Source organism: Francisella-like endosymbiont (genome assembly GCF_003069505.1).
Classification (GTDB): Bacteria; Pseudomonadota; Gammaproteobacteria; order Francisellales; family Francisellaceae; genus Francisella.
Genome location: NZ_QAPC01000002.1, coordinates 1 through 57,671, shown reverse-complemented (window position 1 = coordinate 57,671; position 57,671 = coordinate 1). Strand labels below are relative to the sequence as shown.

The window sequence follows — 57,671 nt, the reverse complement described above, 5'->3', positions numbered from 1 at the left end:
TACAGCTAGAACTATATCAGCTTTATGTGGACCATGATTAGTGACTTTATATTTATTGTCATAATTAAAAGATTCTTCTAGCACTTGAGATAGATCTTTATGTAAATTCCAGCCTCGAAAATATTCTATATCTAGCTTTAGTTCAGGATTAAACTTAGCTAGAATTTCATAGACTTTAGGCTTGAGTTTAGCAAAATATGTTTGTCTTTTATAGTCAAGTATTTCAGCAAACTCATAGAGTTTTTTATCTATACTGAGTATATAGTTATATGGATAGTTCTGTTTTAAGGCTGAGTTTCTTTGTTTTACGAGAAATTTGCTTTGTTGCCATATTTTAAAAAAAGTTTTATCAAGATAAAAAGCTCCCCAGTCGAGCATTTTACATCTTTGTTGTGCTCCAGAGTTGATGATATTAAAACTCTCAGGGTTTATTAGTTGTATAGGAAGATTACGCGTTATTTCAGTATGATTTTTTTGTATCTCTGAATTTAGTTTCGAAATATTATTACTATTTTTTTTGCGTGATAGCGATATGGTTATTTCATCTGGGTTATAAGCTTTTGTGTAGAGTATAAACTCGTCACAATTATGATTTATTATTCTATTTAACTGTGAGCTACGAAATGAGCGACTATGTGATAAAAAGTATATCGATTCAAGGATTGATGTTTTACCTGAGCCATTTTTACCAACTATAAAATTTATACTTTTTTTAAAGTCAAAGCTTTTAAAAGATATATTTCTAAAATTTTGTAAGCGTAAGTTAGATATATACATTTTTTAGATAAATTCTAAGCTAATATTGTAAATTTGTTGTTTAGTATAGCAGGATTTAGCTGATAAATATTGCTTAATAGCTCAAAAATCTTAGGGATATTTTCTGGAGTATTGATATTATCACTACTATTGTAGAGCTATATATCTGGTGAGTCTGTTTCTAAAACAATATTTTGTAGCCCAATTTTTTGTAGAGTCTGTTTGAGTTTTAATTTTGTATGCGAGATTATTCCCCAATTCCTAATTTAAAACCGAGATCTAGTTAATATCTAGCTGGTTAAAGTTTTGTAGTAGTTTTTGACGAGTTTTATCAAAAATATCAAAATCTAAGTAACAATGCGTATCAATAAACATCGATGTCTAGTTAAATTCTTTAGGTTATTAAGTTATAATATAACCCAATATATTATAAGAATAATACTTTTCGTCATCCTAAACTTTCTTATTGAGTGAGTATAGATGAAGTACAGAATCTCATATAACCTATATTTATTGTGAGATTTTGGAATAAACTCAGCATGATGTTGAGATAGTATTAACAAGAAAATAAACATTTATCTATAAGGTTTGTAAATGAGTAAAGTTACAAAAGATTTTTTATTTGAGTTAGGTACAGAAGAGCTACCACCAAAAGCACTAAGAAATTTAGCTCATTCTTTATTAGACAGTGTAGAAAGTCAGCTAAAAGAGGCAAAAGTTAGTTTTGGTGATACTAAATGGTTTGCTTCACCAAGAAGGCTATCTTTTATAGTCAAAGATTTAGCAGAGTCTCAAGAAGATATAGTAATTGAAAAGCAAGGACCATTGGTAAGTATTGCCTATAAGGATGGTGAACCTACTCAAGTAGGTTTAGGCTTTGCAAATTCTTGTGGAGTTGATCTTGATCAATTAGATAGAATTGAAACTCCAAAAGGTGTCAAGCTTTTCTATAAAACTACACAATCTGGTCAATTAACAGTTTCTCTATTACAAGAAATTATCATCAAAGCACTTAAACAATTACCAATTCCAAAGATGATGCGTTGGGGAGATTCTGATGTTGAGTTTGTAAGACCAGTACATTGGGTCTTAGCACTATATGGTAATGATATTGTTGATATCGAAATTTTAGGGCATAAAGCTGCTAATATTACTTATGGACATAGATTCCATCATCCACAAGCTATAGTAATTGATAATATTAGTGATTATGTCAAACTACTAGCTGATGTCATGGTGCTTGTAGATTGGGATCAGCGTAAGCAAATGTTGGTTAAGCAATCTAAAGATATTGCCAAAGAAAATAATTATCAGGTAGTTTTAGATGATGATCTAGTCGAAGAAGTTTGTGCTATAGTTGAGTATCCAAATGCAATGCTATGCAGTTTTAGTAAAGATTTCTTGAGAGTTCCACAAGAGGCTTTAATATCTTCTATGGAAGAGCATCAAAAATGTTTTGCTCTTTTGGATAAACAGGGTGATTTAGTCGCTAATTTTATTACAATTTCAAATATTCAAAGTAAAAAGCCGGAACTGGTAACATCAGGTAATCAAAAGGTAATGAATGCTAGGTTAGCAGATGCTACATTTTTCTATGATACCGATTTAAAGACACCTTTAGAACAACTACTACCTAAACTTGAGCATGTAACTTTCCAAAGTAAACTTGGCAATATGTATCAAAAAGCTCAAAGAATAGCTAATACAGCACAAAAGTTAGCAGAGCTAAGTAATTTTGATTCACAAAAAGCATATAGAGCGGGGCTTTTAGCAAAGGCTGACCTAGTTTCAAATATGGTGTTTGAATTTACAGATTTACAAGGAATTATCGGTAAATACTATGCAAAAGCTCATGGTGAAACAGAGACAGTAGCAGAGGCAATAGAGCAACAATATTGGCCAAAGTATTCTGGAGCAGAGTTGCCAAAAACTGATGTTGCTGCATGTGTTGCTTTAGCTGAGAAATTAGATACCTTAGTCGGTATATTTGGTATTGGTCAGAAACCAACAGGTAACAAAGATCCATTTGCGCTAAGAAGATCAGCAATAGGTATCTTACGTATATTAAGAGATACAAGTGTTGATATATCTCTAGAAAAGGTTATTGATATAATTCTAGAAAGTTATAAAAAAGTTAATAATTTAGAATTTAAAGCTGATGTAAAAACAAAAGTAATATCTTTTTGTATAGATAGACTCAAAAATCTCTATAAAGAAGAGGGTGTTGCTGTAGATATTTTTGCAGCTATTAATAATACTAAATATGATTCAATTAAGGATTTTGCTGCGAGGGTGCAAGCTGTAACTAAGTTCTATAATTCAGATAAAGCTCAGAGTCTAATAGCTTCAAATAAGCGTGTAACTAATATTCTTAGTAAGAATGCTACAGATAAAGCTTACTATTATGATATTGAACTTGCTAAATCAGTGGGTAATGAATATGAGTTAGCACTTGCTTATAGTATCGAAGAAGTTGTTCCTGATTTTGATAAGTATCTCAATAATCGAGAATATGGTTATGCTTTAGAATTATTAACTTGTCTTGATAAAGTAATTAGTGAGTTTTTTGAAAATGTAATGGTAATTGATGAAAATATCAAGATAAGAGAAAATAGAATTGCATTGCTTGCAAATTTGCGTAAGATGTTTATTGGAGCTGCTGATATCTCTAAACTTTAATCTAAAAATATTTATTTCATTATGTTGTTTAGAGCCAAAAACTGGCTTTTATAGTGATGACTTTTGCCGTACAATAATCATGATCTCATGTCGTATGTGCAATAATGACACAGGAGTTTTTAGAATATACCGCATCTAGAGGTAATGATTTATCGACACCGAATCCTTTTTTTGATTTTACTGGTCTTAAGCCGGGAGGTAAATGGTTTTTGTGTGCTCTGTGATGGTTAGAAGCATATCAAAATGGTGTTGCTCTAGAGGCTGTGCTTGAATTAACCCATTAATCAGCTCTTGATGTAATCAAAAAAGAGTATCTATTTGAGAAGGCTTATTTTAATGCAAATGCGTAGATAAGAGTTGAGCTAAAAACAACATTACCACATAGCACAAACATTGTTAAAGTGTAGATTAGAGCATTATCTAGATCTAAGCTATTAAATATTATTAAAGTAATGAAGCTTAGAATGATTAACACGCCACTATAATATAAGAATTTTAATTGTTGTACTCTGCTTGAGTATTTCTTTATGAATATATTTGCAAAAATAGTACTAACACAACATAAGCCATAATATAAACAATACCAGAAAGAGCCAGTTGCATAATCACCGATATATCAAAGCTGATAATGATATATATAAATAATGCTGCAAAAATAGTGCCAATAGTAACAGTTGCTAACATAAAACTAGGATTGGTTAGATGTTGGAAGTAGCTAGGGATTAGTTTTTAGTAGACTTGATTTTCTATCTTTGTGTTTTAAAGTTTCTTCAATTAAGCATGCACAGATAAGCATAACCACACGATAAATAGTGAGAAAATGAAATGTACTTTGCCATATGTGAGTTAGCTTAGTTAGGATAATACCAATTATTGGTGCTTCGATAGGAGCAATTAGCAATATTATGATTATAGATACAAGTAGTAAGCTGGTAAGTTTAACGACTTTGTAGCAATCGTGCGCAATTGAAAAAGCAATTACAGCACCTACACAGTCAGATAAGCCTTAAAGTAGACACATAATCTCAAGCATCTTAAAGTTATAGCTATAAGAGCACAGTACTTATAATATAAATAATACTTCCAATGATTATAACTTTCTTGCGACCATATTTATCAGATATAGCCTCCCAGAACAGCATACCAAAAGAGAAGCCAATAAAGTAGGTTGCAAAAGTTGTCAGAACTGTACTATTACTGATATCAAAACTACCAGCTATTAAGGGAATCGCTGGCGCATAGGTGTTTACAGCTAGAGGCGGTAAGGCAGCAAATTATGCCAAAATTATAGGAAATAGTTTAGAATTTTAGTTATAAGTTTCATAGATCTAAATTGTAGTTTGAATAATTTTATTTTGTGCTATCAACAGTATATACTCTTTTAATTTTTTGCCAACTATTTCGTATCTCCAACCAGTAAGGAGTTTGTTATTTGTGTAGTTAATATCAATACTTAGATTATATGCTAGTAAGCGAATATCTTTTCTTGAGGCAATTATACTAGAATCAAACTTAAGTTGCTTAGTATGTGTATCAAAAAAATCAACTATCTTATCATTTAATTCTGTAGATAATTTACCACCACTCTTTTGTTCTAGGATTACTTGATCTAAGCTTTTAGTTGAGCTAAGTGCTGTAATAACACCTTTTTTAATCCAAGGTTTTAATCTTTTTAGCTCATCGTGGTCAAAAGAGCTAATAGATTTAGGGTTTATACGAGCTATCGTATATAAGATTTTATTATTAAAAATAAACCTTACAGGAATATTTTTTTCTTGAGCGATCATTTCACGCCATTGTGCTATTAAAATAGCGTTTTTTTGAGTTTTTTCATCAAATTTTTGGATATTACCTATTTTGGTATGGATACTTTCAATAGAGTTAAATTGTGCTTTTTGTACTTCAATTAGTTCTTGCTCAAAAAAATCTTGATATTGACTTTTAGCTAGTTGTTGTTGCAAATACTCTTTTAGTTGTATGAGATATTCAACATCTTTGATAGCATAGTTAATTTGCTTTTGTGTTAGTGGTCTATTGTGCCAATCTGAAAACTGAGATTCTTTTTCCATTTCAATACCTAAAATTTCTTTCAGAAGAGTTTTTAGAGACAATTGTGTTTGAAAACCAAGAAAGGCAGCTGCAAGTTGTGTATCAAAAATATTATTCACTTCACAGTTAAAGAACCTTTTGATAATAGGAATATCATTAGTTGCCGAGTGGATTATTTTTTGGATATCCTTATCCGTAAAAATGTCCTTTAACTTACTAAAGTCTAGTTCTTTAAGTGTATCTATTAAGAATATCTCATTTTCAGTCGCTATCTGTACTAGACAAAGCTCAGGATAGTATGTACGCATCCAGTAAAATTCAGTATCTATAGCTAGCCGAGATGTGTTTCTAAGAATTTCTATCACATCATTTAATTGCTTATTTGTATTAATTATCATCGTTTTTTTAGTTAAAATATTTATAGAAATTTAAACTTATCTATTTAGTTAGTATAAAAGTTTATATATGTTAACATTTTTCATAAAATCAGTGTTTAATAAAATTAGATGATTTCAGATAATTCTAAAGATTTTGATTTAAAAAGCTTTTTAGCTAATTTAACTACGCATTCTGGTGTTTATCGGATGCTTGATAAGCATGGTGAGATAATTTATGTTGGTAAGGCAAAAAATCTTAAAAATCGTGTTAATAGTTATTTCTCTAAAGGAGCTAAAGATAGTAAAATTATAATAATGGTAGAGCAGGTAGCTCGAATTGAGATAACTATTACCCCTAGCGATTATGAAGCATATTTGTTAGAAAATAGTCTCATCAAGCAACATCGCCCTAAGTATAATATCTTTTTTAAAGATGATAAAAGTTATCCATATTTAGTGATTTCTCGTAATAAGTTTCCGCGTGTATTTTTTTATCGTGGTAAATCTGCATATAAAAAAGGACAATGTTTTGGACCTTATGTTTTGATATCATCAGTTAAAAATACACTAAATATTATCCAAAAAATCTTTCCAATACGTCAGTGCAAAAATTCATATTATAAGTCTAGAGTTAGACCCTGTTTACAATACCAAATCAAACGCTGCTTAGCACCATGTGTAGGTTTGATTTCTCAACAACAATATGATGAACAGTTAGTGATACTAAAAAAGTTTTTAGCTGGTAAATTTAGTACTGTTTTAGAAGAAATCTCTGAAAAGATGTATCAAGCTTCTGAAAACATGGAATATGAAAAAGCTCAAGTTTATCGTGATCAATTAGTGGTATTGCGTAAATTACAACAACAACAAATAGTTGATATTCAAGCAGATAAAACTTTTGATGTAATTGGTATATATATGCAGGATAACTATGCAAGTATAACTTTATTACAGATTCAAAATGGTAATGTCGTTGCAGATAGACACTGGAGTATAGATGCAAAAGGACAAGATAAAACCTCAATAATGCATGCTTTTTTATCACATTTTTACTTAGGTGATGAGACCCGTAATATTTGGCCTAAGAATATAATCCTATCAAAAGTAGATTTTACGGATATTACAGATCTTATGAATAGTATTTCACAAAAAATTGGTCAAGTTATAAATTGGATAGTCGTCCCAGCAGCTGATAATCTCAAGTGGCTGAAGTTAGCCGAGGTAAATGCTCGACAAAAGCTAAATACCTATACAAATTTAAAATCACAATATCAAAAGCGTTTGGAATCTCTAAAAGAATTTCTTAAACTAGAAAAAGATATTAAGCGTATTGAATGTTTTGATATTTCTCATTTTCAAGGTGAAGCAACAGTAGCATCATGTGTAGTATATACAGATGAAGGCGAAGATCGTAAATTTCATCGTAGATATAATATTAAAGATATTAAAGGTAGTGATGATTATGCAGCGATTTATCAGTCAGTATCTCGTCGTGTTAGTTATGGATTAGAGACAAATAATCTACCAGATGTAATAATAATTGATGGTGGTAAAGGTCAAATTCATCAAGCAGAGATAGTTTTTAGGGAATTTGGAATCCAAGATAAAGTTCAGCTTGTCAGTTTAGGTAAGGGTGTTGAGCGTATAAGTGGTAAAGAAAAAATCTATAAAGGTTTTGATGATACTGAATATACATTAGATGAGCATCATCCAGGATTTCTATTGTTACGCCAAGTTAGAGACTCTGCCCATAATCATGCTATCAAAGGTCAGCGTAAAAAAGTAAGCTCAAATAGACAGTCATCAATTATAGAGGAAATTGAAGGAGTTGGACCAAAACGCCGTAAAGCTTTAATGATGTATTTAGGTGGTTGGCAAGAATTATCCAGAGCATCTGTTGATGAGATTGCCAAAGTTAAAGGAATTAGTAAAAAGTTAGCCCAAGAAATTTGGAAATGTTTCCATTAAAAAATTAAATTATAGCTAATTAATACTGTAGAATTTTGGTATTTCAAAAAATATAAAGTCTAAAAATGACTAAAAAAAGCTTGTTATTTATTATTTTAGGAATAATATCGATATTCTTTTGCTACTTCTTTGTTGATAGACACATAGTATGGCTTTTGCACGAGTATAATTCAAGGCAATACACCTTCATGAGATTTTTTTCTGATGATATGTTTTTTTCTTAAACATGTCAATTTTTGTATTTTACATATATTATTTTATTAAGCTTTTATACAAAAAAGTATCTGCTTTTGATGCAAAGTTTTTGTTAGTGCGAATGCTGTACTTACAGGTCAATTTATCAAAGAAATATTAAAAGGTATTTGTGGTAGGTATTGGACAGAAACATTTAAGAATTATAATTCTTCATTAGTCAGAGATAATCTTTATGGCTTTAACTGGTTTAAGTTTAATGGTGATTATGCTTCTTTTCCTTTTAGTCATGCTACATTTATATTTTCATTTAGCGTTAGTATGTGGATTTTATTTCCTAAATATAAGTGGCTTAGGTTTATTAGCATTTTTAGTGCTAATTACACAACTACTGCAATATTTTCACTTTGCTAGTGATCTAATTGCTGGAGCTATGCTAGGCTCAATCATTGGTTACTATACTGCTTTGACATATCAACAAAAGAGTTAATTTTTTTTAAAACCATAGGTTTTAAAAAAGTAATAGTTATAAAATATCATTATGTTAGAATTATTACAAATATTTAATTTTAATGATTTTATACAAAATATGGGTGGAAAAAAGACAAATTAAAGCAGTATCACTTATTTCTGGTGGTCTTGGCTTAATGTTAGCAACAAAAATGATGCTTGATCAAGGCATTCATGTTGAGGGAGTAAATTTTTTTACTGGTTTCTTGCAAATATGAATTCATGTTTAGATTGTAAGATTTTTATGGTGCGTAAAGCTAAAGAATGGGCTAGGAAAAACGATTTTGATTTTATAATTGCTGGTGAGGTTATTGGTCAAAGATCAATATCACAACGCAAAATAACTATGCCTGTAGTCCAAAAACAATCTGGTATTGATGATTTACTTCTTAGACCTTTAAGTGCTAAAAACCTACCAGAAACAAAACCAGAAAGAGAAGGCTGAATTGATAGATCTAAGCTAATGGGAATTACAGATAGAGGTAGAAGAGATCAGATGAGAATAGCACGTGAATGGGGTATAAAAGACTATGCTTCTCCTCCTAAGGGTTGTTGTTTCCTTACTGATAAACAGTACTCTGATAAATTAGTTGATTTATGGCAAGCGCGTAGTTTAAAAGAGTATGAGTCTGATGATATTAGCTTCTTAAGATTGGTAGACATATTAGCTTTAAGCTTTATTTATAAACTTATAATTGGTCGTAAAGAGAGTGAAAATAATTATTTAAACGGTTACAAAAATCAATTTATAAGTGTCTATTGCTCATTACATATAGGTCCTTTGACTTTGATAGATGGTGGTTTGACAAAAATGATGAGCAATACACAACACAAGTCTTAGGTAGATTTACACAAGGCAACTATGGTATTTAACTATCTAGATAACTATCTAGATGGTACGAGTAAAGAAGTCACTGTCAAGCCTATACTGATGAGATTAAAAAGGAGTGGTATATAATAAATACAGCAGTTAAACTTAGAAAGGCTTCTTTGTCGGATGCCAGTTATCAAAACACAGAATGCTCTAAGAAGGGGAGCAATTAAAAGTAGTTTGTACTGATCCTGGTACTATGCATGATATCCCAGCATGGTGTAAGGTAAATGATTATATACTTGTCAAAGCAGAGCAAGTAACAGATAAATATGAATTTATAATAGAGGTGAAATAGTGGATCATTCAGTTTTAAATGTGTTGGTTTGTCCAATTTGCAAATCAAATTTACATTATGATAAAGAAAATCAAGTTTTAGTATGTAAAGCGGATAAACTAGCTTATCCAATTCGCGGGAATATTCCAGTAATGTTAGTTGAAGAAGCTAAAAAGCTAACTCTTGAAGAGGTGAAAAAATATGACTAATATCCATATTGTAATTCCAGCAAGGCTTAAATCAACTCGTCTACCAAATAAGATGCTAGCTGATATTGCTGGTAAGCCAATGATTCAGAGAGTCTATGAACAAGTAGCCAAATCAAAGTTTGATAGTATAATAATAGCTACAGATTCCCAAGAAATAAAAGATGTAGCTGAGAGTTTTGGTGCAAAAGTAGCTTTGACAAGGGCTGATCATGAGTCAGGTACAGATAGAATAGCAGAAGCCGTTAGTAAATTAGGTTTTGCTGATGAAGATATTGTTGTAAATGTCCAAGGTGACGAGCCTTTGATACTTGTTGAGAATATTGAGCAAGTGGTACAGTTATTGATAGATAAACCAGAAGCAGTAGTCTCAACATTGTGTGAAAAAATCACTGATGTAGAAGATATTTATAATCCTAACAATGTTAAAGTAGTTTTTGACAAAAATAATTATGTTTTATATTTTAGTAGAGCATCTATTCCTTTTGAGAGAGGTTTTTCTGAGGATCAGCAAGTTAGTATTTCAGAGTTTTTTAGACATATTGGTATATATACATATCGAGTGGCTTTTCTAAAGCATTATGCTGAACTTACAGTTTCACCAATTGAAAAATACGAAGCATTAGAGCAACTTAGAGTTCTATATAATGGCTATAAGATTGCAATAGCTCAATCATCTAAATCAACTCCAGCAGGTGTTGATACACCGCAAGATTTAGAAAAAATAAGGAGATTTTTAAATGTTTAAATTAGATCCTCGCTTAGCAGCTGATACTTTTGAAGTTTGTGAGCACCTAGACTGTAAAATTCTAGTAGTAAATAACTCTATCGTACCTTGGTTTATAGTTGTACCTTTTACAGATAGAACAGAGTGGTATCAGCTTGTTGATCCTGTTCAATACAATATAAATATTATTATCAATAAACTCTCTAGATTTATATTTAAAGAATACCATGTTGATAAGTTAAATATAGCTACTATAGGTAATGTTGTTAAGCAAATGCACCTACATGTAGTAGGGCGTTTCGAAAATGATCCATCTTGGCCAGCTCCTGTATGGGGGAATATCCAATCTAAACCATATACACAGCAAAAAAATAATCTACTAGAAAAAGTTAGAAAAATATTTTAAATTTTATGAGTATCTTGACAAGCTTTTGAAATATAAAATACTGGTTTTATATTAAATTTTTCTCTAAGTAGCTAAAGTAGCTAGTATAGTCTTTAGAAGCTTGGTAGATAAAAGATGTACTGTCGAACCACTAAAACCATCATCAGTCATTCTAGCATCATAAATTCCAGCAAAGTTTTGAGATAACTTAACTAGGTAATCACGTTCATCACAGCTGACCTTATAATCATTTTTTAGTGAATTATGCGACTGATAAATTAGCTTACCTAGCTTTTGCCAATCTTTAGCTGCTATTGCTTTAGTAACTTCTTTCACTCTTTGATTTTCTATAAATATATGTAATGCTAATTTATAATCTTCTTCAGAGAGTTAACTTTTATACGCTCTAGTTTTTATATATCCAGCTCACGCAGAGATTTTATCTTATGAAATATAGTATATTTTCACAAACTTGGTGGCGCTTATTGTAGGCAGAATCTGCTAAATTATACTTAATATTGGTATCACAAATTAGTACTGATAGATTATCAAGCTCAAAAAAGCTATTATCACAATGATGATTATTATAATCAATCATTGTTGCAGCATTTTGCTGTGAAAACAAACAAGCCATTTGATCCATAAGCTCACATTTTGTACTAATGTATTGATGCTCTACTTTTTGTGCAATCTTAGCAAGATCAAGTTTAGAGATGTTTAGTTAATAGATTTTATTATAAGCAGGTATTTAGTGAGGTAGATGATGAAATCACTAAAAATATAAATATTTGCTCCTTTAATATCACTACAGAAATCTTGCTTGATGATATTTATAGTTCCTTTTATATAGTTTTGCCAAGTATTAGTTAGTTCTTGCATAATTTTATTTGTATCAAAATAATGCAGAATCATAAAGATTTTTACTATATACATTGACAATGTTATCATCCCTAGTTGCGATAGATATAAAAGTACCTTTATTGATAGCAAATAGTATTACAAAACCATTGTTATAGTCGGTGGTGTGCTCACCTATTAAATTGATTTGACTTGGCGAAAAAATACTTCAGGATTAAACGATTGGTTAAATTATCTTTGATACAGTCCATCATAATTATAACTCTCTTAAAACTTGTGCTGCTAACTCTGGAGTAATATCTCTTTGCGATTCTCCAAGCATTTCAAAACCAACCATAAATTTCTTGACTGTTACTGAACGGAGCAGAGGTGGATAGAAGTATGCATGAAGGCAAGTAGTCGCACTCTGTAGCATTTATTGAGCTATGCTAGCCCATAGAGTATGGGAAAGAAGTATCAAATAGTTTATCATATTTTACTAACAATACTTTTAGAGCATTAGCTAGAGATTTTTTTGCTGATTATTTAAATGATTTAGATGTAAGAATTTAAATTTTGGAAGCAATAAAGCCTCATAAGGCCATGTTGCCCAAAACGGTACAACAATTAATCAATCATCTTTTTAATAAACAAATTCTATTTTTCTCATTAATCTCGCGATTTACATAATCAAGCAGCATAATTGATTTGTGTTTTTGAAAGTATTCCAATTGTGTTTGATGTTCTTTTTGAGCTTCTGTTGGTAAGAAATCATAAGCCCAGATTTGGCCCATATGGATGAGAGTTGGAGCAACCCATAATCGAGTCTTTATTCTCAAAAACTTGTACCCATTGATATTTTTTACTTAATTCTGCTACTTCAGTTGCTCATAAATCAACTACTCTAGTGGTATCATCTTATTGCATTGATGCCATTGTTAGATTATGTTTTGCAGAGAAGCAAATAACTTTAGCAATGCCAGTAGAACTACTTAGCTGAAATAAATCATCATTTATCTCAAGGTTTTTGTCTATTTTTTCTTTAGATTAAAGCAGAAAAATCATTCTCAAATACAAAAGTTTCTTTAAACTCAGGTAACTTCTCCATTAGCTCAAGTGTTAGTCGGACAAAGATAACACTTGTCACCATACTCTGGGAGAGTATTTTTTTGAGTCTATTCAGACTGACCTTGCCATGGTCTATTAAGCCTATGAGGTGATACCAAAATCTACTCATTAGTTAAGATACTCTTACGACGATTCGAGAATTTGAGCTGTAATATTGTAGCTGAAATATTCATTTATAAATCAAAAAATAGTTGTTTTGTATTTTGAGTATAGTATAATCATAAATGCTGGAACTATTAGCTAAATTGATGTAGGAATTTTTGTATGCAAAATGAAAAAAATTTTGTAGTCATTCGCGTGGCTATAATAGCAACACTTGCTAGGTTGCTTTTTGGTATGGATATTGGTTATGTTAACGGCTTGCTGCATTGCATATCAGAAACATTTGGTTTAAGTATTGAGTAAAATGGTTATGTCTCAAGTGTATCGCTGCTTAGAGCTGCTTGTGGGGCGTTATTTAGTGGTTTTTTATCAAAGCAGTATGGGACGTAGAAAAGTACTTCTAATTGCAGCTACTATTTTTTCTATTTTTACAATAGTCGGAATTTTGGTATCTAGCTATCAAATTTTTATTAGCTCAAGATTCATTTTAGGTATTGCGGTAAGGATTGTTTCATTTATTGCACCTTTATATTTATTAGAAATTGCTCTAAAAGAGTTTAGAGGTGCTTTGATTGCTTTATACCAATTAATGATAACTATTGGTTTATTTTTGGTTCTTTTAACCAATTCAGCTTTAGAAAGTACAGGTTCTTGGAGGATTATGCTTGCAGTATTGGCAATTTCTTCAGTGATAATGTTCTTTAGATGTTTAACATTGCCTGGAAGTCCAAGATGGCTTGTTTTAAAAGGTAATGATGAGGCTGTTATTGTTCTTAAAAAAATAAGATCGAGCGAAGTAGAAGCACTAGACGAGCATAACGAAATTAAACAAACAACACATAGAGGTGTTAGTGTTTTTTCTTTGCTTAAGCAAAAGTTTTTTATAAAAGTCTTATTTTTAGGTATAGCTTTGCAAGCATCCAACAGTTCACCGACATGAATGCTTTTATGTATTACTCAACAGATATCTTTAAATTAGCAGGATTTACTAATCCTTCAACATCGACAATAGTGATTGGTTTACTTAATATGCTGACAACCTTTTTGGCAATTAAGTATATCGATAAATTTGGGTGTAAGCCAATTTTTAAACTTATTGATAATCTCGTGTATCGTTATTGGCTTTATCTTTAAAACACACTTTGTCTATGGCCAAGCAATGGTTTTATCACAAACATTACAATGGACTGCTTTGATATTTTGTTTGTTATTTATCTTTGGTTTTGCGATATCTTGGATAGTTTTTATATTATTTGTTAAGCTTTTGTTCCTGAAACAAAAGGTATTAGCTTAGAGAAAATAGAAGATAACCTTATCGCTGGCAAATCTTTAGCAAAAATTGGTCGCTAACAAACAATCTATAAATAAATGGTGGGAGAATATGGAAGTACAAAAAGAATATAAAAGAATAGTATATCTAATTGCTACAATAGCTGCATTAGGTGGTTTGCTATTTGGACTAGATCAAGGATTTATTGCAAACGCAGGTGAAACACTTGATCATATTTATAATATTGCTCCAGGCAGTATTACAGAAGGTAAATTTAACTCTATTTTAGCTTATGGCGGTATTTTAGGTACAATTTGTAGTGGTTTTTTCTCCCGTTATTTTTGTAGAAAAAATACTTTATTAATAGCAGGGTTCTCATTCCTTATTGGAGCATTAGTTTCTTCACTTTTACCACCACTAAATATACTTACAGTATGTAGGTTTATTCTTGGCTTTGGGGTTGGCTTAGCTTCATTTGCAACACCATTATATCTAGCAGAGACAGCTCCAAAAGAAATAAGAGGATCAATATCTTCATTATTCCAGTTAATGATTACGTTTGGTATATTTTTAATATGTTTGGTAAATGTTGTCATAGTTGAGTTAGCGGGACATACTAGAGTATCGTTGACTTTGATGTTTAGTGTTATTACTATTTTTGCAGCATTGATGTTTGTTGGTTGTTTCTTTTTACCTAAGAGCCCAAAATGGTTGATGATGAAAGATAGAGGAGGAGAGGCTAGAGAGGTATTAAAAAGATTAAGAAATCAAGATCAAATTGACAAAGAAATACAAGAAATAAGTCAGTTAAATCATCAAAAATCACACTCTGTTAAGCAAGTATTAAGTAAGAGCTTTTTCTGGAAAATACTTATAGTCGGTGTAGTAATTCAGATGTTCCAACAATTAGTTGGTATCAATGCGATGATATATTATGCACCAAGCTTTTTAGAAGGAGCTGGTTTAAATATTATCTTAGCTGGTTTAGCAGTATTTTTTGTTAACTTTTTATCTACATTCCCAGCAATTCGTTGGGTTGAGAAATGGGGTAGAAAAAAGCTCCTAACTGTTGGAGCTACAATCATGACAATGACTCTTTTAGTTGTAGCCCTATGCTTTTATGCTATTGATGTAGTTGGTGTAAGCTCGAAATTACCTAAGTATATATTATTGATTGCATGCCTATTATATATTTTTGGCTTTGCATGCTCATGGGGGCCAGTTGCTTGGATTTTATGTTCTGAGATATTTCCACAAAATATACGTGAATTTGGTATGACTATTACAACTATTGTTAACTGGACATTCGTATGGATAGTTGTAGCATACTCAAATGTGATAATGGAAGCAGGAGTTTGGGGTAAACCAATGATATTTGTTAGTTATGCTCTTTTCTGTATCATTGCAATAATATTCTTAAAGCTTTTTGTTCCTGAAACAAAAGGTATTAGCTTAGAGAAAATAGAAGATAACCTTATTTCAGGTAAAAAATTACGTAATTTAGGCCAATAGCCGCTCTTTAATAAAGTTGTATATTTACACTAAATAATGTATCCTTAGGAGTGTAATTAGTAATAGTTAAATCCAAAAATAAGGAACTATAATTATGAAAGCTTCAGGTAGGCATTTGCTAGTACAGTCAGAATCTGAATGTCAACAAATCAAAAAAGATATAACTGAAGGTAAAATAACTCTTGAAAAAGCAGCTAGAAAGCATTCTCTATGTCCATCTGGAGCTAGAGGCGGTGATCTAGGGACTTTCTCTCAAGGACAAATGGTTCCTGAGTTTGATAGAGTTATATTCAACGATGAATTACATAAAGTTCATGGTCCAGTACAGACTCAATTTGGTTACCATCTATTAGAAATTACATCTCGCGGATAATTTAAATTTCTCATAATTTTCAAATTATTTAATAAAATTTCTCATACAAAAATTTACGGACAAAATGAATTCTGAAACTAAAAAAGATTTTAGTCAGCTTGGGCTAAGTCAAGGTATTGTAGGTACTGTTATTAAATTAGGATATGAAAATCCTACACCAATTCAACAGTATGCTATTCCATATATCTTATCGGGTAGAGATGTGCTAGGACAAGCACAAACGGGTACGGGTAAAACTGCAGCATTTGCATTACCATTGATAAATAACATTGATTTAAAATCTAAAGATAAATCGCCACAAGTTTTGGTATTAGCTCCTACTAGAGAATTAGCTATCCAAGTTGCAGAGCAATTTGAAGCATTTGCCAAAAATGTACCAAATTTAGATGTTGCTTGTATCTATGGTGGCCAAGAATACGGTTCACAAATTAGAGCACTTAAAAAAGGGATCAAAGTAGTAGTGGGCACTACAGGGCGTGTCATGGATCATATTGAAAAAGGTACGCTAGAGCTTGATAACCTAAGAGCACTAGTCTTAGATGAAGCTGATGAAATGCTTAGAATGGGCTTTATTGATGATGTTAGATTTGTCTTAAGTCATATTTCTGATCAGTGCCAAAGATTACTTTTCTCAGCAACAATCCCAGCTGATATTGCTGACATTATCGAAGAGTACCTAAGAAATCCTTGTAAGATACAAGTAAAAACTAAGACAAAAACTGCCAACACAGTGACACAAAAATTTGTCGTAATCAAAGGCTTTAGAAAGATAGATGCTTTAGATAGATTGCTTGAGACAGAAGAAACTGATGGTGTTATTATCTTTGTTAAGACTAAAACTAGCACTATCGAAGTTGCGGATAACTTAAAGGCGCTCGGCTACAAAGTAACTGCTATAAATGGTGATATGCAACAATCGCAGCGTGAATATATTGTTGATCAATTTAGAAGTGCTAAATCAGATATTCTCGTTGCTACAGATGTAGTAGCTAGAGGTATAGATCTTGAGCGTATTAGCCATGTGATTAACTATGATATGCCTAATGATACAGATACTTATATACATAGAATTGGGCGTACAGGTAGAGCAGGGCGTGAAGGTACATCAATTTCTTTAGTGTCACTCAAAGAAATGAGATTCTTGCGTACTCTTGAGAGATTTACAGGCTCGCCAATCCAGGAAGTATTTATACCAAGTGCCAAAGATTTAGCCCAAAGTAGGGTAGAACACTTTAAAGCTAGAATAATCTCAGCATTAGATAAAAATAAATCTTTAGATAAATATAAAGAGATTATTACTGAGATTCGTGAGCAGTTAGAGCTTGATTTAGATGAGCTTTTGGCTGTACTTGCACTACTAGCGCAAGGTAAGAAAACTTTCTTCCCAAGAGAGATTCAAGCTAAAGAAGAAAAGCCAGTCAGTGATAATAGAAATTCTAGAGATGTTAGAAAAAATGAAAGATTTCAACGTAGAAATAAACAAGGTGATAGAGTTAGGCGTTTTGATAGAGCAGATAGAAAATCGCGTCATATTGTAAATATTGATTTAACTACTTATAAGTTAGATGTTGGTCGTGATAATGATGTTCAACCGAGAAATATCGTCGGAGCTATAGCTAATGAAGGTAATATTGACAGTAAACATATCTGTAATATCTCTATTCAAAAAGATTATACATTAGTTGATTTACCATCTAACCTTTCACCAAAAGTGATAAATCACCTTAAAAAAGTCTGGGTTGCAGGTAAAAAATTAAATCTTACTGTACAATAAACTTATTAAATTTTTTCTTATAAGTTTAAATAGTTAATTTCTAGGATATTATTTTGTTTACCACTCTAAAGTTGTATAATTCATTGAATTAAACTATTTAATTATAATTTTTACAAATGAGTAACTATATCTTTATAGTTTCTGCGCCATCTGGTGCTGGTAAAAGTTCTTTATTAAAAGCTTTTTTAGCCACTAAAGTAGGCAAAGAGAACTTTGCTGTAGCAACATCTCATACTACTAGAGAGCCTCGTGCTGGCGAGATTAATGGTAGAGAGTATTATTTTGTGACAATCGCTGAATTTGAACAATTGCTTAGTCAAGATGGATTTATCGAATATGCTAAAGTTTTCAAAAACTATTATGGTACATCAAAGGCTGAGATTGATAGATTACTTGCAGCTGGTAAGAATATTATCCTTGAGATTGACTGGCAAGGTGCGCAACAGACACGCGCTATTTATGGTGATAGAGCTAAGAGTATGTTTATATTACCACCATCATTAGATGAGTTAAGAAAACGTTTAGAAAAAAGAAATACAGATTCTAAAGAAACTATGGATTATCGTATGGAGCAAGCACAATCAGAAATTTCGCATGCTGATGGATATGATTGTCAGTTGGTTAATTATGATTTTAGTCAGTCATTAGAACAATTATGTAAATATTTCGAAGAAAATATCCAAAGTTAAAAACTAAGGAGAATATTTGGATGTTAAATCAAAAACTTATAAAAGATAAAATATCACAAGCTAGACAAAATCTACCTATTTGAAAATAAAAGATACTGAAAAACAAAAATATATGCAGGAAATTCAAGAGTTATTAGAACGGAATAATGCTTGTTTGGTAGTACAATATTATGTTGATGCAGAAATTCAAGAACTAGCTTAGAAAACTGATGGGTTCGTCGGTGATTCGCTTGCTATGGCTAAGTTTGGTTTATAAAGTAACTGTGATACTCTACTAGTAGTTGCAGGTGTTAGGTTTATAGGTGATTCTGCAAAGGTTCTTAGTCCTGAAAAAAAAGTACTAATGCCAACTTTGGAAGCAGAATGGTTATTAGATTTAAGTTGTAATAATAGTGAATTTGAAAGATTTATAGCGGCTCAGCCTGATAGAGAGAAGTAGTTGTATATGTCAATATTTTCGCAGAGATTAAAGCCTTAGCTGATTGGACTGTTACTTCTTCAAATGCTTTGGAGATTTGTTCTTATTTGCATAAGTAAGGTAAAAAGATTCTTTGGGAGCCAGATAGATTTTTTTGGTGATTGGATTGCTAAGCAAACTGGTGCGGATATGCTACTGTATAATGGTAGTTGTATTGTGCATGAAGAGTTTAAAGTTCAAGCTCTAGATGATTTAATGCTTGAGCATCCAGATACTGCAGTTTTAGTACATCCTGAATCTACGGCAGAGATTATCAACAGAGCTGATACAGTTGGTTCAACATCTCAATTAATAGCAGCAAGCCAAAAGCTTAACAATACAAAATTTATTGTTGCTATAGATACTGGTGTATTCATATAAAATGAAACAGCTATCGCCACATAGAGAGTTTATTCCAGCACCTACTGCTGGTTGTGGCGCAAATTGTCAATCATTTACAAATATCCATGATGTCGATGGATGAGACTAAATCAGCTTAAAAATTTAAAAGAATGCTTAATCAATCAGACTAATGATATATTTTTTGATAAAGAGGGGGTGCTTACTCTATTAAACGGAATGATAAATTTTTAGGAAATAATATGTCTGATGTGATGTTAAATACTAATCAAATTAGTAAAATTCCCGATAGTGTTATCACAAGGTTAGTTAGAGAGTCTTTAGCAGAAGATATAGCAACTGTGGAGATATTACACACAGCTAGCTGAAAATGTTGATACTACAGCATTTTGTATCACTAGAGAAGATATGATCTTATATGATCAAGATTTTGCTAATGAAGTAATTAATCAGTTTGATAAAAGTATATAGATAACTTGGTTATATAAATAATGCTCAAAGAGTACCAGCTAATGCAAAAATTTTTGAACTTAAGGATAATGCTCGAAACATCTTAACAGCAGAAAGAACGATGTTAAATTTTATCCAAATGCTTTCTGCTACTGCTACAGCGGCAAATAAATTAGTCAAATTAATTTCTCAATATAAGACAAAGCTACTTGATACATGCAATACTATCCCAGGATTTCGCTTAGCACAAAAATATGCGGTTAGGTGTGGTGATTGGTTTTAATCATTGTATTGGTTTATTTGATACTTATTTAATCAAAGAAAATCATATTCCCTCAGCTGGTTGTATTGCCAAAGCTGTTGCTAAGGCAAAAAAATCAGATAGTAGTAAAGTTGTTGAAGTCGAAGTTACAAACTTAGATGAATTAAACCAAGCGATAGCTACTAGAGTAGGTATTGTAATGCTTGATAATTTTAGCAGTGCAGATATTGATATAGCTGTGAGTGTCGCTAGAAGTAAAGTAGCATTAGAAGTCTCTAGAGATATAGACAGTAAATCTATAGTTGTTATGGCTAAAACTGGCGTTAATTTTATTTCTGTTGAGGCAATTATTAAACATATCAAAGACTATCCTAGTAGAGCAGTTATTACAAGCTTATATAAGAACCTTAATAACTTTAAAAATATCAATATTTATACCGAACATAATGTTATAGTATAGAGTTAATAAAAAAGATAATAACTGTATCAGGCTGTATAGTTATGATAGTAAATATCAAATTACTAAATTTATTACAAAAAAGTCATACCTGCTTCAGGTGGTGCCTCAGGATTATATAAGTATGTAACTAATGCTACAGCTGAGTAGTGGTAGTGTGATGATTATAGTTTATGATATTGGTTGCCAGCTTGAGAATCTAGAGTTTATTCAATTTCATCCTACTTATTTTTTTGCTCAAAATGGAGTACTTATTTTGATCTCAGAAGCTATCCGTGGCAGTGGTGCTGTGCTAGAGACTAAAAGGTATCAGAATTATGAAGTCAGTTCATTAGCTGCAAGATTTAGCTCGTAGAGATATTGTGTTGTTAGACAGATATATATAAATGTGCAGGTTGGTAGAGATATTTACCTTAATGCGACACATTTAAATACAAGTCAATGGCAGCAAAAATTTCCATATATTTATGAGAAATTATTTGATAATAATATCAATCCAGCTAATAATAGAATCCCAGTCTCTCCAGCTTTATACTATAGTTATGGCGGTATTAGTGTAGATAATAATTCTCAGACTAGTATTGCTAGTTTGTATACTGTAGGTGAGGTTGTCTGTATTGTCTTACATGGTGTTAATGGGTTAGCAAATAGCTCATTATTAGAGTGTATTGTCTATGCTTTAGCAGCTAGTAAGGAGATTTTAGCTAATATAGATGATAGCTTTATTGAGTGTAATCAAAAACTAAAATTATTTAACTCAAGTAGTGATTATTTACAACAACTAAATCAGATACGCCAACTAATGTGGGATAATGTTGGTTTGGTCAGAAGCCAAGCAGGACTTAGTAAAGCATATCAGCAGCTACAACTATTAGAACAATCAATAAAGTACGGACACAGTATTAGCAAACTATTACTATAAACTTGAAGCTTATAGAAAAATAGTTAAGCTAGCTAAATTAATACTTGAATAAGCTATCAAATGCAAACAAAGTGTTGGTAGTCATTTTTTAATTTTAAAAGAGATACGATGATAGATAATATTTTTTGATACCAAAAGTTGTTTTAATAACCATCTTGATGGCAGTTTGCGTGTAGATACTATTATCGAACTTGCTGCTAACATAATATTAAACTTTCAAAGTATACGCTAGATGAGCTTTTAGAGTGGTTCTATAATGAGTTTTCATCGAAAAATTTTGATAGATAATGCCTAAAAATATTCTCTCTTTTGCAAATATAGTTATTATGAATTTAAATACTTCAATAGCTGCTTTTTATTAATAATGATAACAAACAAAAAATAATAGCAAAGCTAAAATCTTTTGCTAAAGCTGAAGTACTATGATCTTATTATAAGCTGTTTGATTCTTACAACTATTACACCTATCAGCATCGCGTAGATAAAATTGATAATCACTGGTACGACATAGCTAAATATTACAAAATATACGCCATCAAGATATATAAGAGCTTTTTGAGGTGTTTTATTAATATAGTTAGCAACCCATTGAATGAAATCTTCACTAAAAAACAGTTGTGGAGCAACTTGGATTTTTGTAGTAAAAACAATATTGCATAATGCACCAATAAAAATCCCTAGGTTTGTAAGTAAACGCTGATAGTTTATATTGCTAATTTTAAATGATTTAAAATAGACAATCTCTAAGTAATTATATTCACATAAAATAAAAATTAGTAGAAAAACTACAATATAAATTCTAAAGTTTAATGGTGGTAGTTTATTCATTAGATACAGCTTGATAGCTAAGGCAACTAAAATCACAAAAGTAAAAGCTAATAAAAATATTTGCGCATTTAGATAAGAGCTTAAAACTAGTATAAAGGCACAAAATATTAACCAGTTAAATAATTTCCACAGCTTGGGTTTGATGATAGCACTAGTGGTATCTTGGTTATTATTTTCGAGTTCGAATGTGTCAGTAGATTTTTTGTTTTTAAACAACATAGTAAAATTTATTTGTTTTTTATACTATTATGGGGTTTTAAAAATTTTTATAAAACATTATATTATTAAATATTATTTTAAAACTAGAGCTTAAAAACTGAATATATGAAAAAATACCTTATAATGGCACTTTGCCTTGCTTTTTATAGTTCATCATTTGCGATGGCACAAAATAATGCCACTAAGCCTTCGGTAGAGTGCTATAGGACTAAAATTATGAATGCTGATCAGCAAATTATACAACTAATTGCTGAGCGTCGTGGCTTGAGAGATAAAATGTTAAAGCTTGAGAAAAAGCAAAATTTACCAAATTATGATCCATTTAAAGATCAATCACTAGCAAATACACGCACATCGTTTGCGATACAGTGTGATGTTTCTCCAAATTTAGTTGCTGAGGTTTTTGATCTTCTAAATAGAAAAAATTTACAACCAGCAGATCAAAGTTTTTAATAAAAAGTATATAAGAGGTAAAGATAACATGTCTATTTATGATTTTAAGCTAACTGCGAATGATGGTTCAGAATATAATCTACCAAAAGATAAAGTACTTTTGATAGTTAATGTTGCAAGTAAGTGTGGCTTTACTAAGCAGTATCGTGGTTTACAACATCTGCATAAAATATATCCAGATTTAGAGATTGTAGCATTTCCTTGTAATTCATTTGGTGGTCAAGAGCCTGGTAGTGATGAAGAGATTAAAAACTTTTGTGAAACTAACTATAATGTCACATTTCCAATTATGAAAAAAACTAAAGTAAATGGTAAAGATGCTGAGCCATTATTCGAGTATCTCAAAGAAAGAGCAAAAGGCGTGCTTGGTACAGAAAGGATCAAATGGAATTTCACTAAGTTTTTGATATCAAAAGATGGTGAAACTGTCGTAAGATATGCACCTAAAACTATTCCAGAAGATTTAATCCCAGATATTGATAATTTTCTAAAAGACTAAAATTAATATTATAATAAAACAACTTTTTCCTACCAAAGAGTATAACTATGATAATTATTTCACTATCTTATATTTTATAATCGTATTGATTTCAAGTAAATCTAAGTCAAAATTATTTGAATATTTTCCAGCTATTGTGATTATTATTTTGTAATTGTATTGTTATTAGCTTGTGGCTTTTGGAATACTAAATCGACCGAGATAATTTAGACAAGATCACAACTACAAGATTTAATATTACCGATTATGCTATTTTTGATGCTAATTCGCTGTGATATCCGCATGGTGATTATGCTTGGGCGCAAGCATAAGTATCATGATTGCATTTGTGATAATGTATCTAACTATTGGAAGATATATATTCCCAGATACTTGGAAAGGTTTATCGGTATTATCAGTTAGTTGGATAGATGGTACTGGTAATATGGTTGCTATCAAGAGGCATTAGCTACTACTGATAATCAAATGCGCTATATACTTTTAACAGACTTGATTAGTTACTCTATTTGGTTTACATTTTTATTTGCACTAATATCACGGAGCAAATATCTTTAATAAATGGACAAAAGCAGGTTGTATCGAAGAGCATATCGGTAATGTTTATATTAATAATTCTTATCATATTAAGAGTGAGATTAATTTTATTGGGATATTTTTGTTGATTGCAGTGGTTTTTGCCGCTACAGATATCGCAAACGATACTCTCTAGCTATCTACCAGCAACTGAGCTAATTTCAGCTAAGATATGGACAATACTGTTGGTGACATTGTTTGGCTTTTTAGGAGTTATGAAGCCAATTCCTAAGGTTAGAAGTGATAGCATTATTGCGAGTATATTCTTGTACTTTTTGGTAGCATTTTATCATAGCTTCAGGTTCAAGTTTCAAAGGTTTTTCTCAATTACTGATATATATTGTTTGTGGGGTTATGGTACTTGTTATTCATGCTATACTAATGATGATAATAGCCAAAATTTTTAGATTAAATTTAGTAATGTGTTCAATAGCTTCCTTAGCTAATATTTGTGGTATAATAGGTGTGCCAATTTTGGCAAGTGTATATCTAAAAGTTTGGTTTCTATAGTGGTGGTTATGGCATTACTTGGCTTTTTGATAGGTACTCAAGGTAAGTCTAATCGTGGCTAAAATACTTTGATGATTTGCTGGCTAAGAAAAAAATATCCCGGTAGCTATAAGCTCCTTGGAGCAAAAATAATATTATAGAAACCGATGTCTCTATAAGTTGTGGCACAGTTTCTTGAGACTATTACCAATATTCAAAATGGAATTGAAGCTAACTTCACAGCTATCAAAGTCAAAACTGGTGCAGATTTTAATAGAGACATACAATTATTTAAAGCTCTTGATAGTGAGTTTAGCAAAAATATCAAATTTAGGTTTGATGTTAATCAGGGCTAGAATATTTCGTAGACAAAACAGTTTATCGAAGAGTTAAATAAATATAGCCTAAATGTTGAGATAATTGAACAGCCTATTAAGTATTATGATATTGCTGTAATGCTTGAGATTACTAAATTTAGTAATATTGCCATAGTGGCAGATGAGTCAGTATTTGATGTTAAAGATGCTGAGCGTATCATTCTGAGTGAGTTTAATATTAAGCTTGCTAAAAGATGGTATCCTTAGAGGCACAGAAAATTAAAAGATTAGTTGATAATGCCGGAATACCTTTATGGTTGGCTGTATGATGGAGTCGCCAGCTGGTTATCTTAGCTACAGCAAGTTTTGCTCTAGCTGAGAGTATCACAGTAACAGATCTTGGTCTGTTAGATTGGATTGCTAAAGATCTATATAATGACTATCTAACTTTTGATGAGCTGAATATTATCTTAAAAGATAATATAAAATGATTTGGTTTTAATTTATTAAAAATACAGATATATGAACAAAGATAAAGTTATAGTTCTAGTCATGGTTTTATCGAAAATGGCAAAGTTTAGCGAGTCCTTTAAAAAAATTATGATGATATTATGCTGTGGATTTGCCAACTACTTTTGTAACTATCGATGTCGCAGTTACTAAACTTTGCCAAGTTATACAAAACATCCCAAAGACAAAGTCTATACCTTTATAGCGTATAGTTTTGGGTTGGTATATTAGTTTGTAAGTGTATAGATAAGCTACAGCTTGAAAATATTGATGAATGTGTATTTATTAGCGATACCATTTACAGGCTCAAAATTTGCTGATTTTGGAGATGGAGTTTCGTTTTATTCCAAGATACTAAAACCAAATAAAGAACTAAAAGTAACTGATGACTAATTTGAGATTTGTAATAAAGTTGCAGCTAGGATTCCAGTTCATCTAATTGCTGGCAACATAAGCATTCAAGATTTAATCTTTTGGCTAAATATTGCCTAAAAAGTGATCATGATGATTTGGTTGAAGTAGCATCTGTTTTTGCGATAAATAGTGCTTATAGGTTATCCTAAATAAAAATCATAGAAAGATTCATCATAATGATGAAACACTAAGTAAAATAGATTGCTTTTTACAAACTGGTAAATTTTAAATCTGAGCAAATACAATTAAGCTAAAATAAAATCTTGTGTTGGGAATGAAGTATTATTTGTTGAGTTTACTTGATGGACAAAAGCATCAAAGCTTATTGTATTTAGGGTGATTATGAGAGTTGTTGTTAGTTCTAATTTTTTCATTTTTATTACCTTTTGAATTTTTAGTCTTTAAGTTTATGTGACTATTATTGCAGGAGTTTTTATATATATAAATACTAATGATTTTTATAATAGATATCAGTTTAACTTATATAAAGGCGGGGGTTTATAGCTGATTTATATTCAGAGTAAATATTGTTTTATTCTATTATAGAGATACATTTAGTGATATAGGTCTAGTTATCATGGACTTTCTGACATTAAAACAAAATTGCCAAATTGAAGAGTATACTATTTCCCAAGGTTTAAATCTAATCGAAAATGCCTCTGATGAGATTTACGAGAAAATCAAAAACTCAAGCATAAGTATTATATCTCTAAGTATCGATAGTGCTACAGCAGTGACGCATAATGATTTCAGAAGCCAAAAGGGTGCTTTTGAGGCAATTGTAAATGCTGCGCTTTTTTTTAAAAAAATGGTAATACCATTTTTTTAAACTCATCATTTACCAAACGTAACCAGCATGAAATTAAAGATGTTTATAAACTTGCTAAATCACTAGAGGCTACAGCATGGTATCTATTTATGATCGTGTGTCTACAGGGCATGGTGAAGAGCTGATATAGGAGCTAATAGATATTAGATGATTACCAAGATATTCTCAACTGGCACTACGATATTGAGGCAGATGAGCAGGATATGTTCGTGCGACCAACTTGTGCACCACATTATTATTGTATCCGTTTTGAGCGTAATAAACACAACGGCGCCAAAGTTTGCTCAAGAGCTCTTAGTTTTAGTACTGGGGCTAGTAAGGGTTGTATTGTAGAACAAAGTATTTGCCTACTTAATGTCGATGGCAATGTTTATCCGTGTAGCTACCTACCTATGGGTGCTAGTAGTGTCAAAGAAAAATCTTTTGCTGAGATTTGGAAAATAGTAAGATGCTAGAAGATATGCGTGATTTGAGTGCTTATAAGGGTAAATGTGGTGCGTACGAATTTATCAAAATATGTGGAGATTGTAGAGCTAGAGAATATAATATTCACGGTAGCTTATCTAGGAGAAGAGCTATTCTGCAATCCTATGCTAATTAGGATGAAGCAAAAAGAAAACTTAATTTTATAGTCTATTGTTTTGTAAGCCAACAACTTCAGACATTTCGACAATTTGTTTAATATCTGTGTTTGGTGTCGGTTTTTTTCCTCTACCTTGTACTTGAAGTGGTATATTTACAAAATTCATAGCTTTAAAATTATAAGTAATATAACACTATCTATACTCATAGCATATACTCCAATAGAACCAGTCCCTTGATATGCAGTAAGCAATAGTTAGGTTTTTTAGATCTTTTATAGTTGTCCAGAGAGTCATAGATTTTTCGTAAGGAGGTACGGAAACATTTACAATAATTAATGTAGCATGATAAAACGCTTATCTTTTGATTTTGGCTCAAGCATAAGTTTTAGATAGTATATAAGCTCTTATAAAACGAGATATAGAACTGGTACTCTTTGATATTTTCTAAATGCCAGTTTATAGCTAGGGGCATTGGTTAAGACATCTTCAGTTTCTTTATATATTTGAATTTCACCATCAAGAAACTCTATCACAGCACTATTGCCTAGTGAATCTCTAAGAGAGATGTAGCGGAATATTTTTGATAAAAATACCATGTTTAAGTTTGATAACACTATTAACTATCTGATGTTCAGATAGAAACTTTATAGCTTCTGTTACATTTTTACCATCGCTAATAAAAAATTAAAAATTACCAATATCATATATAAAAAGGACTGGGAGTGTATATTTAGGATCATATGTTGGGTATTTGGTTATATCACAAGATATAAAACACTAAAATAAAGTCATTGTGTTTAAACCATCTGCAATACTTCTATCAAAGCCAAATCTATCAAAATAGCCTTCCAGCTTGTAAGCTGCTCTATAAGAATCTTGTCTGCGTCAATAATAAAATTTGTAGTATTCTCAATTCCTACATAATCCCAACCATTTTCAAAAGCAGGAAATCCATAGATCTTGCTTCTATTTTATAATAATTTTTATTTATAAATACATTTGTACACATGGCTTATCCTTTTTTGTATATGAGTTCATATTTTTAGGTGGTATACTTAACATTATTAAAATATACAGTATTTATAGTTATAAAAAAATGACAAATCAATTTGAAAATATAATCTTATATCGCATGGTTATACCAGAGAAAATTTGCCCAAATGGTCTAAAGGCGAAGGCGCTTTTTGAACAAAAAGACTGGAGTTTTGAAGATAATCATCTAAAAACTCGTACTGAGACAGATGCCTTCAAAGCAAAATATAATTTACAAACTACACCATTAATTTTCATAGATGGTCAGCAGATAGGGGGATTATAGTGACTTGTCTGAATTTTTAGGTGAGAAATGAATTAGCAGTTAAAATACTTTGTCCTATCTACTCAAGTATTGCCTGAGCATATCGATCCAAACGAGCATCTAAATAATGTCGTCTATCTACAATGGATGCAGGATGTAGCTATCGCACATATCAAGGCTAATGGTGTCTTTGGACTGACAAAGTCTCAAGGACTTACATGGTTTGTTAAAAAGTATATTATAGATTATCTATCACAAGGTTTCTTAGGTGATGATATCGCTGTGGTTACATAGATAGAGAGTATTACCAAGATTTCTACACTTAGCAAATATCATATCTATAGAAAATCAGACAAAGCACTATTATGCAAAGCAGATACACTATGGGTTATGATAAATGCTCAAAAGGGTAGACCTGCCAAAATACCTACAGAACTAGTCGAAATTTTTGATAAATATAACAGTTTTGAGATTGATGATATTAGTTATTTGATTTAATAAAAAATTATAAAGCCTATTTTTCCTGATAATTATTTCAAAAAATAATATAACTAAAAATAAAGCTAATTTATTAGTTTTTGTCTTAAACCCTCAAATAAATAGACCGTTGCAGCTTGAGCTACATTTAGCGATTCTATATCACTAAGTGTTGGTATCATAGTTTTTCACCTACAGAAAAATCTTGGATACCATTAGCTTCTTCCCCAAAAACTAACATGCTATTAGCAAGTTTAAATTCATTAGTATAACATGATATTCCCTGATGTGGCGTAGTCAGCCATATCTTGCGCTGCTGTAATTTTACGGTGTTTTTTAGCTCAGCAAGATTTTCAAGATAGCCAAATTTGAGGCTAAATTGTGCCCCATACCAGCTCTGATTGCTTTCGGGTTAAACACATCAACAGTGCCATTGCTTAAGATTACTTCTTTTAAGCCTACAGCTATAGCAGTGCGTAGAATTGTACCGATATTACCAGGATCTTGGATTCTATCGAGTACTAGGATAAAGTCATCATTAAAGCTAAGCTCTTGAAATTTGGGCTTTCGGCTAAGATTAATATTCCTTGTGGATTTTGTGTTTGAGATAGCGCTTCAAAATCTTTCTCGGTAACAATATACTTTTTATCTAGAGTATAACTTGGACTATCAGCTTTCTCAGTTACTAATATTCCGATTATTTGTTGTTGAGCTAGTCTTTTAAGTGCTTCTTGAGCACATCTAAGTCCTTCAATGACATAGTATTGTGACTTTTTTCGTCCCTTAGAACTATGAAGTTTTTTTATTTCTTTATAGAGTTTTTGGCTAAGATTTTTCATTAAATTGATTAGCTAGCAATTTTGCTAATAATTTTATGATTTTTAGTGGAGTGTTTAAATAGCTTTAATGTGTATTTTTACTATAACTAGTCAGAAATATTAAGGTAAATATATTACTAAAAAATCTCTAGAGTTAGAGTATATTTTATGCAAAGAGAAAAAGGTGCCTATGTACCGGTATTTTAAGTGCTGTTTTATTTTAGCAAGTATATTATCATTATTGGGAATCTTAGTGCCTATAATATCCAAATTATCCAAATTTTAATCCTAGAAAAGTTTGGTTGAGCATATATTTTGGCAATGAGTGTCTTTGTTTGCTTATGTTTGGTTTTGATGTTTAGTCGTTTTGGAGATATCAAGCTAGGTCAAGATCATGAGCTACAAGAGTATACAAATCTCTCATGGTTTACGATGCTATTTGCTGCAGGTATGGAGATCTGTTTGATGTTTTATGGTGTTACTGAGCCACTAAATCATTTTCTAACTCCACCTAATCTTTCGACAGATAATCTAGAAATGGTAAAACATGCGATGATTTTGTATATAGTGTTATGCTTAGTATCAAACAAAAGCAGATAACAATGCTTATAATAATAGGGTAGAAGTTTTATTAGGTCAAGGTGGTCAATATTATGATATTATAAGCTACTCAAAGGATCAGGTAATTGCTGATATAGTGATACATCTGCATTATTTACATTTAGCAGTAGCTGATAAAAATATTATCAATTAAGTACAGCGTAACTAAAGTTAAGTATCCAAGCAAAGCTTATCCATAACAGATAAGGTATGAGTAAATATCCGGCTAGCTTGTCCATTTGTTTAAATACTATAATATTCCAGGCAACAAATATCCATAATACTGACATCTCTAATAGAGCTAAATCAATATTATGCCAGCAGAAAAATACAAACTCCATAAGAAATTGAGTCCTAACTGTATCACATAGACTATAAAAGCTTTTTCTTTGAATTGCCCTTGTTTAAATATTAACCAACTAGATATAGCAATCATAATATATAAGATCGTCCATACTGGTGTAAATATCCAATTAGGTGGGACAAAGAGCGGGCTCTTTAGATAGATAAACCAGCTTGGGATATTTATTGATGTTATCATACCAACAAAATATCCAACAGCTAAGATTACTATTATAAATAATGCTAGCGCTAGCAATTTTATGATTTTGAGTTGGTTCATTTTTAACTCCTTAAATCTGTTAAAAAAGACCTTGGGATTTACATTAGATATTGTAGATTAGAATATATTTTTTCTAAAGTATATTATAATTATTAACAATTATTTAATAAGGTAATAAGGTAATAAGGTAAGTAAGATGCTAAAAACCAAGAGCTTAACACCACATGAGTATAATAAAGCTACAAAAAGATCTTTTACAGGTAGTATATAATAATTTAGATCAAAAAGGGCTTGTATATTTGTCGTAATAGAGGTATGCCTCTGTTTAGAGCTGATAGAAAGTTTATTTCAACTTGTGGTTGGCCAAATTATGATATCCATATTGATAATAATGTAAAACAACTTCCTGATGACGATGGTAGAAGAAATAAGATTTTGTGTAATAATTGTGATGGTCACCTTGGACTCATGGTGAAGGCTATACTAAGTTAAACATTCACTACTGTGTTAACTCTGCTTCAGTAGATTTCATCCCTATAGAAGATTTTAGTAATACCGAAGAGATTATTGTTGCAGTAGAGTGTTTTTAGAGAGTTGAATATTATATGAAAAAACTGTTAGGAGTAGTATTTGCTGAGTCAGGTTACTGTGGTGGTGATTAACCATATCCTGATTACAAAAAAATCTGTGGAGGTGATACTGGTTATCTTGAGGTTGTCAGAGTTATATTTGATACTAGCCAAGGTTTCATTACAACAAGTTTTTAAATATTTCTTTGAGATCCATGATTTTGAACAAGCTGATCGTCAAGGACCTGATATTGGTGAGCAATATAAATCTCCTATTTTCTACTATGATATAAGCAAAAACAAGTTGCGGAAGATCTAAAACAAATATTAGTACAAAAGGGCTACAAAGTTGCTACAGAGATTAAATTAATGAAGTCATATTACGGTGCTGAAGACTATCATTTTAACTATTATATGAAAAAAGGTACTTTACCTTATTGTCATATTCACAAGAAAATCTTTTAATTGTGCTGATTTGGAAAAAGTCTGTTTTTTTATCAATAAAAATAAACTTATCGAAATAACTACAAAACCTAATTGTTGTGTAGGTACACCAATCATAAGTTTTGATATTGATAAAAACTTAGAAGAAGTCCAGCAATCCCAGCAACTGTAAATTTAACTAGCCTTATCACAGCATTACCAGTTGCAAAGCCTTATTTTGATAAATCAATAGCTTTTGATGCTGTAGTTATGTTTATAAATGCTAACCAAATTGTTACTAAAGCATTTAGAAGTATAAAAATGTAAATATTACTAAAAAGATATGAGTTTAAAATATTTGCTATTACAGTAATAATTGCAAAATAATAGCCATTAAGAATTAATTTTCTTTGGTTATGTGGAGTTACTTTTTGCCTAATATAATTACTAGCAAAAACTACCCTACAAATATTAAAGCGAAATTAATATACAGTATTATGTATAACCAAGATTAAAGTAACCGATAATTAAATTTGATGAGACTGTGATAAAACTAAATAAGGCACCAAAGCACAAACTGCCAGTCAAAGCCCAACTAAAAAAGGAATATTCATGAAATGATTTAAATAAGCCTTAAAACTTACCTCTAGATTCTTTGAGTGTTTGTATGATGGGTGAGTTTCTGGCATTATTAATGTTAAGATTAACAGTATAACTCCATAGATAGTTAGAAAATGGAAAATATCCTGTCAACTACCAGTTGTATATACAATCAAACTACCAATAATTAGTGCAATTATTGGAGCTAGCATGAACACAATAATCATTGTAGCCATCATTTTCATCAATTTTTGACTTCCATAGCAATTTTTGAGTACTGCCATTGTAGCCATAGCAGCAGGGGAGAGTCGCCCAAACCTTGTAAAAAACACATTAATTATTAATGTGTCAAAGCTATGTTTCAATGAACAAAGTATGGTACTAACTATATAGGCATACCTATAGCGGAGGATTTTCTTATGCCCAAATATATCTGATAGAGCTCCCAAAAAAACATTCCAAGGCCAAAACCGACAAGATATATAGATACATTAATAGCTACTTTGTTGACATTTACACTAAAGAAATGAGCGATGTTGCCAAAAGCAGGGATATAAGTATCAATCTTAAATGGTGTAATGCTACAAAAATTATCACAAAGAAAATAAGATATTTACTACCTTTTCTAATTTCGAACATAAATATATTAGATGATTAATTTAAATGGTTTATTTTAGCAGATAACTTGATTTAATATCAAAAAGTTCATTAAGCTTGTCGAAATGTTTTATCAACCTAAAAAATAAAGTTTCAACTTATACTAAGTCAGCTTGTTGCTATTTAAAAAAGATTAAACTTACAGTATATTAATAGATAGTTAAAGTTTTATTAGGATATAATCTATTAAGCTTTAACACTATCATCTTGGTTTTGTACTAGTTGATTTATGCTGCCTGAAGCTGCTTGAACTTCAGTTTTAACTATATTAGTGTTTTCCTGAGCTTGTTTAGCATCAGTTTGGTTGGTAAAACTAGTTGTTGCAACAGTAGCCGCAGATTTAGCTTTATTAATCGCAGCTTGGATATCCGCAGCAGCAGTGTAACCGCCAATTATAGTAGTATTAGCAGCTGTAGCATCTTTAGCAGGAGCTATGACTAGGAATGGTGTACCTTGGATTCCAAGCTGATCAAACCCTATTTCTAGCGTAGCTTTAAGATGATCTGCAATCTTATCATCTTGTATAGCTTTTTTAACTTTAGCCATATCTGCACCAGCTTGTTTAGCTACTTTGTCAACAGTTGAGTTCTTTAAGCTACCTTCGTCTTCACTTGTTGCAAAAATACCATTGTGATATTTGACGTAAGCATCAGCACTATATAATTTATAAATAGCAGTACCAACTTCTGCTGCATATTCAGAAGCAGGTGCTTTTTGACCAAATATTGGAAACTCAGTAAAGATTACTTGAGCATCGCTATTATCTTTCATAATTTTTTCTATTTCAGGAGTAAGCTTAGAACAGTACATGCACTGATAGTCAAAGAACTCATAAACAACTACAGAAGGGTTTTTAACATAAGACTTAGGAGTTAGATCAGAGTCATAGATACTGTCTTTTACATTTAAAAAGCTAGTTACAGCTTTTTCATTGATTTGCTGTTGCATCTTATTGTGTAGCATGTTCATGTTATTTGCAATATCCTGTAGCGGAATAGCTGGCTTTTTAGCACTTATAGCATCTTCAAACCCAGTTATAATTTTATCGTTGTTTAGCTGAAATGCTTTGATATTTTTATCAGCAGCTATGCTAGAACCCATACCATAACCAATAGTATAGCTTGCACTAGCTGTAACATTAGTTTTATCAGCAGGAGTAGCTGTAGCTATACTAGAGCCAGAGCTAGTAGCAGTAGCTGAAGACTTATCATTACTAGAACTATCTGAACAAGCTACTAAACTTGTTGTAATAGCAGCTATAGCCAATGCTTTTAAAATTTTTTTCTTTGCCAACATAAATTTACTCCTTTAACTATTTCTTTTGAGCAGCCATTGCTTGCTTTTGGAATTTAATCATCGCATTTTGCATTTGATCTGGAGTTAGTTTTGATTTTTTACCATTTATACCATCTTTTAGACCATCAACCATTTCTTGTTTATCTGTAGAAATATTGTTTTGGTCCATTTGATTTTTCAATGTTTGTCCCATTGTGTAGCCAACAGAATAGCTTACATCATCTTGGATATCTGGTGTTACTGCGAAACAAGTAGTGATTAACGCGCCAGCAACTAGTGGGGCTATAAGTAAAGTCTTAGTTAATTTCATTTTTTAGTTTCTCCTGTTGTTTGGATAATGAATACTTTCTCCTAGTAATTCTAACAAACGGTTTATAAATCACAATGTTTTATCTGTGTAACTTAGAAGTTTTTGTTTGTTAATCGCTCAATCAATGTGTTCTAAAACCAATTGATTATCAATAAATTTAGATTTTTTTAGTTCTAAAGCTTGGAGATTTGCTTGACTAAACGGTGAGTTAACGACTGCAATAGTAATATTTCTTATCTACATAGCATAACCAATTTCTCCTAATGGCTGATCCTTGGAAAATCTGCTGTTGATCATATTAGTAGTTCAAGAAGCGGTTTATTTACCAAAAAATCACGCTGCTGAAAATCTCTTTATATTGTTATAGGTGCAGCATTGTTAAAAGGGCAGACTAGTTGACAATCATCACAACCATAAATGCGTCTGTCAATTTTATCTCTAAGTTCTAGTGGTATAGTGCCTTTATTCTCTATAGTTAAGTATGAGATGCACTTTACGTGAATCAATCATATTCCCAGTTTGTATTACACCAGTAGGGCAAAGTTTGATACATGCTTGGCATTTACCGCAAGAATCTGGGTGCTTGGGTAAACTAGGTAGATTTGATAAATCAAGATTACTATAGATCACTCTGATAAAAAAATGAACCCTGGACTTTATTTATCAGCATTGAGCTTCTACCTTTCCATCCTAGACCTGCTTTTTCAGCGAGTGGACGCTCTAAAACAGGAGCTCTATCAGTGAAAACTCTAAACTGATGTCCACCTGTTAATTCATCAATAAACTCGTCTAGTTTTTGAAGTTTTTTTCATTACTTTATGATAATCTCTACCATGAGCATATATAAAAATATCTGTAATATTGCTAGTTGTTCTGAGTCTTTTAACCTTTGTTTTGACATTAACTGGATGATTAAGATAGTTTAATGTAGCTACAATGATGCTATTAGTTACAGGGACTAAATTCATTAGGGATAAACCTTTTTGAGCCATGTTTTACTATGTAATCAAGATCAGCATGATAATTATTCTCTAGCCATTTGTTATAGTAAGGAATATATTAAGGAAAGATCACAGTCAGCTTTTGAAATTGAAGATAGATTAAGATTTTTTATAGCAAAATCTTTTACCTGTTACCACTGCTCTAAAGAAAGCTCAAGCTTCATGATTAATTATCTGTAAGTTTGATATCCCATAGCTTTTCTAAAGCATATAAATTTCTAGTTTCTTCAAGCATGATATGCACAACAATATCACCGATGTCCACTAAAACCCAGTCAGATTTATTGTCACCTTCAAGACCTAGTATGGTAATCTCATTGTTTTTTAATTCTTGTTCTAAATTTTTTGCTAAAGCTTTTGCATGAGTCGTTGATGATGCTGTAGAAATTACAATTTTATTCATCATATCCGTCAGATGCTCTACATCTATAACTTGAATATTAATACCTTTTAGGTTATCGAGAGCTTCTAAAACAATCTCTAGTCTTTGATCTGTTGTCATGAAAATTTTCTAACATTAAATTTTTATAAATTTGGCTTAAGATTATAACATAAGTTAATTATCATTATATTAAAACAAGAAGTTTTAGTAGTAAAAGATAGAGAAAAAGAGTTTATTTCTATTTTTAGTTATTTTAACTGCAATAGTTCTAGTACTGTTTTATAGATTTGTACAATGGTATGAACAAATAATAGGGACAATGTTTTCGTATATAATGATGATTGGTTTTATATTGTTTATATTTGCATCATTTAGATTTATTAAGGATAAAAAAGTAAATATTAATTTCTTTAACTATTTAATATAGGTGTAACTCTGCTAGCATTAGTGAAAATAATAGTTAATAGCTGTAAGCAGGCGGTTTTGACAGTTGGTTATGTGGTCAAGATTATTTACTAATGATCAATCTCAACATAAATAACCGAGAGCAAAAAATTATAATAACCAATGCAATATAAAGCAGAACAGCAAAAAATAATTAATTATGATATAAGTAAGCATGCTTTGGTTTCAGCGGTAGCAGGCAGTGGCAAAACGCAAACTTTGATAGCACAAACTGAGTATCTGGTTAATAATCAAGTAGCTCTGAATAAGATCCTAGTTTTGATGTATAATAAGTCAGCTAGCTTGATTTTGCTACTCGTCTAAAAAGTTTTCAAGCCGGAAATTGCCAAGCTTATAAATGTTCGTACTATGTACTCCTTGGACAATAGCTTTCTTCAAGCTTTTGCTAAAGCTGGTTTTGTCAAAGCTGATAAAATTCTCAAAGAATATGAAGTGGATGCTATCATTGTTAAACTACTAAAAACTTATCAAAAAGAATTTAAAATAACCAAAGATATTGATAGTGAGCGAATAGAAACATTTAAAAACTATATTTCATTACTAAAATTAGATTTATCTTTGGGTAATAACAAAATAAAAGATTTAAACTCAAAAGAGAAAAATTTATTAGACAAATCTTTAACAAATTTAATCAAGAATGTGAAAATCCAAAAGCTATAACCTACAATGATATAATATATCTACCAGCTAAGTTTTTTGAAAAAGATAAAGCCAGTGTTACCCAAGCAAGTAAATTTGTATTCGTACATAATTATTGATCAATATCAAGATATAAACTAAGTTCAGCAGTTTTTTACGCTGTTTGGTTAGACAAAATACTTATATTATGGCTCTGTTGGTGATGTCGATCAAACTATTTACCAGTGGCTTTGCTCGACACTTTATTATATGTTAGAAGGCTTCGAAAAAGATTTTAAAGATGTTAAGCAATATACACTTTTTGTTATGGTGACCTGATATCGTTGATGGCAAATAATATTATTGTCAATAATAAAAAACACCATAACAATTTATGTATAACCTATCCTAGACTAAACGAAACTACCGATATAAGTATTTTAGACAGTAGTAATAAACTTTTACTAAAACTAAAAGCATAATACAAAATGGTGTTAAGGCTAATGATATAGCTATATTGGTTCGTAAGTATAATTCAACTACAGTTTTTGAGCTAAATTGTCTATATCATGACTTAGCATATAATGTCATTGCTGATCAAAATATCTTTAGGAGAACCTTTTCAAAGCTATTTAATGGATATTTGATATTATTTAACAAAAACTATGGTTTTGACAAACATACTCTTGAATAGCGTATAGAGTTTATCTAATCAATATTAGATTATCTTAGAAAAGACCTTAAGCAAAAACTAGTCATACAAATTGCTAGTGATATTTCTCAAGCTGCAAATTTTATCGAAGCTCTTAGCGAAATTGTAGATAAGATATTTAAACAAAAAAATATCTTATCAAAATATCTAGTAATTGGCCTAATATTTTTAATAAAACGCGCATAAAAAAGCTGATAAAGCAATTGATTTTATATTACAAAGTTTAGATTTAGCAAAACAAGTTTCTAAGGCCTCGGGAGAAACTCATTCAGGTAAATCTAGGCTACAGATTATTGATGGAATGATTATTTTTGCTAAAGACAAAAAAATACCTTGACAGAATTTATTGAGCTTTTGTATCAACTTTATATTAGATCGAATCAGCAAAATGAAAATAATCATAATCAAATTCAAATTATGTCGATGCATCGAGCTAAATGTTTAGAATGGGATTATGTTGTAGTTCATGATGTTACAGAAGGGTGGTTTTTTGGTGATAAAAATACCAAAATATGTTTGAAATAATAGAAGAATAACGACATTATATTTATATAGGAATTACATGAGTTAAGAAGCATTTATTTATAGTTTCATCAGATGATATTACGCGTTTATCATCTTAGTATCAGATTAGAAAAAAATATTTATCCAAGTGATTTAAAATGTAAGAATAGTCTGATATTTTTATATGAAGGAAAATTGGTTGAGTGTGAAGATTATCTCGATAAATCTAAGTATCGCGATAAGACTAAGCTTCATAATGTAATCTTTAAAAGGTATCACGAAAAAATTATAACTGAAAGTGATTAGTTTTGCGATTGAAGAGCTATATTATCGTTAGTATCTTGTTGCGCAACTGGTGCTTTGTCTTGCAATTCAAATGGTTTATCAGCAAAAATACATTGAAGGATGAACAATAATCTTACCATCTTGAGTTTTACTAAGCCACTTACCATCAGCATCAATGCTTATAGCGAAACCATCTAAAATTTGGATATATCTTTTCCAGCATTGTGCTTTAAACATAGGCTTTTGGCCATTGTTAACATTAACTTTGTGCCAAGTTTTGCCATTATCAGCTGATTCTTGATAGGTAATCAAACAATAGTTTGTTGGCTTTAGAAGAGTGGCTTCTTCTTGAGCTTGTTCTGCTAGCTCTTCTTGTAAAGCTTGAAAATGAAAATAATAAGCAATCCCTGAGATTATTGCGATAATACTAATAATTGCAACAATAATTATTTTTTTTTCATTTTTACAGTCTGTAAAATGACAACTTATTTATAATTATATACTTAATTATATTCAAATGCGATTAGCAGAGTTTATTTTGTTTGTCAAAATGGTTTATAATACTATCTGTTTTGAATTTAATAAATCTGTAACACTATCTACTAAAAGGTAAACTATGATTACTACTAAAGAGTTACGTAATAAATTTATAAATTATTTTGAGTCTAAAAATCACTCACATCAACCTAGCTCATCTTTAATCCCATTTGGTGATGATACTTTATTATTCACAAATGCTGGGATGGTGCAGTTTAAAGATATTTTTCTTGGAATTGAAAAAAGAGATTTCTCGCGTGCTGTTACAGTACAAAAATGTTTGCGTGCTGGTGGTAAGCATAATGACCTTGATAATGTCGGTTATACAGCTAGACATCATACTTTTTTTGAGATGTTAGGTAACTTTAGCTTTGGTGATTACTTCAAAAAAGAAGCTATCAGTTTTGCTTGGGAATTTTTGACCAAAGAAATTAAACTCCCTATAGAAAAACTATGGGTAACTATATATGCTAGCGATGATGAGGCTTTTGATGTCTGGCATAAGCATATTGGTTTAGCTAAAGAGAGGATTATCCGTATTGACTCAATTGATAACTTTTGGTCGATGGGTGATACTGGTCCATGTGGTCCATGTACAGAGATCTTTTATGATCATGGTGAAGATGTTGTCGGAGGGTTACCTGGCACTCCGGAAGAGGTTGGTGATAGATATATCGAAATTTGGAATATTGTATTTATGCAATATAATCGTCATGCTGATGGCTCTACTACAGATCTACCTAAACCATCTGTTGATACTGGAATGGGTCTTGAGAGAATCTCGGCAGTGTTACAAAATGTCCATAGCAACTATGATATAGATTTATTTCAAGCTTTAATCAAAAAAGCTCAACAAGTAACAAATGCAAAAGATATAAACTCACCTTCACTAAAAGTTGTTGCTGACCATATTCGTTCGTGTGCTTTTTTAATTGCTGATGGGGTTTTACCAGCTAATGAGGGGCGTGGCTATGTTCTAAGAAGGATTATTCGTAGAGCTATTCACCATGGCAATAAACTTGGAGCAAATGAGATATTTTTCTATAAATTAGTTGCTGAGCTTATAAGTCAGATGGGTGAGGCTTACCCACAATTAATTGATAAAAGAGAGTCGATTGAAAAAACACTTATAAAAGAAGAAGAACTTTTTTTGAAGACTATTGAAAATGGTATCAAAATATTTGATGCTGAAATAGAGAATCTAAAAGGTAATACAATATCTGGTGAAGTAGCTTTTAAGTTGTATGACACTTATGGTTTCCCTTTTGATTTAACTGCTGATATGGCAAGAGAAAAAGACTTAAAAATTGACGAAAAAGCATTCTTGGCGCAAATGCAGGGACAAAAACAAAGATCAAAAGAAGCTGGTAAATTTAATATTGATTATAATTGTTTAATTAACTCACAAATTAAATCAGAATTTAGGAGCTACTCAACACTAATAGAAGATGCAAAAGTTTTAGAAATGTATCAAGATGGTCAATTAGTTGGTAGTATCGCTGAAGAGGCACCAGCAGTTGTGGTTTTAGATAAAACTCCTTTCTATGCAGAGTCAGGTGGTCAATTAAGTGACAAAGGTATCCTTGAAGGTGTTGGCTTTGAGTTTATAGTTGAGGATGTACAAAAGTCTGGTGAGGCAATCTTACATATTGGTAAGTTAGTAAAAGGTCGATTAAATGTAAATGATGAGCTAACTGCACAGGTAAGTAATCAACGCAGACTTGCAACAGCAGCTAATCATAGTGCTACACATTTATTACATAAAGCTTTGAAAGTAGTTTTAGGTAGTCATGCAGAGCAAAAAGGCTCACTTGTTGACGAAAATAGACTAAGATTTGACTTTACTCATGACAAGGCGATTTCCCGTAGTGAAATAGAGCAAATAGAGCTTTTGGTAAATCAGCAGATACGCGCTAATTATCCTGTAGCAACTATAGAAACATCACAACAAAAAGCTAAGTCATTAGGAGCGGAGGCATTATTTGGTGAAAAGTATGGTGATATCGTGCGTGTAATATCTATGGGTGATTTTTCTATAGAGCTGTGTGGTGGTACACATGTTGCTTATACAGGAGATATAGGTTTATTTAAGATAATTTCTGAAGGTGGTATCGCTTTAGGAATTAGAAGGATAGAAGCAGTTACAACAGATAAAGCTATTAGACATACTTTTGCCAACGAAAATAAAATCGCAACTCTTAAAGATAGCCTCAAAGCCAATGATGCTAATTTGGTAGATAAACTAAATTCAATACTTCAAAAAATAAAAAACCAAGAGAAACAAATTGCTAAACTTAAAAAAGAGCTACTATCAGGCCCTAGTAATAATATCAAAGAAAGTAATATTGGTGACATAAAAGTTGTTGTTGCGAATATTGATGGTGTTGATGTCAAAACATTGCGTGATAAAATCGATGACTATAAGTCAAAAAATAGTAAGATAATTGCAGTTTTAACTACAACTAATGCTGGTAAGGTACAGTTTGTAATTGGGGTTAGCAATGGTATGACAACCTTGATTAAGGCTAGAGATATAGCCAAAGAACTAAGTAGTCATATTGATGGTAAAGGTGGTGGTCGTGCTGATATGGCTCAAGGTGGTGGTAATAACTCGGCAAATATAAATCAAGCTTTATCTCAAGTAGAACAGTTTATTTTAGATAATATAAAAAAGTAGTGGTACGTTGAAAATAGTGCGTAGATATTTATCAATATCCCTGGTGGTTATATTTGGTTATTGTGTTAATGGTATAGCCAATCCTATAGCTGACTATACTAGTACTATAAAGCAATCAATAAATAACTCACCGCAGTATAAATTTATTGGTTTCCAACTTAACTCAAGGCAAATTAGCCCAGTAATACAGCTTGGTAGATTATTACCAAGGATAGATATAGGTGGTTCAATTAAGGCAACAAATATTCTAGACCAAAGAACGATAATTAATGGTGATATTGCCGGTGGGCGTTTTGCTTCGATTCAAGGTTTGGTAACTCTTACACAGCCACTATATGATTATGGTGCATATAAGGATTTACAATCAGCTGAAGAAACAGCACAGTTTGCCAAACAAGATTATAGAACAAATTATCAGCAATTCTTATATGATGTAAGCTATGCATATTTTAATTTAGCTAAAGCTATTAAGAATGTTCAATATACTTCATATAATTTAAAATCAAACAAACAAAGTTTAAATGAGTTAGAAAGTAAATTTAATGCAGGTGCTGCAGATGTTGCTGATTATGAAACTGCAAAAGCTAACTACTATATAGCCGAAGCTGATTATGCCGCCGTAAATAGGGAATAAAAAGTTGCCCGTGCTGAATTATATAAGTTTACTAATAATAATGATGTAGTCTTATATAACAATGATTTTAAAATCAAAGAACCATCACCTAATACAGAAGAGGATTGGGAAGAGCTAACAATGCGTAGCAGCCCATCTTATTTGAGCTCGATGCATACTAAAGAAAGTAAATATTATAGTTATCAATCAGCAACAAGCTCGTTTATGCCTAAAGTTAACTTTGAAGTTAAGTATTCACCTGGTTTTAATGATATTAGTTCACTTGGTAACCCAGTATTTGATATTTTTTTACCATATAAAGGTACGATAAACACATTTTATTTTGGGATTAATTTAACATGGAATATTTTTGCCGGCGGTACAGATTATGCGCAATTAAAAAAAGGCGGCTTATGATTATCAATCCTCTGAGTTTAATATGATTCAGACTGGAAGGGTTGCGCAAAATGATGCAATGTATGCTTTTAGATTTGTTCAACTTAAGAAAAAAGAAATAGAATCGTTGCGTCAGTCTGTTATAGCAGCAAAGATTGCCTATGAGAAATATAAAGAGCGCTATGAGCAAGGTACAACAACGATTACCCAGTATTTCATCCTTTTAAACCAATACTATCAATTCCTTATTCAGCTCAATAATACTGAATTTGATTATATTATGGGATTTCTAAGTCTATACAAAACAGCTGGTATTTTAACAGTAAAAACGGTGTAAGATTTTAATAATTGGTTACTATTAGGTCAAGATGTGGAGCTATAAAGATGTATATATCAACCAAATTAGAGTGTTTTACACAACATAAACAAAATAATTCCCTACCAATTTTTGTGATTAATAAGGATAATTTCAAAAATTGGCTTAGCAGACAGGATAATTTTTTACAGAATTACGTCAAGCAGTTTGATGAAAAAAGAAAGATTATAACTATTCCAGGTAGTTTAGGGAATATTCAAAAAGTAATTTGTCTTGTATCTGAGGATATGTTTAGTATTGCAGATCTGCCAAATCAGCTGATACAAGGAAATTATCATATTGAGCATGCTGATATCGCTGACCTATCACTTTATTATATAGGTTTTGCTTTAGGAAGTTATAAGTTTAAGAAATATAAATCTAAAACACAACAGTCAAAAGTAAAATTATTTTTACCACAATAATGCCAGTATATATTAGCAACTATAGAAGCTAATTATCTAGTTAGAGATATGATTACTACTCCAGCGGAAGATATGGGACCAGCTGATATTGCTAATGTGATACAACAATTAGTTAAAGAGTTTGCTGCTAATTTTGAAGAAATTGTTGGTGAAGAACTTGTAGAACAAGGCTATATAGGCGTATATACTGTCGGCAAGGGTAGCCATAAGGCTCCTAGACTTGTACGATTAAGTTGGGGCAATATAAATCATCCTAAAGTATCAATAGTTGGTAAGGGTGTGGCTTTTGATACAGGCGGGTTGGATGTCAAACCATCATCAGCAATGCAACTGATGCATAAAGATATGGGTGGTAGTGCCAATGCTATCGCTCTTGCGTATATGATTATGAAGCATAAGTTACTTATCAGACTGAGCTTAGTAATTCCTACGGTTGAAAATGCTATAGATGCAAAAGCATATCGACCAAGTGATATTATTAAAATGAAAAATGGTACTAGTGTACAAGTTACTAACACAGATGCTGAAGGGCGTTTGATTCTAGCTGAACCTTTGTATGAAGATGCGCAGAAAAAGCCTGAGTATTTAATTGATTTTCAACTCTAACAGGAGCAGCTAGAGTTGCAGTGTGGCCTGAGATTGCAGCATTTTTCTGTAATAATGACGATGTGGCTAACCAAGTGTATAAATATGCTCAAGTAACTCAAGATCAAGTTTGGCGTCTACCATTAGCTGATTGTTACAGAAAGAATCTAGAAACTGAGTTTGCAGATATTTCACACTGTGATTTATCACCATTTGCTGGAGCAGTAAAAGCAGCATTATTTATGGAGCATTTTGTTGGTATAAAAGATACTCCTACTTGGATTCATTTTGATATGATGGCATGGAATATTGCTTCTACTCCAGGTAAACCTAAAGGTGGTGAAATGATGGCTGTTAGAGCTATGTTTCAGATGCTTAAGGATAAGTTTCCAGCTTAAATTAATCTCAACTAAATAGTGATATCATTTCTCAGTGAGTTATATTTTTTAGTGTATAAACATAGCTAGTTTGTTTACTAATATATCTGAAGTTGTATACTTATATATAATAAAGAATGTACAAATTATAAAAATAATCATGCAAAAATCAGTATTAGAACAGCTTAAGCAAGTAACAATGGTAGTTGCTGATACTAGTGATTTTGAATTAATTCAAAAATACAAACCTGTCGATGCTACAACAAATCCTAGCTTAATCCTCAAGGCTGTCAAAGAACAAAAATATTCCAAATTCGTTGCAGAAACTATCAATAAAGTAAAAACTAATAGTCCAGATCTTAAGCGTGATGATCTTATTAAAGAAATCGCTATAGAAATTTTGGTTAGCTTTGGTATTAAAATACTTGATGTCATTGAGGGTAAAGTATCAAGTGAGGTAGATGCTAGAGTATCATTTAATAGCTCAGCAACTATCGACTATGCTAAAAGCATTATTGCAAGATATGAGTCTAATGGTATCTCAAAAGATAGAGTTTTGATAAAAATTGCTGCGACATGAGAAAGTATCAAGGCTGCCACGATACTACAAGAAGAAGGTATCAACTGTAATCTTACGCTTATTTTTGATAAAGTCCAAGCACAAGCTTGTGCAGAAGCAGGTGTATATCTAGTCTCACCATTTGTAGGTAGAATTACAGATTGGCAAATGCAACAAAATAATTTAAAAACTTTTCCAGCTATTGCCTATGATGATGGTGTTAATTCTGTAAAATCAATATACGATTTATACAAAAGTCATGGTTTTAAGACAATAGTTATGGGTGCTAGCTTTAGGAATGTTGAGCAAGTTATCGCTTTAGTTGGTTGTGATGCCTTGATCATATCTCCAGCTTTACTTGAGGAGCTTAAAAATCGTGATGAAAACTTAGAAGTTAAACTAACAAAAAATGATGATGTTATTACTCAAGAACCACAAATTAGTGAGTCAAATTTTCGCTGGCAAATGAATGAAAATGCTATGGCCACTTATAAATTAGTAGAGGGGATTAGATTATTTACAAAAGATACTATTGATTAGAAAAATTAAACAAAGTTTATAGTATTTAGGAGGTATATCAGAAGAGAATTTACAAGCTCCTTGAGCAACTAGAGAATATCCTAAGCAAAATCTAGCTGATAATAATCCTGGCAAACAACTTGATAAGTCTAAAAGTGATATAAAAAATACAGATAAAGAAGATCAGAATGCTAATTTAGCTACGCCAGAACCTACTAATGTCAGAAATAACCTTAGAACCAGTGATGAGGATAAATCTCTTAATAGACAAATAATGATGAATGGTCCTCAAGGAGGTTTCCAAAATAATGAACCTAGAGGTATCGTTGGTACTAGTACTAATTTCTAAAAATTCTACATCAATGTCAATACTGGGAGAATTTTGGCATTCATCCCATTGAAGTATTTTGTAATGATTACTTTTTAGATTATTTATATATTTACTAAAAGCAACATAATCAAAATCATTAGTTTGTATAAGTTTTTTATTTTTTTTAGATGATGTTTTAGTATGTTTACTTACAAAATAATTTTGAACATCAATAATAACTAAAGCATTTTTAGACATTTTATTACTCTCTTATCTGTTAAGTATGAGAATATTATCAACATTAATATTTTGCTGTTTTTTCAAAGTGATTTGCTATTTTTTTAATGTAAGGTATATAAGAGTTAAGAATATTGGATATTGAATAGCAGTAATTTCAGTACCTTTATAGATAAATAGAGGAATATATATAATATCTACATATCCATAAGTACCAAGCAGTGATACTCCTAGTAATTTGAAAATATAAAACAGTAAAGCAAGTTGCTGTTAGACAACAGCCAACATAGGATATGCTGGTAAATTTAAAATAGATGCGTTCTTTTGATATGCATAAAGAAAAGGTGTAATTAATACTATCATAATAATAATATCATTAATGCTTTCTTTTTTCACTTGGTGTAGCTTTTAAAATGCTTATTATAGTTTTACTGTCTTTTTCAAGGTGTTTAAGCCATACAAAAAAACTACAATATTAGCTAAGAGAAAATAACAGTTTAAAATCATATCACCAAAAAGCTCTCAATTATATAGTAGATAGACATATATTAGTGCTGATATAAAACCTAATAATATAAAAACACTACGTTTATATGCACATATAACACTAGCAACACCTATTGATGCTGCATAGCTTCTAAATAAATCATATAGGCATCGTAATATAATATGGTCTAATCAACCACTCGTAAAGATAATTCATAATTTGATATCATTAATTGAGATTATTTTATCTTCACCTAATGCTAATTTGATATTATCAAAAGCATTTTTATGAGCCTCCTGATCATGAAGTAAAATACTTAAATCTTCACATAATTTATCACATCATCATCAAACATATCTATAGCTTCTTTTAATATAAATACATCAGAGAATATTCCAAATAAATTTGTTGTGGATTTAAGTTGTTGATTAGTTTTTTTATATCAGCATTATAGACTGTATAATTATGGTGATTTATAAAATAACAGCTTTCTGGAGTTTTTATTTTTTTCAATTAGCTTTCTATAATGCTGGTTTTGAAAAGATCACCACTTTAGCTTTTTTCTCAAAAAGCGAACCTTTTCTATTTTCAAACATATAAAAATAAATATGATCAAATTTACGGTGATTACTGTTAAATTTGTTTACAATACAATCGACTTCTTTGCAGTTGAAACCTTTCTGAATGTCAATCATAGTTAGTAACTTAGACATTATATTTAGATTTTCTCAAGATTTAATTACTGTAATGCCAATATTTATATTGCTTTATTTCAATGTATTATTTAGCAATTTGCCTAAGTACTTATACACATTAATTTAAAAGTTTTCTCTGTACCAAATAAATCAACAAAGGGATTCAATTATACTAAATAAAGATATTTTTTTATAAATTCTATCATTTGAGATCTATTACCAAAATCTCTACCATACCAATCAAATACTTGTGATAGATAGACATCACTATTTTTTATATATAAGCCTTTATCACTATTTACCTATGCTGAAAAAACTTGGTTTAGCTGAGTGTTTATATTTTGACAGAGATAAGCTTGTTGTGAAAGATTAGGACAGCTAAGAGAAGCACAATTTAGAGCAGCATGAGTTCTAGGATCTTTCCATATTGGTCTGACTATTCTGTGCTCGATGTCATTTGAGCTTAGGTTTTTTGTATCTATTTTTATAATTTTTTCATCACATACATTAGAGCCAAACCAGCTTCTATCTATATCTGTAATTGATTTAACTGGATAGTGCTTAAGTATTATCTGTATAGTTAGCATATTATACAGGTTAAGTAAGCCAATATGCTAGCTGTTGGCTTGAATTATAATTTAGGACATCAATATCAGCATGCTGCTTGATTATTTGATCAAGTTGATGTTGATCCTGAGGTGTTACAGCTGAGTATTTTAAATAAACTTGATTGTTCTTTTTGTAGTGTATTTGTCTAGAAAGTTTTGCCAAGCTTTGAAATGTATAACTTCAGTTAAGTTTGGGTTAGATTTATCTCAATAAGCCCATAAATTAGCCTGAGGAGCACTATAAGAATAGCTATAAATAAATACAACTAATATAAATATAATTGTTTTGCTAAACTTAAACATATTTAGCATCTTTGTTACCTGATTTTATAAATATGATAAAGACTATTATATAACCGAGATCCTTTGATAACTACAAGGAAATATTATAAAATCTACTAGTTAGATTCTTTACTAAAGTGGGTTGTGTTATGACTTTTAAGTACACTAATTTTAAAATTTTAGAAGTAAGTGGTGTAAATATTAAAAAATTTTTGCAAGGGCTAACAACAGCAGACTTAAATGGATTATCAAGTTATAACGATATTTTGCTTACAGCTTTTATTAACTTAAAAGGACGAATTATTTCACTATGTTTTGTCAAGTTTATATCCAATGAGAAACTACTCTTATCAGTTGAACAAGAGGTTTTTGATAATCTACTAGGATGGCTGAAAAAGTATGGGATGTTTTCTAAAGTTACTTTTAGTCTTAATGAAGATTATAACTTATTTTTCACAAAAACTGGCTTTTTAAATCACGATATTTTAGCTAAAGATTCTCTAGCTTCTGAGATGACTTTTGAGCAAGTTCAAAAAGAGAATATCTTTAATAAACTCGCAACAATAAATGCTACTAATTTTGAGAAGTTTCTCCCTGCTGAGTTGGATTTAGACAATGTTGATAAGTTGATTTGCTACACTAAAGGCTGCTATATGGGCCAAGAAGTTATAGCTAGGATGCATTACAAAGCTAAACTAAAGAAAGAACTTGCAGTAGTTAAATCTCAGTCAGATATTGCTTATTTTGATCTAAAAGACAGTCAAGGCAAACCTCTAGCAAATGTTGTTAATAAAGTATTTGTTGATAATCAATGTTACTTGCTAGTTGTGTTTCATAAAGAGGCTCCTGAGCAAGAGTATCAATTAGATAATGGCAAAATTATAACTAAATGCTAAATCACCTTAATCCACAACAGCAACAAGCTGTCAAGTATATAGCAACACCTTTACTTGTATTAGCAGGCGCCTGTAGTGGTAAAACTAGTGTAATTATAGAGAAGATCTCTTATCTTATTGAGCAACTTTTATATTCAGCAAAAAGCATTTTAGCGGTGACATTTACCAATAAAGCAGCTAAAGAAATGCAAGAGCGTGTCAAATCGCGTCTTGATAAAGAAAAATCAAAAGGCTTGATGATATCTACATTTCACTCGCTTGGTTTATCTATTCTAAAAAAGCACTTTAGCGAGCTAGGATATAAGAAGAATTTTACACTATTTGATAGTCATGATTCTATAGCGTTGATACACGATATTGCCTATGACGAATATAAATTATCTAAGCAGAATGCTAGTTTTATCCAAGCAAAAATATCTTTTTGGAAGTCAGCACTACTTACTCCTGATCAAGTAGTGGCTAAAGATGAATTAGAAGGGCAGGCAGCTTTTATTTATCAAGAATATCAAAAATATCTAAAATCATATAACTCTTTTGACTTTGATGATTTGATATTCCAACCAATACAGTTGTTTAGAAATCACCCTGATACCCAGAAACTTTGGGTAGATAAGTTTAGGTATATATTAATAGATGAATATCAAGATACTAATGAATCACAATACCAATTGTTAAAATATCTAACTCAAGGTAAAAATAAATTTACTGTAGTGGGTGATGATGATCAATCTATATATACATGGCGAGGTTCAAGACCTGAGAATTTACGCCATTTACAAGAGGACTTTGCTGATCTAAAGATTATCAAACTAGAGCAGAATTATCGTTCTACAGGTAGAATTTTAAATGTTGCTAATGAACTTATAAAAAATAATAGTCATATTTTTGAAAAAAACTGTGGTCTAATAAAGACTATGGTGCGCAGGTTAAGATAATTAGTCTGGTAAATGATGAGGATGAAGCGCAATTCATTGCTAGTGATATATTTTTTGATAGAATAAAAACCAAATCTAAAAACTCTGATTATGCAGTGCTAATTAGAAGTAATTATCAAGCTTACTTACTTGAAAGGTATATGCAAATGCACAAAATTCCATATACTATTAGTGGAGGTAGCTCATTTTTCTCTAAAGCGGAAATTAAAGATATTATTCGTATTTGAGGTTAATTGTTAATCCTGATGATGATAGGGCTTTTTACGCGTGATAAATACCCCTAAGCGTGAAATTGGTAGTGCAACTATTCATAAGTTAGGTGAATATGCAAGCCAGCATCATTGTAGTTTTTTATACATTGCATAATTTAGAAAACTTTGAACCGCGTGATTTTACTAAGAGAAATCTAGTATCTTTTAAGAATTTAATCCTTAATACCCAACAACAGATAAACTCAAGTATCTCAGTACAATAGCTAAAAAATATAATTAATATTTTTATTGATAATATTTCGTATAGACAATGTCTAATAGACTCTAGTTCTTCTGAAAAGCAAGCTGAATTTAAGTATGCAAATGTTATTGAAGTTACTAAATGGATTGTAAATCAACTCGAAGATGAGTCATATAATGGCCTTGAGTCATTAACAGCCCTATTAAACAAAATGCTTTTAATAGATATTTTAGATAGAAATAATGAGGATAAAAATGATAATCAAGTCCAGATTATAACTATACACGCCTCAAAAGATCTAGAATTTAAAAAAGTCTATATTCTGGGGATGGAAGAGGGGATATTACCACATCAACAAAGTATAGAGGATGATTCAATAGAAGATGAGCGTCGCCTTACATATGTTGCAATCACTAGAGCTAGAGAGAATCTCACCATCACTATGACTAAACACCGTAAAAAGTTTAGGGAAAAACAAGTTTCGATTCCAAGTAGGTTTATTTATGAGTTACCAGAAACAGATTTATATTGGGTTGGTACAGAAAAAGAGTGTGCGGAAAGTCGTAAGGAAAATTCAAAACAAAATATCTCAGCATTAAAGGATATGTTTGGCTAGTTTGAGCAAATATATGATATGACTTATCTGCTTAAAATATCAAAGGTAATTATTTTGATTTCAATTGGAAAATATCACAAATTAAAAGTTCTCGATAAAAGAATTAATTGGCTATTTTTAGATGCTCTAGAGCTTGGTGAAGCAAAATTGCCTGTAGTTGAATTTGATAACATCATTAATATTGGTGATTATGTCGAAGTATTTTTGTACCATAATTCTAAATCTGAGCTTATAACTACTACAAAGAAAGTCCCAACAGTGCGAGAGGTTGCTTTATTCGCCAGTAAAAAATCTTACCAACATAGGTGCATTTCTTGATTGGGATTTGGAAAAAGATCTTTTTGTGCCATTAGCAGAACAACATCGTCCTTTTGAGATTGGTAAGTCTTATATTGTTTACCTCTATCTTGATAAGATTAATGGCAAAATTATGGCGTCTTCAAAAATTAATAAGTTTATAAAAGATTATGCTGGTGATGAACTAAAAACTAATCAAGAAGTAGATCTTATAATTGCTAACTCAACAAATATATATAGGTTGCAAAGCGATTATTAATAATAACTACTGGGGTATACTTTATTTCCGTAGAAGTCTTTAGAAAATTGAATTTTGGACAGTCTACTAAAGGATATATTAGAAATATCCGTGATTATGGTCGTATAGATTTATCGTTACAGTTAGTACATAAAGATTTAGCTAAAAATGCCGCACTTATCGAGAAATATCTCATAGCTCATGATAGTTCAGCATCATTTAATGATAAATCTAACCCAGAAGATATCACACGCGAATTTGGTATCAGTAAAGTAGCATTTAAGCGTGCTATCGGGATACTTTTGAAACAAAATAAAATTGTGATAAGAGATAGTGGTATCTATTTGAATGGTTAATTAATAGAAATTTATTGTTGAGCTTTTGTATGAGCTGCTTCTTTAGCTTGTTGTTTTTTATCTTCATTTAGTTTTGCAAGTTTTTTTGCCTTATCGTCAACATGAGAGAATCCTTTTTGTGCAGCTAATTGAAGTGGTTTTTCACGCTTGGCAACGCGAGCTTTTTGTTTTTCAGTACCCTTTTTATCATAACAATGATAACAGCTTATGTCCTTGACATACTCAGGGCATTTTTTATCATCTTCTGTGATTGGGCATACGTCAAGCAAAACACTGATCATAGTTACCTTTTTCAAGATCATGGTTTACAGCAACTCTTGAGTCAAACATAAAGCATCCACCTTACCATATAGATTTTTCTTTCGGTACTTCTTCTAAATACTTAAAAATCCCACCTTTTAGATGATAGACTTCTTCAAAATCTTTGGCTTTAAGTAATCTGTGGATTTTTCACATTTAATCCTACCAGTACAAAACATAGCTACTTTTTTATGTTTTTTATAGTCGAGTTGCTAATCAACATATTGAGGAAATTCGTGGAAATTAGGTTAATAGCATTTTTAAAAGTACTAATTTCTATCTAATATTCATTGCGAGTATCAATAAGCACAGTCCCATGGTCAGAGATCAACGCATTCCAATCTTTAGGTCTATATATTTACCACAAACTTTGTTAGGGTAAATCTCATCAATACTCAGAGTAACAATATCTTTTTTTAAGCTTTACTTTTGAATGATAAAATGGCACTTCTTGATGATATGACTCTTTATAATCAATACCTATTAGACGTGGATCTGATTTTAAATAAGCTAGTAGGGTCATCTATACTTTTAAGTGTCCTGCAACAGTACCATTGATTCCTTCATTAGCCAAGATTAGTGTACCTTTGACATTATTTTCATCATGGTATCTAGAAGAGATTGGGGTATAACCTCAAAATCTTCTAATGTAACAAATTTATACATTGTGCAGACAACTATTTGTGACATATTTTTCCTAAAAATTATTTGATTTAATGAACATAAGATTTGAAATTATAAAATACTATATTAGTAAAATAAATCAGCTAGAAATAAATATTTGAGATTTTAGCTTATATTATATTCAAATTTAAAAACTAAACATTAGAAAAAATATTATTAGTTTTATTGACTGCTAATACTTTAACTTATACTTACAGTGATAATCAAAGTAAACAGAAAGAAAGTAGTTTGGACACCTATATTTTATGCAATACAGCCTCTATTAGATATTAAAAAAACCTGTTTCTTAAGAATTTTGTTTGACCCATATACCAAACACTCTACAAACACCTATCAGTCAAATAAAAAAAGCGAAAGCTGAAAATGGAGTCTATATAAAATACCTTAATTATAAAACAACTAATAAGCATAAACTAGGTTTTAATGAAGTTAATGCTGTTGAAGTTTGGACAGTTGATACTAAAGGTAATAAAACCTAGAGCTTACCAATGTGGCAGTATCAACAAAACTTAATTGACCCATCAGTTACAAATATAGTCTAGGCTACTAATGAATGTAAAGGGAAGTTTGTTAGAGTACCTAGCATGTCTGGCTGATTGGGCAGATTTCTTAGTTTTTTAACGTTTAATGTTCTACTTTTAAGTTAAATGATTTATTATTTTGGAATGACTTATTTGAATTAGTAGATAATAAATGTTCTTTAAAAATCTTACAGCATTTAAAATCACAGATATTAATATAGATATATTTGAAGATTCTCTGAATAAGCTAGTATTTGTTCCATGCAGTAATTCACAGCGATCATCACGTGGGTTTGTAAATCCGTTTATTAAAGATGAGAAGTGCCTATTTAGATTTAATCACCTTGCGGCATTTTGCTTGATGAATGAGGAGAAAATTCTCCCAGCTCAAGTAATAAATCAATAAGCACAAGAGTATATAGAAGAGCTTGAGCTAACTAGATATGTAAGCAAAATAGAAAAAACACAAATAAAAGAGGATATTGAACAGAAACTGTTGCCATTAGCATTTAGTAAATTTAAAAAAACTTATGGATACCTAGATTTAACAAATAATTATCTAGTTATAGACAGTGTGTCTGAAAAACAAATTACAGAGGTAGTGGACTTACTACAAAGATGTAAAGCACGATTTGAGCCTATAATCAAAGAAGAAACAGATATTTTAACAGAGTGGTTTGTAGATAATACTTATCCAGTTGATATTGAGATTGCTGAAAAGTGCAAGCTTACTAGCGCTATTGGTGATAGTATTGTAAATATATCATGCCAAGGTAGTTCTATGCTTAATGATAATATCAAAGCATTTATACAAAGTGGTGGCTATATCATAGACTTAGCAATAATTTGGTGTGAGCAACTTGTGATGACAGCAAATACTAAATTACAGTTTAAAGCGGTTAAGTTTTTAGATGGTATTAAGGATTTAAACAAAGAAGATAACTCTAGGCATGAAGTTGACTTACTTTTGATGGCAGATGTTTTTGCTAGACTTATAAATGCTATGCAAAACTGGATAGTAGAGGAGAATTAACGATATGATATTAGATGATAACCAATTGAAGGCGTATGAGTATGGTTTAGTACATCATCCAAATCTTAGAGAAGGCTGCAAGATTTCTTTAGAAAAAGATATTTTGAGTATCGAACTAGCTGAAAATAATGCTATTTTAGAAAAAATTTTCAAGCACGATAAGACCAAAACTGGCTTGGTAGCGCTACCCAAAAGTGAAGAAGTCAAAGAGATGCTAGGCTTTGATTTTTCGAATTTAATATCAATTATGTGCATTAGGTAATTTTATAAGAATAGCTACTTTTTAATATTATAAATGCTACTAGCTAGATATTGATTAGATTCAAAAAATAAATAAAATTAGTTTTTTAAACAAAGAAATGTACAAAAGCTAAGAAAGAATCTTTGAGCTAACTAATAAACTTAAATGTAGCTGTTTAAAACTAAGATTATATAAAAAGTAGGTGGCTAACTGGTGATGTTTGCTAATTATCAGCAAGCAACTGACTGCTCTTACAAATATTTGCCACGGAAACTTTGAGTTTTGATGAGTATTAGATACTATGTATGGTATTTCTTAAAACATATAATGCTTAAAATTAAGTTGATAAAAAATAAACTCTATATGGATATATTTAGCGAATTTGTTGAGATTGAAAAATTTACACCTATAAAAATTTGTAATCACTCGGTCGATTTAGGATTATTTTTAAATAGCTCTAATTCTAATATTGGCGATATATCTATAATTCCTAGTCAACAGAAAAATGATATATAAATATACAAACCCAGAGGATAGAAATAAAAGGTTTATAGCTAGAAAAAATTATATTTTTATCTAAAAAATATAGATTAGAGTATTTTGATACTAATAATTACAATAAACCAAAATTTAAATATCATCAAGATATTCATTTTAGTTTTTCTTATGCTAAGGAGTGTATATTTATTGGGATATCAAGCTTAGAAATAGGCATAGATATTGAATATATAGATAAATCATTAAATGTAGAACAATTAGCACATATAATAATGCACCCAGCTGAGTTTGATTATTTTTGCTCTCTAGCTACAAAAGACAAACGAAAATTCTTTTTTAGAGTTTTTAATCTAAAAGAAGCTATTATAAAAGCCATAGGAATTGGGCTTTATTATGATATAAAGTCTATAAATATCTTAGATATTGATAAAAATAATAATTATAGCTTTGAAAATTACAAATTTAGCATTAGAGAATTTGAATATATTACTCAATTTAGGCTATCAGTCTGTCTAATTAATAAATAAAATAATCATTAAGCTAAATAACAACTAAACCAAAATTGATCCACCTATAAATAGTAAGATCAACTACATTAGTTAACCATAAGCCAACAACAGAAAAACTAGTGATAATTGTTGATGTGGTTTTTTATGTAAAAGTAGTAGTTTTTTGAATTTGAATATCCTAAGTATCAACTTATCTTGCTACATTTCTAATAAATCAAACCTTTTGGATATGAATGAATAATTATACTTAGACCAATTTTCTATAATATTCTAGATATTAAAGATAAGTGATCGACTTTAAAATATAAAATATTAAAGTTGTTAGCATAAAAGTTTAAATTATTTTTCTTAATAAAATATCCATGGTGATTTGTTGCTTTAAATAAAGTAATTTCTATATTCCTTAACTTGCCTGTTGGTTTAGTTTTACCTAAAATAATATCAATATCTTTGCTATCTAAAATTCTTTGTGCATAATTTTTGTCTAACTTACTTGTAAGCTCATATATATTATTCTTCAACATTTCTTCCTCCCTTACTTGGGGTAAAGTGAGCATGATATTTTTCTTTTCTACCTTTTGGTATATATGGGTCTAATAATATTAATTGAATATTATTAAATTCTTGTCTTTCTAATTGATAAGACATTTCTATAGCTATTACGCCACCTAAAGACCAGCCAAACATATATACGGTTTCATTTTTAGATAGATTTAACTGATTTATATAAAAACTAGATAGTTTTGATAGATTATCAATTTTGTCTTCATTATAAATATTATAGTTATCTATACCAATACAGTTATAATCATTAGAAAGCCTATCAATAAAATCTTGATATATTTCACAACCACTAAAAGCAGGGTGAATAAATATCATTTTAGGCTTATAGAAATATTATTAGAATAATATTTAATTAATTGGAATTCATTATTAGATACATTATTCAATAATGATTGTATTGTTTTATATCTAAATATATCAACTATAGATATTTCAGTATCAAATATCTGCGTCATTTATATGCTGCTTGAATAGATAAAGTAGAATTGCCACCGATATTAAAGAAATTATCAGTGACATCTACTTTATCTATCTTTAGAACCTCTTGCCATATTTGACACATTTTTTGTTGTAATTCAGTAGTAGGAGCTAGATATTGTTGCTTAATATTAGAAATATTGAAATTAGGTAAAGCTATTCTATCTAATTTACCATTAATAGTTAGATGGAATGATTCTAATCTCATATAAAAACTAGGGATCATATATTCAGGTAGTTTTTGAGCAAAATGATTTTTAATTACAGATTCATCTATTTCTGTATTAGCTACATAGTAGGCTACTAGTGTTTCATTTTTAACTAAAACGCAGCTTTGTTTAATATTATTAATTGCCGAGATGACATTTTCAATCTCTCCAAGTTCAATCCTAAAGCCTCTTAATTTAACTTGAAAATCATTTCTACCAATATATTCAATCTCTCCGTTAGCTAACCATTTACAGATATCACCAGTTTTATATAAACGTGTATAGCCTTTAGCAATATCAT

The 57,671-nt window shown here is 30.7% G+C and carries 41 protein-coding genes and 29 pseudogenes (1 of these 70 running past the window's edge); 45 read left to right on the top strand and 25 right to left on the bottom strand.

Annotated features, from left to right (window positions below):
- Window positions 1–777: the 5' portion of a DNA replication/repair protein RecF gene (gene recF, locus C9379_RS04365; protein ID WP_143384684.1), read on the bottom strand. It extends 273 nt beyond the left edge of the window; 777 of the gene's 1,050 nt are visible here — the first part of the coding sequence; the start codon lies at window positions 775–777; the stop codon falls past the left edge of the window.
- Between the two features lie 3 nt (window positions 778–780).
- Window positions 781–1,039, bottom strand: a pseudogene (locus tag C9379_RS04360) (TatD family hydrolase); the annotation flags it as partial.
- A gap of 311 nt (window positions 1,040–1,350) precedes the next feature.
- Between C9379_RS04360 and glyS the strand changes: the two are divergent.
- Window positions 1,351–3,435 (top strand): glycine--tRNA ligase subunit beta, encoded by a 2,085-nt coding sequence (glyS, locus tag C9379_RS04355; RefSeq protein WP_143384685.1) that lies wholly within the window; start codon window positions 1,351–1,353, stop codon window positions 3,433–3,435.
- A pseudogene (locus tag C9379_RS04350) lies at window positions 3,416–3,785 on the top strand (DUF2237 family protein). Before glyS ends, C9379_RS04350 begins: the two are co-directional and overlap by 20 nt.
- On the opposite strand, the pseudogene C9379_RS04345 reads toward C9379_RS04350, so the two are convergent.
- Both C9379_RS04345 and C9379_RS04340 read right to left on the bottom strand, forming a co-directional pair.
- A pseudogene (locus tag C9379_RS04345) lies at window positions 3,770–4,759 on the bottom strand (MFS transporter); the annotation flags it as partial. The pseudogenes C9379_RS04350 and C9379_RS04345 overlap by 16 nt on opposite strands.
- A 4-nt stretch (window positions 4,760–4,763) precedes the next feature.
- A complete protein-coding gene (locus C9379_RS04340) occupies window positions 4,764–5,882 on the bottom strand; it encodes a ribonuclease D (protein ID WP_143384686.1) in 1,119 nt (372 codons plus the stop codon).
- 108 nt (window positions 5,883–5,990) lie between these two features.
- Here C9379_RS04340 and uvrC point away from each other — a divergent pair, with 108 nt between their 5' ends.
- From uvrC to C9379_RS04295, 9 genes are all read left to right on the top strand, one after another.
- Window positions 5,991–7,829 carry an excinuclease ABC subunit UvrC gene (gene uvrC, locus C9379_RS04335; protein WP_143384687.1) on the top strand — a complete coding sequence of 613 codons (1,839 nt, stop codon included), beginning with the start codon at window positions 5,991–5,993 and terminating at the stop codon, window positions 7,827–7,829.
- A gap of 427 nt (window positions 7,830–8,256) precedes the next feature.
- A complete protein-coding gene (locus C9379_RS04330; protein ID WP_343377531.1) occupies window positions 8,257–8,511 on the top strand; it encodes a hypothetical protein in 255 nt (84 codons plus the stop codon).
- A gap of 103 nt (window positions 8,512–8,614) precedes the next feature.
- Complete coding sequence (locus tag C9379_RS04325; RefSeq protein ID WP_318263267.1) at window positions 8,615–8,749, top strand: hypothetical protein; 135 nt, start codon at window positions 8,615–8,617, stop codon at window positions 8,747–8,749.
- Window positions 8,746–8,976: an adenine nucleotide alpha hydrolase family protein gene (locus C9379_RS04320; RefSeq protein ID WP_318263268.1), complete on the top strand. Its 231-nt coding sequence runs from the start codon at window positions 8,746–8,748 to the stop codon at window positions 8,974–8,976. Before C9379_RS04325 ends, C9379_RS04320 begins: the two co-directional genes overlap by 4 nt.
- 18 nt (window positions 8,977–8,994) lie before the next feature.
- A complete protein-coding gene (locus C9379_RS04315) occupies window positions 8,995–9,372 on the top strand; it encodes a hypothetical protein (protein ID WP_318263269.1) in 378 nt (125 codons plus the stop codon).
- Between the two features lie 229 nt (window positions 9,373–9,601).
- Window positions 9,602–9,700: a sulfurtransferase TusA family protein gene (locus C9379_RS04310; protein ID WP_318263270.1), complete on the top strand. Its 99-nt coding sequence runs from the start codon at window positions 9,602–9,604 to the stop codon at window positions 9,698–9,700.
- Window positions 9,700–9,888, top strand: coding sequence for a Trm112 family protein (locus C9379_RS04305; protein ID WP_143384688.1), 189 nt, complete (start codon window positions 9,700–9,702; stop codon window positions 9,886–9,888). Before C9379_RS04310 ends, C9379_RS04305 begins: the two co-directional genes overlap by 1 nt.
- Entirely contained in the window at window positions 9,881–10,633 is a 753-nt protein-coding gene (gene kdsB, locus C9379_RS04300; protein ID WP_143384689.1) for a 3-deoxy-manno-octulosonate cytidylyltransferase, read from the top strand. Before C9379_RS04305 ends, kdsB begins: the two co-directional genes overlap by 8 nt.
- Window positions 10,626–11,018: an HIT domain-containing protein gene (locus tag C9379_RS04295; protein ID WP_143384690.1), complete on the top strand. Its 393-nt coding sequence runs from the start codon at window positions 10,626–10,628 to the stop codon at window positions 11,016–11,018. The genes kdsB and C9379_RS04295 overlap by 8 nt, the downstream gene beginning before the upstream one ends.
- Here the strand turns inward: C9379_RS04295 and C9379_RS04290 are convergent.
- A pseudogene (locus C9379_RS04290) lies at window positions 11,015–12,109 on the bottom strand (galactokinase). The gene C9379_RS04295 and the pseudogene C9379_RS04290 sit on opposite strands and share 4 nt — an antisense overlap.
- A gap of 2 nt (window positions 12,110–12,111) precedes the next feature.
- Window positions 12,112–13,063 (bottom strand): annotated as a pseudogene (locus C9379_RS04285) (UDP-glucose--hexose-1-phosphate uridylyltransferase).
- 163 nt (window positions 13,064–13,226) lie between these two features.
- Between C9379_RS04285 and C9379_RS04280 the strand changes: the two are divergent.
- From C9379_RS04280 to C9379_RS04245, 8 genes and pseudogenes are all read left to right on the top strand, one after another.
- A pseudogene (locus C9379_RS04280) lies at window positions 13,227–14,414 on the top strand (MFS transporter).
- A gap of 31 nt (window positions 14,415–14,445) precedes the next feature.
- Window positions 14,446–15,846: a sugar porter family MFS transporter gene (locus C9379_RS04275; RefSeq protein ID WP_143384691.1), complete on the top strand. Its 1,401-nt coding sequence runs from the start codon at window positions 14,446–14,448 to the stop codon at window positions 15,844–15,846.
- 94 nt (window positions 15,847–15,940) lie between these two features.
- Window positions 15,941–16,219, top strand: coding sequence for a peptidylprolyl isomerase (locus C9379_RS04270; RefSeq protein WP_143384692.1), 279 nt, complete (start codon window positions 15,941–15,943; stop codon window positions 16,217–16,219).
- Between the two features lie 64 nt (window positions 16,220–16,283).
- On the top strand, window positions 16,284–17,993 hold the full coding sequence (locus tag C9379_RS04265; RefSeq protein WP_143384693.1) for a DEAD/DEAH box helicase: 1,710 nt from the start codon (window positions 16,284–16,286) through the stop codon (window positions 17,991–17,993).
- A gap of 116 nt (window positions 17,994–18,109) precedes the next feature.
- Window positions 18,110–18,682, top strand: coding sequence for a guanylate kinase (gene gmk / locus C9379_RS04260; RefSeq protein ID WP_143384694.1), 573 nt, complete (start codon window positions 18,110–18,112; stop codon window positions 18,680–18,682).
- 20 nt (window positions 18,683–18,702) lie between these two features.
- Window positions 18,703–19,733: pseudogene (gene nadA, locus C9379_RS04255) on the top strand (quinolinate synthase NadA).
- An 8-nt stretch (window positions 19,734–19,741) separates the two neighbouring features.
- A pseudogene (gene nadC / locus C9379_RS04250) lies at window positions 19,742–20,575 on the top strand (carboxylating nicotinate-nucleotide diphosphorylase); the annotation flags it as partial.
- Between the two features lie 226 nt (window positions 20,576–20,801).
- A pseudogene (locus C9379_RS04245) lies at window positions 20,802–21,590 on the top strand (FAD-binding protein).
- A gap of 420 nt (window positions 21,591–22,010) precedes the next feature.
- On the opposite strand, the gene C9379_RS04240 reads toward C9379_RS04245, so the two are convergent.
- Entirely contained in the window at window positions 22,011–22,637 is a 627-nt protein-coding gene (locus tag C9379_RS04240) for a hypothetical protein (protein ID WP_143384697.1), read from the bottom strand.
- Window positions 22,638–22,742: 105 nt separating this feature from the next.
- Between C9379_RS04240 and C9379_RS04235 the strand changes: the two genes are divergently transcribed.
- The 7 genes and pseudogenes from C9379_RS04235 to C9379_RS04210 all read left to right on the top strand — a co-directional run bounded on the left by C9379_RS04235 (window position 22,743) and on the right by C9379_RS04210 (window position 26,121).
- Complete coding sequence (locus C9379_RS04235) at window positions 22,743–23,090, top strand: chorismate mutase (RefSeq protein WP_143384698.1); 348 nt, start codon at window positions 22,743–22,745, stop codon at window positions 23,088–23,090.
- Between the two features lie 28 nt (window positions 23,091–23,118).
- On the top strand, window positions 23,119–23,589 hold the full coding sequence (locus C9379_RS04230) for a glutathione peroxidase (RefSeq protein ID WP_143384699.1): 471 nt from the start codon (window positions 23,119–23,121) through the stop codon (window positions 23,587–23,589).
- A 316-nt stretch (window positions 23,590–23,905) separates the two neighbouring features.
- Entirely contained in the window at window positions 23,906–24,037 is a 132-nt protein-coding gene (locus C9379_RS04225; RefSeq protein WP_318263271.1) for a DUF819 family protein, read from the top strand.
- Window positions 24,038–24,450: 413 nt separating this feature from the next.
- The gene (locus C9379_RS04220; protein WP_343377544.1) at window positions 24,451–24,672 is read left to right on the top strand and encodes a DUF819 family protein; all 222 of its coding nucleotides are present in this window, start codon (window positions 24,451–24,453) and stop codon (window positions 24,670–24,672) included.
- A 161-nt stretch (window positions 24,673–24,833) separates the two neighbouring features.
- Entirely contained in the window at window positions 24,834–25,007 is a 174-nt protein-coding gene (locus C9379_RS08790; protein WP_425536921.1) for a beta/alpha barrel domain-containing protein, read from the top strand.
- 99 nt (window positions 25,008–25,106) lie between these two features.
- Complete coding sequence (locus tag C9379_RS08785; protein WP_425536920.1) at window positions 25,107–25,235, top strand: hypothetical protein; 129 nt, start codon at window positions 25,107–25,109, stop codon at window positions 25,233–25,235.
- Window positions 25,236–25,490: 255 nt separating this feature from the next.
- Window positions 25,491–26,121, top strand: a pseudogene (locus tag C9379_RS04210) (hypothetical protein).
- A 16-nt stretch (window positions 26,122–26,137) separates the two neighbouring features.
- Here C9379_RS04210 and C9379_RS04205 read toward each other — a convergent pair.
- A complete protein-coding gene (locus tag C9379_RS04205) occupies window positions 26,138–26,266 on the bottom strand; it encodes a hypothetical protein (protein WP_318263272.1) in 129 nt (42 codons plus the stop codon).
- A 203-nt stretch (window positions 26,267–26,469) separates the two neighbouring features.
- On the opposite strand from C9379_RS04205, the gene C9379_RS04200 reads away from it, so the two are divergent.
- Window positions 26,470–26,721 carry a hypothetical protein gene (locus C9379_RS04200; protein ID WP_318263286.1) on the top strand — a complete coding sequence of 84 codons (252 nt, stop codon included), beginning with the start codon at window positions 26,470–26,472 and terminating at the stop codon, window positions 26,719–26,721.
- A 203-nt stretch (window positions 26,722–26,924) separates the two neighbouring features.
- Entirely contained in the window at window positions 26,925–27,176 is a 252-nt protein-coding gene (locus C9379_RS04195; protein WP_318263273.1) for an SPASM domain-containing protein, read from the top strand.
- Between the two features lie 171 nt (window positions 27,177–27,347).
- On the opposite strand, the gene C9379_RS04190 is transcribed toward C9379_RS04195, so the two are convergent.
- Together C9379_RS04190 and C9379_RS04185 are read right to left on the bottom strand one after the other, a co-directional pair.
- Window positions 27,348–27,470, bottom strand: a complete 123-nt coding sequence (locus tag C9379_RS04190; RefSeq protein WP_318263275.1) for a hypothetical protein — start codon at window positions 27,468–27,470, stop codon at window positions 27,348–27,350.
- Between the two features lie 239 nt (window positions 27,471–27,709).
- The gene (locus C9379_RS04185; RefSeq protein ID WP_343377530.1) at window positions 27,710–27,838 is read right to left on the bottom strand and encodes a hypothetical protein; all 129 of its coding nucleotides are present in this window, start codon (window positions 27,836–27,838) and stop codon (window positions 27,710–27,712) included.
- Between the two features lie 563 nt (window positions 27,839–28,401).
- Here C9379_RS04185 and C9379_RS04180 point away from each other — a divergent pair.
- Window positions 28,402–28,654, top strand: a pseudogene (locus C9379_RS04180) (thioredoxin domain-containing protein).
- Window positions 28,655–28,692: 38 nt separating this feature from the next.
- Window positions 28,693–29,100: pseudogene (locus C9379_RS04175) on the top strand (acyl-CoA thioesterase).
- Between the two features lie 65 nt (window positions 29,101–29,165).
- On the opposite strand, the pseudogene C9379_RS04170 reads toward C9379_RS04175, so the two are convergent.
- Window positions 29,166–29,918, bottom strand: a pseudogene (locus C9379_RS04170) (TrmH family RNA methyltransferase).
- Between the two features lie 147 nt (window positions 29,919–30,065).
- Between C9379_RS04170 and C9379_RS08780 the strand changes: the two are divergent.
- Window positions 30,066–30,452 (top strand): annotated as a pseudogene (locus C9379_RS08780) (BCCT family transporter); the annotation flags it as partial.
- A 191-nt stretch (window positions 30,453–30,643) separates the two neighbouring features.
- On the opposite strand, the pseudogene C9379_RS04160 reads toward C9379_RS08780, so the two are convergent.
- Window positions 30,644–31,119, bottom strand: a pseudogene (locus C9379_RS04160) (TspO/MBR family protein).
- Between the two features lie 136 nt (window positions 31,120–31,255).
- Between C9379_RS04160 and C9379_RS04155 the strand changes: the two are divergent.
- Window positions 31,256–32,093, top strand: a pseudogene (locus tag C9379_RS04155) (bifunctional methionine sulfoxide reductase B/A protein).
- Between the two features lie 1,401 nt (window positions 32,094–33,494).
- On the opposite strand, the gene C9379_RS04150 reads toward C9379_RS04155, so the two are convergent.
- The 4 genes and pseudogenes from C9379_RS04150 to rsfS form a co-directional block, all read right to left on the bottom strand.
- Entirely contained in the window at window positions 33,495–34,601 is a 1,107-nt protein-coding gene (locus tag C9379_RS04150) for a thioredoxin domain-containing protein (RefSeq protein WP_143384724.1), read from the bottom strand.
- Between the two features lie 19 nt (window positions 34,602–34,620).
- On the bottom strand, window positions 34,621–34,914 hold the full coding sequence (gene fipA, locus C9379_RS04145) for an infectivity potentiator lipoprotein FipA (RefSeq protein ID WP_143384700.1): 294 nt from the start codon (window positions 34,912–34,914) through the stop codon (window positions 34,621–34,623).
- Between the two features lie 117 nt (window positions 34,915–35,031).
- Window positions 35,032–36,028 (bottom strand): annotated as a pseudogene (gene queG, locus C9379_RS04140) (tRNA epoxyqueuosine(34) reductase QueG).
- A 53-nt stretch (window positions 36,029–36,081) separates the two neighbouring features.
- Window positions 36,082–36,417 (bottom strand): ribosome silencing factor, encoded by a 336-nt coding sequence (gene rsfS, locus C9379_RS04135; RefSeq protein WP_143384701.1) that lies wholly within the window; start codon window positions 36,415–36,417, stop codon window positions 36,082–36,084.
- Between the two features lie 97 nt (window positions 36,418–36,514).
- On the opposite strand from rsfS, the pseudogene C9379_RS04130 reads away from it, so the two are divergent.
- Together C9379_RS04130 and C9379_RS08775 are read left to right on the top strand one after the other, a co-directional pair.
- Window positions 36,515–36,838, top strand: a pseudogene (locus C9379_RS04130) (hypothetical protein).
- 26 nt (window positions 36,839–36,864) lie between these two features.
- Window positions 36,865–38,902, top strand: a pseudogene (locus C9379_RS08775) (UvrD-helicase domain-containing protein).
- On the opposite strand, the pseudogene C9379_RS04110 reads toward C9379_RS08775, so the two are convergent.
- Window positions 38,899–39,370 (bottom strand): annotated as a pseudogene (locus C9379_RS04110) (hypothetical protein). The pseudogenes C9379_RS08775 and C9379_RS04110 overlap by 4 nt on opposite strands.
- A gap of 127 nt (window positions 39,371–39,497) precedes the next feature.
- Here C9379_RS04110 and alaS point away from each other — a divergent pair.
- The 4 genes and pseudogenes from alaS (at window position 39,498) to C9379_RS04090 (ending at window position 45,945) form a co-directional block, all read left to right on the top strand.
- The gene (gene alaS, locus C9379_RS04105) at window positions 39,498–42,095 is read left to right on the top strand and encodes an alanine--tRNA ligase (protein ID WP_143384705.1); all 2,598 of its coding nucleotides are present in this window, start codon (window positions 39,498–39,500) and stop codon (window positions 42,093–42,095) included.
- A 7-nt stretch (window positions 42,096–42,102) separates the two neighbouring features.
- Window positions 42,103–43,441 (top strand): annotated as a pseudogene (locus C9379_RS04100) (TolC family protein).
- 47 nt (window positions 43,442–43,488) lie between these two features.
- Window positions 43,489–44,867: pseudogene (locus C9379_RS04095) on the top strand (M17 family metallopeptidase).
- 139 nt (window positions 44,868–45,006) lie between these two features.
- Window positions 45,007–45,945: pseudogene (locus tag C9379_RS04090) on the top strand (transaldolase).
- A gap of 175 nt (window positions 45,946–46,120) precedes the next feature.
- Here C9379_RS04090 and C9379_RS08770 read toward each other — a convergent pair.
- From C9379_RS08770 to C9379_RS04070, 4 genes and pseudogenes are all read right to left on the bottom strand, one after another.
- A complete protein-coding gene (locus C9379_RS08770) occupies window positions 46,121–46,492 on the bottom strand; it encodes a hypothetical protein (RefSeq protein WP_143384706.1) in 372 nt (123 codons plus the stop codon).
- A 12-nt stretch (window positions 46,493–46,504) separates the two neighbouring features.
- Window positions 46,505–47,174: pseudogene (pnuC, locus tag C9379_RS04080) on the bottom strand (nicotinamide riboside transporter PnuC).
- Window positions 47,171–47,653: pseudogene (locus C9379_RS04075) on the bottom strand (isochorismatase family protein). The pseudogenes pnuC and C9379_RS04075 overlap by 4 nt, the downstream one beginning before the upstream one ends.
- A gap of 302 nt (window positions 47,654–47,955) precedes the next feature.
- Window positions 47,956–48,249 carry a DUF547 domain-containing protein gene (locus C9379_RS04070; protein WP_343377543.1) on the bottom strand — a complete coding sequence of 98 codons (294 nt, stop codon included), beginning with the start codon at window positions 48,247–48,249 and terminating at the stop codon, window positions 47,956–47,958.
- A 443-nt stretch (window positions 48,250–48,692) separates the two neighbouring features.
- On the opposite strand from C9379_RS04070, the gene ygfZ reads away from it, so the two are divergent.
- From ygfZ to C9379_RS04055, 3 genes and pseudogenes are all read left to right on the top strand, one after another.
- Complete coding sequence (gene ygfZ / locus C9379_RS04065; protein WP_343377529.1) at window positions 48,693–49,439, top strand: CAF17-like 4Fe-4S cluster assembly/insertion protein YgfZ; 747 nt, start codon at window positions 48,693–48,695, stop codon at window positions 49,437–49,439.
- Window positions 49,433–51,443 (top strand): annotated as a pseudogene (locus C9379_RS04060) (UvrD-helicase domain-containing protein). Before ygfZ ends, C9379_RS04060 begins: the two are co-directional and overlap by 7 nt.
- 54 nt (window positions 51,444–51,497) lie before the next feature.
- A pseudogene (locus C9379_RS04055) lies at window positions 51,498–52,334 on the top strand (CvfB family protein).
- 11 nt (window positions 52,335–52,345) lie between these two features.
- On the opposite strand, the pseudogene trhO reads toward C9379_RS04055, so the two are convergent.
- Window positions 52,346–53,324, bottom strand: a pseudogene (trhO, locus tag C9379_RS04050) (oxygen-dependent tRNA uridine(34) hydroxylase TrhO).
- Window positions 53,325–53,617: 293 nt separating this feature from the next.
- Between trhO and C9379_RS04045 the strand changes: the two are divergent.
- The 4 genes and pseudogenes from C9379_RS04045 to C9379_RS08765 all read left to right on the top strand — a co-directional run bounded on the left by C9379_RS04045 (window position 53,618) and on the right by C9379_RS08765 (window position 56,138).
- On the top strand, window positions 53,618–53,797 hold the full coding sequence (locus tag C9379_RS04045; RefSeq protein WP_143384709.1) for a hypothetical protein: 180 nt from the start codon (window positions 53,618–53,620) through the stop codon (window positions 53,795–53,797).
- Window positions 53,798–54,011: 214 nt separating this feature from the next.
- Window positions 54,012–54,872 (top strand): annotated as a pseudogene (gene rdgC / locus C9379_RS04040) (recombination-associated protein RdgC).
- Window positions 54,873–54,876: 4 nt separating this feature from the next.
- Window positions 54,877–55,134, top strand: a complete 258-nt coding sequence (locus C9379_RS04035) for a hypothetical protein (protein ID WP_143384710.1) — start codon at window positions 54,877–54,879, stop codon at window positions 55,132–55,134.
- A gap of 542 nt (window positions 55,135–55,676) precedes the next feature.
- On the top strand, window positions 55,677–56,138 hold the full coding sequence (locus C9379_RS08765; RefSeq protein WP_143384726.1) for a 4'-phosphopantetheinyl transferase family protein: 462 nt from the start codon (window positions 55,677–55,679) through the stop codon (window positions 56,136–56,138).
- A 242-nt stretch (window positions 56,139–56,380) separates the two neighbouring features.
- Here the strand turns inward: C9379_RS08765 and C9379_RS04030 are convergent, their stop codons facing one another.
- From C9379_RS04030 to C9379_RS04020, 3 genes are all read right to left on the bottom strand, one after another.
- Window positions 56,381–56,641 carry a hypothetical protein gene (locus C9379_RS04030; protein WP_143384711.1) on the bottom strand — a complete coding sequence of 87 codons (261 nt, stop codon included), beginning with the start codon at window positions 56,639–56,641 and terminating at the stop codon, window positions 56,381–56,383.
- Complete coding sequence (locus tag C9379_RS04025) at window positions 56,631–56,999, bottom strand: thioesterase domain-containing protein (RefSeq protein WP_343377528.1); 369 nt, start codon at window positions 56,997–56,999, stop codon at window positions 56,631–56,633. The genes C9379_RS04030 and C9379_RS04025 overlap by 11 nt, the downstream gene beginning before the upstream one ends.
- A 136-nt stretch (window positions 57,000–57,135) precedes the next feature.
- The coding region (locus C9379_RS04020; RefSeq protein WP_343377527.1) for an AMP-binding enzyme at window positions 57,136–57,671 on the bottom strand (536 nt) is incomplete at its 5' end.

What these genes read in the sequence shown, in the direction of transcription:
- glyS (WP_143384685.1), top strand. Translation starts at nt 1,351, where the DNA reads ATGAGTAAAGTTACAAAAGATTTTTTATTTGAGTTAGGTACAGAAGAG.
- C9379_RS04340 (WP_143384686.1), bottom strand. Translation starts at nt 5,882, where the DNA reads ATGATAATTAATACAAATAAGCAATTAAATGATGTGATAGAAATTCTT.
- uvrC (WP_143384687.1), top strand. Translation starts at nt 5,991, where the DNA reads ATGATTTCAGATAATTCTAAAGATTTTGATTTAAAAAGCTTTTTAGCT.
- C9379_RS04330 (WP_343377531.1), top strand. Translation starts at nt 8,257, where the DNA reads ATGGCTTTAACTGGTTTAAGTTTAATGGTGATTATGCTTCTTTTCCTT.
- C9379_RS04320 (WP_318263268.1), top strand. Translation starts at nt 8,746, where the DNA reads ATGAATTCATGTTTAGATTGTAAGATTTTTATGGTGCGTAAAGCTAAA.
- C9379_RS04315 (WP_318263269.1), top strand. Translation starts at nt 8,995, where the DNA reads ATGGGAATTACAGATAGAGGTAGAAGAGATCAGATGAGAATAGCACGT.
- C9379_RS04310 (WP_318263270.1), top strand. Translation starts at nt 9,602, where the DNA reads ATGCATGATATCCCAGCATGGTGTAAGGTAAATGATTATATACTTGTC.
- kdsB (WP_143384689.1), top strand. Translation starts at nt 9,881, where the DNA reads ATGACTAATATCCATATTGTAATTCCAGCAAGGCTTAAATCAACTCGT.
- C9379_RS04295 (WP_143384690.1), top strand. Translation starts at nt 10,626, where the DNA reads ATGTTTAAATTAGATCCTCGCTTAGCAGCTGATACTTTTGAAGTTTGT.
- C9379_RS04275 (WP_143384691.1), top strand. Translation starts at nt 14,446, where the DNA reads ATGGAAGTACAAAAAGAATATAAAAGAATAGTATATCTAATTGCTACA.
- C9379_RS04270 (WP_143384692.1), top strand. Translation starts at nt 15,941, where the DNA reads ATGAAAGCTTCAGGTAGGCATTTGCTAGTACAGTCAGAATCTGAATGT.
- C9379_RS04265 (WP_143384693.1), top strand. Translation starts at nt 16,284, where the DNA reads ATGAATTCTGAAACTAAAAAAGATTTTAGTCAGCTTGGGCTAAGTCAA.
- gmk (WP_143384694.1), top strand. Translation starts at nt 18,110, where the DNA reads ATGAGTAACTATATCTTTATAGTTTCTGCGCCATCTGGTGCTGGTAAA.
- C9379_RS04240 (WP_143384697.1), bottom strand. Translation starts at nt 22,637, where the DNA reads ATGTTGTTTAAAAACAAAAAATCTACTGACACATTCGAACTCGAAAAT.
- C9379_RS04235 (WP_143384698.1), top strand. Translation starts at nt 22,743, where the DNA reads ATGAAAAAATACCTTATAATGGCACTTTGCCTTGCTTTTTATAGTTCA.
- C9379_RS04230 (WP_143384699.1), top strand. Translation starts at nt 23,119, where the DNA reads ATGTCTATTTATGATTTTAAGCTAACTGCGAATGATGGTTCAGAATAT.
- C9379_RS04225 (WP_318263271.1), top strand. Translation starts at nt 23,906, where the DNA reads ATGATTGCATTTGTGATAATGTATCTAACTATTGGAAGATATATATTC.
- C9379_RS08785 (WP_425536920.1), top strand. Translation starts at nt 25,107, where the DNA reads ATGCTTGAGATTACTAAATTTAGTAATATTGCCATAGTGGCAGATGAG.
- C9379_RS04205 (WP_318263272.1), bottom strand. Translation starts at nt 26,266, where the DNA reads ATGAAAAAATTAGAACTAACAACAACTCTCATAATCACCCTAAATACA.
- C9379_RS04200 (WP_318263286.1), top strand. Translation starts at nt 26,470, where the DNA reads ATGGACTTTCTGACATTAAAACAAAATTGCCAAATTGAAGAGTATACT.
- C9379_RS04195 (WP_318263273.1), top strand. Translation starts at nt 26,925, where the DNA reads ATGTTCGTGCGACCAACTTGTGCACCACATTATTATTGTATCCGTTTT.
- C9379_RS04190 (WP_318263275.1), bottom strand. Translation starts at nt 27,470, where the DNA reads ATGAATTTTGTAAATATACCACTTCAAGTACAAGGTAGAGGAAAAAAA.
- fipA (WP_143384700.1), bottom strand. Translation starts at nt 34,914, where the DNA reads ATGAAATTAACTAAGACTTTACTTATAGCCCCACTAGTTGCTGGCGCG.
- rsfS (WP_143384701.1), bottom strand. Translation starts at nt 36,417, where the DNA reads ATGACAACAGATCAAAGACTAGAGATTGTTTTAGAAGCTCTCGATAAC.
- alaS (WP_143384705.1), top strand. Translation starts at nt 39,498, where the DNA reads ATGATTACTACTAAAGAGTTACGTAATAAATTTATAAATTATTTTGAG.
- C9379_RS08770 (WP_143384706.1), bottom strand. Translation starts at nt 46,492, where the DNA reads ATGTCTAAAAATGCTTTAGTTATTATTGATGTTCAAAATTATTTTGTA.
- ygfZ (WP_343377529.1), top strand. Translation starts at nt 48,693, where the DNA reads ATGACTTTTAAGTACACTAATTTTAAAATTTTAGAAGTAAGTGGTGTA.
- C9379_RS04035 (WP_143384710.1), top strand. Translation starts at nt 54,877, where the DNA reads ATGATATTAGATGATAACCAATTGAAGGCGTATGAGTATGGTTTAGTA.
- C9379_RS04025 (WP_343377528.1), bottom strand. Translation starts at nt 56,999, where the DNA reads ATGATATTTATTCACCCTGCTTTTAGTGGTTGTGAAATATATCAAGAT.